41 protein-coding genes (2 of these 41 running past the window's edge) are annotated in these 57671 nt (G+C 53.2%); 20 read left to right on the top strand and 21 right to left on the bottom strand.

Going from position 1 to position 57671, the window contains the following annotated elements; all coding sequences use genetic code 11:
- A protein-coding gene (locus tag GCE01_RS11585; protein WP_099212989.1) for an efflux RND transporter permease subunit crosses the window boundary here: on the bottom strand, window positions 1-767 show its start. It extends 2419 nt beyond the left edge of the window; the window shows 767 of its 3186 coding nt (coding positions 1-767); its start codon is at window positions 765-767; its stop codon lies beyond the left edge, outside the window.
- A 479-nt stretch (window positions 768-1246) separates the two neighbouring features.
- On the opposite strand from GCE01_RS11585, the gene GCE01_RS11590 reads away from it, so the two are divergent.
- A complete protein-coding gene (locus tag GCE01_RS11590; protein WP_064274858.1) occupies window positions 1247-2152 on the top strand; it encodes an AraC family transcriptional regulator in 906 nt (301 codons plus the stop codon).
- 79 nt (window positions 2153-2231) lie between these two features.
- Here GCE01_RS11590 and GCE01_RS11595 read toward each other — a convergent pair whose 3' ends face one another.
- The 5 genes from GCE01_RS11595 to GCE01_RS11615 all read right to left on the bottom strand — a co-directional run bounded on the left by GCE01_RS11595 (window position 2232) and on the right by GCE01_RS11615 (window position 9380).
- Window positions 2232-4445 carry a TonB-dependent siderophore receptor gene (locus GCE01_RS11595; protein ID WP_099212990.1) on the bottom strand — a complete coding sequence of 738 codons (2214 nt, stop codon included), beginning with the start codon at window positions 4443-4445 and terminating at the stop codon, window positions 2232-2234.
- Between the two features lie 262 nt (window positions 4446-4707).
- Complete coding sequence (locus GCE01_RS11600; protein ID WP_099212991.1) at window positions 4708-5490, bottom strand: AraC family transcriptional regulator; 783 nt, start codon at window positions 5488-5490, stop codon at window positions 4708-4710.
- Window positions 5491-5654: 164 nt separating this feature from the next.
- Window positions 5655-6023: a cupin domain-containing protein gene (locus GCE01_RS11605; protein ID WP_099212992.1), complete on the bottom strand. Its 369-nt coding sequence runs from the start codon at window positions 6021-6023 to the stop codon at window positions 5655-5657.
- Window positions 6020-7303, bottom strand: coding sequence for an MFS transporter (locus tag GCE01_RS11610; protein WP_145995793.1), 1284 nt, complete (start codon window positions 7301-7303; stop codon window positions 6020-6022). The genes GCE01_RS11605 and GCE01_RS11610 overlap by 4 nt, the downstream gene beginning before the upstream one ends.
- A 1-nt stretch (window position 7304) precedes the next feature.
- A complete protein-coding gene (locus GCE01_RS11615; protein ID WP_244591197.1) occupies window positions 7305-9380 on the bottom strand; it encodes a TonB-dependent receptor in 2076 nt (691 codons plus the stop codon).
- Window positions 9381-9518: 138 nt separating this feature from the next.
- Between GCE01_RS11615 and GCE01_RS11620 the strand changes: the two genes are divergently transcribed.
- On the top strand, window positions 9519-10397 hold the full coding sequence (locus GCE01_RS11620) for a helix-turn-helix domain-containing protein (protein WP_099212993.1): 879 nt from the start codon (window positions 9519-9521) through the stop codon (window positions 10395-10397).
- Window positions 10398-10546: 149 nt separating this feature from the next.
- Here the strand turns inward: GCE01_RS11620 and GCE01_RS11625 are convergent, their stop codons facing one another.
- Window positions 10547-12958 (bottom strand): Hint domain-containing protein, encoded by a 2412-nt coding sequence (locus GCE01_RS11625; protein ID WP_099212994.1) that lies wholly within the window; start codon window positions 12956-12958, stop codon window positions 10547-10549.
- A gap of 846 nt (window positions 12959-13804) precedes the next feature.
- Here GCE01_RS11625 and GCE01_RS11630 point away from each other — a divergent pair.
- From GCE01_RS11630 to GCE01_RS11660, 7 genes are all read left to right on the top strand, one after another.
- Complete coding sequence (locus GCE01_RS11630; protein ID WP_099212995.1) at window positions 13805-16333, top strand: TonB-dependent receptor plug domain-containing protein; 2529 nt, start codon at window positions 13805-13807, stop codon at window positions 16331-16333.
- A gap of 198 nt (window positions 16334-16531) precedes the next feature.
- On the top strand, window positions 16532-17521 hold the full coding sequence (pstS, locus tag GCE01_RS11635; protein ID WP_099212996.1) for a phosphate ABC transporter substrate-binding protein PstS: 990 nt from the start codon (window positions 16532-16534) through the stop codon (window positions 17519-17521).
- A 213-nt stretch (window positions 17522-17734) separates the two neighbouring features.
- Window positions 17735-19189: a carbohydrate porin gene (locus tag GCE01_RS11640; RefSeq protein ID WP_099212997.1), complete on the top strand. Its 1455-nt coding sequence runs from the start codon at window positions 17735-17737 to the stop codon at window positions 19187-19189.
- A 103-nt stretch (window positions 19190-19292) separates the two neighbouring features.
- Complete coding sequence (gene ppk2 / locus GCE01_RS11645; RefSeq protein WP_099212998.1) at window positions 19293-20210, top strand: polyphosphate kinase 2; 918 nt, start codon at window positions 19293-19295, stop codon at window positions 20208-20210.
- A 134-nt stretch (window positions 20211-20344) separates the two neighbouring features.
- Complete coding sequence (locus GCE01_RS11650; protein WP_099212999.1) at window positions 20345-20908, top strand: hypothetical protein; 564 nt, start codon at window positions 20345-20347, stop codon at window positions 20906-20908.
- A 165-nt stretch (window positions 20909-21073) separates the two neighbouring features.
- On the top strand, window positions 21074-21934 hold the full coding sequence (locus GCE01_RS11655; RefSeq protein WP_099213000.1) for a glucose 1-dehydrogenase: 861 nt from the start codon (window positions 21074-21076) through the stop codon (window positions 21932-21934).
- Between the two features lie 235 nt (window positions 21935-22169).
- A complete protein-coding gene (locus GCE01_RS11660) occupies window positions 22170-24191 on the top strand; it encodes a GAF domain-containing protein (RefSeq protein ID WP_099213001.1) in 2022 nt (673 codons plus the stop codon).
- 216 nt (window positions 24192-24407) lie between these two features.
- On the opposite strand, the gene GCE01_RS11665 is transcribed toward GCE01_RS11660, so the two are convergent.
- Together GCE01_RS11665 and GCE01_RS11670 are read right to left on the bottom strand one after the other, a co-directional pair.
- On the bottom strand, window positions 24408-25787 hold the full coding sequence (locus GCE01_RS11665; RefSeq protein WP_211516778.1) for an NAD-dependent succinate-semialdehyde dehydrogenase: 1380 nt from the start codon (window positions 25785-25787) through the stop codon (window positions 24408-24410).
- Window positions 25788-26102: 315 nt separating this feature from the next.
- The gene (locus GCE01_RS11670) at window positions 26103-27527 is read right to left on the bottom strand and encodes an MFS transporter (protein WP_244591198.1); all 1425 of its coding nucleotides are present in this window, start codon (window positions 27525-27527) and stop codon (window positions 26103-26105) included.
- A gap of 575 nt (window positions 27528-28102) precedes the next feature.
- Here GCE01_RS11670 and GCE01_RS11675 point away from each other — a divergent pair.
- Window positions 28103-29710 (top strand): tannase/feruloyl esterase family alpha/beta hydrolase, encoded by a 1608-nt coding sequence (locus tag GCE01_RS11675; protein WP_099213003.1) that lies wholly within the window; start codon window positions 28103-28105, stop codon window positions 29708-29710.
- A gap of 132 nt (window positions 29711-29842) precedes the next feature.
- Here the strand turns inward: GCE01_RS11675 and GCE01_RS11680 are convergent, their stop codons facing one another.
- Genes GCE01_RS11680 through GCE01_RS11700 form a run of 5 tightly spaced genes read right to left on the bottom strand, consistent with a single transcriptional unit; the run spans window position 29843 to window position 35498 of the window.
- Window positions 29843-31300, bottom strand: a complete 1458-nt coding sequence (locus tag GCE01_RS11680) for a carbohydrate porin (protein WP_099213004.1) — start codon at window positions 31298-31300, stop codon at window positions 29843-29845.
- Window positions 31297-31806, bottom strand: coding sequence for a GlcG/HbpS family heme-binding protein (locus GCE01_RS11685; protein ID WP_244591200.1), 510 nt, complete (start codon window positions 31804-31806; stop codon window positions 31297-31299). The genes GCE01_RS11680 and GCE01_RS11685 overlap by 4 nt, the downstream gene beginning before the upstream one ends.
- A 5-nt stretch (window positions 31807-31811) precedes the next feature.
- Entirely contained in the window at window positions 31812-33446 is a 1635-nt protein-coding gene (locus tag GCE01_RS11690) for a GMC family oxidoreductase (protein WP_086634285.1), read from the bottom strand.
- Window positions 33447-33466: 20 nt separating this feature from the next.
- Window positions 33467-34927 carry a cytochrome c gene (locus GCE01_RS11695; RefSeq protein ID WP_167386160.1) on the bottom strand — a complete coding sequence of 487 codons (1461 nt, stop codon included), beginning with the start codon at window positions 34925-34927 and terminating at the stop codon, window positions 33467-33469.
- Between the two features lie 19 nt (window positions 34928-34946).
- A complete protein-coding gene (locus GCE01_RS11700) occupies window positions 34947-35498 on the bottom strand; it encodes a sugar dehydrogenase complex small subunit (protein WP_167386161.1) in 552 nt (183 codons plus the stop codon).
- A 636-nt stretch (window positions 35499-36134) separates the two neighbouring features.
- Between GCE01_RS11700 and GCE01_RS16685 the strand changes: the two genes are divergently transcribed.
- Window positions 36135-36608: a hypothetical protein gene (locus GCE01_RS16685; RefSeq protein WP_145995794.1), complete on the top strand. Its 474-nt coding sequence runs from the start codon at window positions 36135-36137 to the stop codon at window positions 36606-36608.
- A 54-nt stretch (window positions 36609-36662) separates the two neighbouring features.
- Here the strand turns inward: GCE01_RS16685 and GCE01_RS11705 are convergent, their stop codons facing one another.
- From GCE01_RS11705 to GCE01_RS11720, 4 genes are read right to left on the bottom strand one after another with little or no spacing between them, the layout of a single operon-like run.
- Window positions 36663-38258 carry a TolC family protein gene (locus tag GCE01_RS11705; RefSeq protein ID WP_099213007.1) on the bottom strand — a complete coding sequence of 532 codons (1596 nt, stop codon included), beginning with the start codon at window positions 38256-38258 and terminating at the stop codon, window positions 36663-36665.
- Window positions 38255-40084: an FUSC family protein gene (locus GCE01_RS11710; RefSeq protein ID WP_099213008.1), complete on the bottom strand. Its 1830-nt coding sequence runs from the start codon at window positions 40082-40084 to the stop codon at window positions 38255-38257. Before GCE01_RS11710 ends, GCE01_RS11705 begins: the two co-directional genes overlap by 4 nt.
- Window positions 40065-41114, bottom strand: a complete 1050-nt coding sequence (mdtN, locus tag GCE01_RS11715) for a multidrug transporter subunit MdtN (RefSeq protein ID WP_099213060.1) — start codon at window positions 41112-41114, stop codon at window positions 40065-40067. The genes GCE01_RS11710 and mdtN overlap by 20 nt, the downstream gene beginning before the upstream one ends.
- 2 nt (window positions 41115-41116) lie before the next feature.
- Entirely contained in the window at window positions 41117-41392 is a 276-nt protein-coding gene (locus tag GCE01_RS11720; RefSeq protein ID WP_099213009.1) for a YtcA family lipoprotein, read from the bottom strand.
- 388 nt (window positions 41393-41780) lie between these two features.
- On the opposite strand from GCE01_RS11720, the gene GCE01_RS11730 reads away from it, so the two are divergent.
- The 4 genes from GCE01_RS11730 (at window position 41781) to GCE01_RS11745 (ending at window position 46484) form a co-directional block, all read left to right on the top strand.
- A complete protein-coding gene (locus tag GCE01_RS11730; protein ID WP_099213011.1) occupies window positions 41781-43133 on the top strand; it encodes an NAD(P)-dependent oxidoreductase in 1353 nt (450 codons plus the stop codon).
- The gene (preA, locus tag GCE01_RS11735) at window positions 43126-44394 is read left to right on the top strand and encodes an NAD-dependent dihydropyrimidine dehydrogenase subunit PreA (protein ID WP_099213012.1); all 1269 of its coding nucleotides are present in this window, start codon (window positions 43126-43128) and stop codon (window positions 44392-44394) included. Before GCE01_RS11730 ends, preA begins: the two co-directional genes overlap by 8 nt.
- Before the next feature lie 56 nt (window positions 44395-44450).
- Window positions 44451-45692 carry a Zn-dependent hydrolase gene (locus tag GCE01_RS11740; RefSeq protein ID WP_099213013.1) on the top strand — a complete coding sequence of 414 codons (1242 nt, stop codon included), beginning with the start codon at window positions 44451-44453 and terminating at the stop codon, window positions 45690-45692.
- An 81-nt stretch (window positions 45693-45773) separates the two neighbouring features.
- On the top strand, window positions 45774-46484 hold the full coding sequence (locus GCE01_RS11745) for a TetR family transcriptional regulator C-terminal domain-containing protein (RefSeq protein ID WP_099213014.1): 711 nt from the start codon (window positions 45774-45776) through the stop codon (window positions 46482-46484).
- Here GCE01_RS11745 and GCE01_RS11750 read toward each other — a convergent pair.
- On the bottom strand, window positions 46396-47850 hold the full coding sequence (locus tag GCE01_RS11750; protein ID WP_099213015.1) for an NCS1 family nucleobase:cation symporter-1: 1455 nt from the start codon (window positions 47848-47850) through the stop codon (window positions 46396-46398). The two genes, GCE01_RS11745 and GCE01_RS11750, sit on opposite strands and share 89 nt — an antisense overlap.
- Before the next feature lie 132 nt (window positions 47851-47982).
- Here GCE01_RS11750 and hydA point away from each other — a divergent pair, with 132 nt between their 5' ends.
- The 3 genes from hydA (at window position 47983) to GCE01_RS11765 (ending at window position 53304) form a co-directional block, all read left to right on the top strand.
- On the top strand, window positions 47983-49398 hold the full coding sequence (gene hydA / locus GCE01_RS11755) for a dihydropyrimidinase (protein ID WP_099213016.1): 1416 nt from the start codon (window positions 47983-47985) through the stop codon (window positions 49396-49398).
- 35 nt (window positions 49399-49433) lie between these two features.
- Entirely contained in the window at window positions 49434-50753 is a 1320-nt protein-coding gene (locus GCE01_RS11760) for an aspartate aminotransferase family protein (protein ID WP_174694840.1), read from the top strand.
- A 208-nt stretch (window positions 50754-50961) separates the two neighbouring features.
- A complete protein-coding gene (locus GCE01_RS11765; RefSeq protein ID WP_099213018.1) occupies window positions 50962-53304 on the top strand; it encodes a TonB-dependent receptor in 2343 nt (780 codons plus the stop codon).
- Window positions 53305-53480: 176 nt separating this feature from the next.
- Here GCE01_RS11765 and zigA read toward each other — a convergent pair whose 3' ends face one another.
- Window positions 53481-54683, bottom strand: a complete 1203-nt coding sequence (gene zigA / locus GCE01_RS11770; protein ID WP_099213019.1) for a zinc metallochaperone GTPase ZigA — start codon at window positions 54681-54683, stop codon at window positions 53481-53483.
- Between the two features lie 88 nt (window positions 54684-54771).
- On the opposite strand from zigA, the gene GCE01_RS11775 reads away from it, so the two are divergent.
- The gene (locus GCE01_RS11775; protein ID WP_099213020.1) at window positions 54772-55377 is read left to right on the top strand and encodes a DUF1826 domain-containing protein; all 606 of its coding nucleotides are present in this window, start codon (window positions 54772-54774) and stop codon (window positions 55375-55377) included.
- Window positions 55378-55443: 66 nt separating this feature from the next.
- Here GCE01_RS11775 and GCE01_RS11780 read toward each other — a convergent pair whose 3' ends face one another.
- Complete coding sequence (locus tag GCE01_RS11780) at window positions 55444-56658, bottom strand: MFS transporter (protein WP_099213021.1); 1215 nt, start codon at window positions 56656-56658, stop codon at window positions 55444-55446.
- Window positions 56659-57030: 372 nt separating this feature from the next.
- Between GCE01_RS11780 and GCE01_RS11785 the strand changes: the two genes are divergently transcribed.
- On the top strand, window positions 57031-57671 hold the 5' portion of the coding sequence (locus GCE01_RS11785) for a helix-turn-helix domain-containing protein (RefSeq protein WP_099213022.1). It continues 268 nt past the right edge of the window; only the first 641 of its 909 coding nucleotides appear in the window; it begins with the start codon at window positions 57031-57033; its stop codon lies beyond the right edge, outside the window.

Below are 57671 nucleotides of genomic sequence, written 5' to 3' on the forward strand. Positions count from 1 at the left end.
ACGATAGCGCCAGTCTTGGGGTCACGCTTGAGGGGAACATCGTTCAGACGCGCTGCGACGTCTGGCATGCCGTTCATACGCACGTCGTATTGGGTGGCGCCGAATTTCACTGTTCCGCCGGGCAGTGTCAGGTTCTGCACGTTAATGGCGTTGGAAACATCCAGCGGCGTCAGGCCGACGCCTGCCAACTTGGTCTCATCAATATCCACCATGACCTGACGGATCTTTCCGCCATAGGGCGGGGGCAGCATTGTGCCGGGAATAGGGGCGAGCTGCTGACGGATGCGGTAAATGCCATAGTCATACAGTTCGCTTTCCGTCAGCTTCTCCGAAGAGAGGGAAAGCTGGAGAACCGGCACACTAGAAGCGCTGTACTGCATGATGATGGGCGGCTGAATGCCCGGTGGTAGCAGGGCGCGGATTGAGTTTGTAGCCGAAACGGTTTGGGCTACGGCAAGATCCACGTTTACGCCCGGCTGAAAATACAGCTTTTGCAGGACCAGCCCCGGTGTCGTCTGGCTTTCGATTGTGCGCAGATTGTTGACGAAGAAGCTTTCGGAAAACTCCGTATAAGTACTGATCCGCTTCTCGGTCTCGGCTGCATCCAGGCCGTCATAATACCAGACGACGGTGACGACCGGGATATCGATGTTCGGAAACACATCGGTAGGCGTTCTGAAGACGGCCGTGATGCCCAGAAGCAGGATGAGTACCCCTGCGACAAGGAACGTGTAAGGCCGTCGTAGCGCAAAGGCGACGATCCCCATTGAATATCTCTGTTCAGATGGCTTTGGAGCACGGAATCCGCACCCCGCTTGTCCGGCACAATCCATGTGCGGACAAATCGGCAAGCTTTTCGCCATGACATGATGCCGCGCCGCGTTGGCCGTCTTCTCACCGGAAACGACGTTCTCAGGGAAGGAGCATAACCGCCGCGGAAGGCTTGGGCGGATCATGCAACTCCACGCGCAACATCCGGTAGAGCAATCCAATCAGATGATTGCACAATCCTGCCATATCGAGCTGCAGGCGAGGACATGAAATAGAGACAACAGTCCGTAAATCGCCATCAAAAGTGGATACATCGCCATGAAGGGTTAGAACGAAACTTCAAAAAGATGCCTGATTCGATCATATGCTTGCACAATCCGACCAAAGTCTCACACTACCCTTCTGGGCGGATCAGGCATGCCCCTAAATGTGCAATACCCAAACGACTGACTGAAAAAATCGGAAATTTCGCTTCATGCAGGATATTCTGTCACGGCTTCGAGACACGATCGACCGCCATTGCGTCGAGCCAACGACCCGCTCGGTTGTGCCGGGCCTGCTGCTTTTTCGTGCGGATGCCCCCACGACACCAATGGATGTGGTGTACGAACCCCGCTTCTGTGTGATTGTCCAAGGGTCAAAACAGGTCATGCTGTGTGACAAGGTCTTCGATTATGATGCCAGCAAGTATCTCGTAACGGCCGTTGACCTTCCCGTTACTGGGCAGGTGACACAAGCCACGCATGAAAAGCCCTATCTGGCGCTCTGCCTGGCTCTGGACCCTGCGCAAATTGCTGATTTGCTACTCGAAATGAAGGATGCCTTTCCTACAAACGGGACGACATGCCCATCCTGCATGACGGTCAGTGCACTTACCCATGAAATCCTGGATCCAGTGACCCGCCTCGTAGGGCTGTTGGAAAATCCGGAAGACATTCCCATTCTTCAGCCCGCCATCTTGCGCGAGCTGCTTTATCGGTTGTTGCAGGGGCCTCAAGGCTATGTTCTGCGGCAGATTGCCACCGCGGGGACAAATCTCTCCCAGCTCAATCGGGCGATTGGCTGGATACGAACGCATTACGCAGAATCTTTCGACATTGCATCTGTTGCGAAGATTGCCGGGATGAGCCCTTCATCATTTCATCGGCATTTCCGGGCCGCCACGATGATGAGCCCCTTGCAGTATCGCACGCGCCTTCGCCTTCAGGAGGCGCGCCGCAGGCTGCTCAGTGCCACGGTCGATGCTGCTGAGGCCGGATTTGCGGTCGGGTACGACAGCCCGTCCCAATTCAGTAGAGAATACCGGCGCATGTTCGGGGTTCCTCCCGCAAGGGACGCGCAACGCCTGAAATATGCGGGAGACGGAATGCTACCAGCCTAACGAGAAGGCTTAAAAATGACGGTATGAGCCTCTTGAAAGGGGTTGCCAGAGACTATCTGGCAACCTCCTTCGTAAGGAATTACCAGCTATACCCTATGCTGGCCTGGGCATTCCGGCGCTCGCCGTAGTAGCAATATTGTCCGTCTGCACCGTACGCGAAGCAGTTCGCAATATATTTCTTGTCAAAGAGATTACGAACGCTAGCAGAGGCTTTCCAGCCATGAAGCGAATGGGACATGTTCGCCAGATCATAGCTCACGGACGCATCGAAGAGAGCATATTGGGGAAGCCAAACGCTGCCATATGTTGCTTCGCCACCGTAAGTTTTTGCGGAATAGCGCATACCACCACCAAATCCGAAACCTTTTAGCGGCCCGGAGGGCATTGTGTAGAACGCGAAAAGGGAGGCATTCCCTTTGCCAGACTGGATCAACGGCTTACCTGTTGAATCATCCTTGATCTTCTGAAAACTCACTGCGGCTGTCAGCATGAGGTTACGGAACGGCTCGGCATGGGCTTCAAATTCGAAACCGTCCGAGTGAACAAGTCCGCTCTGCACACTGTACCCTGTGTTCGCGACCGAGACGAGCACGTTGCTTTGCTCGATATGGAACCCTGCCGCGGTCAGCAGGATAGATGTTCCAGGAAGCTGATATTTCAAGCCACCCTCAAGCTGCTTTCCCATAGATGGATTGGCCTGGCGAACGGTCGCACCGCCATCGTTGGAAACAGAGCCTGACTGCGGCTGAAAAGACGTCGAATAGCTGATGTAAGGTGAGAGGCCGAAGTCAAAGTGATAAAGACCGGAAGCACGCCATGTAATCTGGCTTGAACTCTGGCGGTTGTCAGAGGGTGTCATAGACTCAACCTGATGCGAGCGATACCAGTCATTGCGAATACTTCCCGTAAGGATCAGCCGATGCCAGCGGATTTCATCCTGACCATACGCGCCGATCTGATGAGAATGCGTGACATAGTTCAGATACGGGGACAGGTCAGGAATGACCATGTGATAATCGGGATGGAGCACATCCAGATCCGGAGCATCGCCATAGGCTTCTGTGTCATTGGCCTTCTGCTGCATATAGTCGAAGCCGAACATCAGGGCATGTCGCAACGGGCCAGTGCGGACGCGACCTTTGACCTGGCTGTCAAACGCCAGATTATAGGTGTGTTCGTGCGTTCCATATGCAGAGCGGGACAGCATCTGCCCACTCGTACCGTCATCGCTGTCGTAGTAGCCATTGTTATACACGCTGCGATAGATGGTCTTGATATCATCGTAGCGGCCGCGCGTACTGAAGCTCCAGTCATCGTTGAAGCGATGATTGAAGATATAGGTAATTGCGCCCTGTTTGCGGTTGAATTTTTCTGATGGGACATCCCCGTCATAGAAATTCCGGGGCAGATAGCCGTAGGAAGCGCGTTTGAGCGACCCAATCAGCGGCACGCCGCCATAAGAACCACTCTCAGGATCGTACTGGTAGTTACCCAGCAAGGTGAGGGTGGTCGGGCCGTCGCCTCCAAAGGTAAAGGCCGGACTAATGCTGAAGCGTCGGCTACCGGTTCTGCTGAGCTGGGTGTGCTGCCCATTTACTGTGCCATAAAGCCGGTAGCGAACGAGACCGTCCTTGGTCGCAAATCCGCCGACGTCAGCATCCACACGATACAGATCGAACATGCCGCCCGTTGTATTGACGCTACCATAGAACCGCTGATCTGTCGGCAATTTGCTGGATAACGCCGTCAGACCACCTGGGCTGGACTGCCCATACAGCGCAGAAGCCGGCCCTTTTAGCAGCTCAACGCGATCAAGCCGGAAGGTATCCGTCTGGGCGACGGCGAAGCCGGTCGGGCTATCCTGGAACTTCAGTCCATCCAGAAAAGTCGGCACTGTAAAGCCGCGAAGATCGAAGAGATCATAGCGAGTGCCTTCACCACCCCGCGTATCCGCTGTAACGCCTGCTGCGTACCGCACGGCCTGATTCAGTGTCAGAACACCGCGTGCATCCATTTCGTCACGGGTGATGACGGTGACGGACTGCGCGGTTTCAACAAGAGGTGTGTTTGTTTTCGTAGCGGAGGACGCAATAGTTGAAGACTTGCGAGCATGGACCTCAACCCGTTCAACCCTTGCGCTCCGTGCTTTGGCATTGTCAGCGCTTGCTTGAGCCGGGGCGGGCGCCCCAGACTGCTGCGGATCCTTGGCTTTATTCTCCTGCTCAGCCGCGAAAGCCGTATCGCTCAAAATGAGGGAGAAAAGAACCGTGTAAACTATCCTGCTGCGCTGCATACCCAACTCATTTCGTTACCGGCTCGTGCTGGTTGCGAGGCAGAGACCGGCTTTATTGTTAAGAATGATACTTAATTGCGCTCCTAGACATCTTCGGAAACAGCTTCAAGCAGCCAGCGCGCAGTTGGCCCAAACGCAACTGAATAAGGCCCGATCACTGGCAATGGGTCACTTTTAGAACAGAAAAGAAACGGTTTGTTACCAGTTTCTAGCCGTAGAGAGAGAGGAAGGGTACAGCGATCAAGTGTGATAGCCCGATGCTTTATAGCCGCGCAGCCATAGGCGAGTTGGCTCTCAGCTCGCGGGGGGAAACACCAAAGGTTCTGTGAAACATGCTGCTGAAACTACTGGCATTATCGTAGCCTAGATCGAAAGCGACTTCGGCAATCGATTGGCCCGTCGCAATTCGGGAAGCGGCTTCCACAACCCGTACTCTCCGGCGCCATGCCGCGAAGCCCATACCCATTTGAGACTGAAAGAGGCGGGTAAAAGTGCGCCGCGCCATACCGGCTTCGCGCGCCCAATGATCGATGTCGCGACAATCTCCCGGTTTGGCGATAATCGCTTCACAAACCCGCCGCATACGAGGGTCGGCAGGAAGAAGCACGCGCTCGGCGAGCCGTGGTGCGCGCTCCACTTCATCGATGAGAAGCCCGGCAATTGTTGACATGCGGCTGTCCATGGCAAACTCAAAGCTCATGGCAATGATCTCGTCCATCAGGCCTCGTATCAAAGAAGATGCATCAAACATCTTGCATGGAAGCGTTCCCGCGCCGGGGAAATCAGGATCAACATAGATGACCTGAAACGACAGGTCGGTGCGGCAGGTGGCTTGATGCAGCGTGTGGGCAGGAAGCCAAAGCGCCTGTCCGGGGCGAAGGACGAAGCTTTCCTCATGCGTAGTGACTGTCACACTCCCAGCCATGAACACGGATAGCTGTGCGCGCTCATGTGTGTGGAAGCCATCTACGAAACCGCCGACATAATAATCTGCAAAACCGACAACGGGAGGTGGGTTTGCAGGTAAATCGGCGGAACGCTTCATAGTGTTATGATCTGGGCCAATCTTTACGAGAGCATCTTTCGCAAAGACCGGCCACGACTCCCCTGACGCTGGACGTACGAATTGGCAGTAGCGGCAAGAATATCCGATCAAGAACCTGCCGCCAGAACGTGAAAGCCTAGTTGTCCGTCGTCGTCAGACTTTTATCAAGAGGCGGCATGATGGCGGTTGCCCTCATGGTTAGTAATGAACATCAGAGTGACCGAAACAGGCGCATCCTGCCGATGCCAGGTCTTTCCCGGAACAACCAGAACGTCACCCTTTCTGGCCGTAGAACTGACCTCGCCCTGTTCGGTTCGAAGTGTCAGCGAAGTTTCTCCTTCGACCACAAGAAGAAATTCATCATTTGGATGCTCTTCCCAAGGGGTTGAACCTTTGAAACGCAGTAGTCCCACGTCATGGGTTCCAAAAGGGAAAAGCATCTTCAACCCGTTTGTGGAAACCGTTTCTGTCTTTTTGCCAATATCAATAAGCGACAGATCGGCAGCTTCTTTGGGGAGATTAAAGATTGTCATGAATGTCTCAAGTGTTTGAAGGATTGTTTGGAAGGCTTAGTGTCCTCACATAAGCCTGCGAGTTTTCTGACCGCCGTCACCACAAGCAGCAGCGCGAACGCGCCAGCGATCCAGGCCACCAGAAACGTTCTGCTGTATCCGATGACTGAGGCCAAAGGCGCGATCAACATGCCTGCGAGGACGTTCGCCAGACTTTCTCCACACTGAAGAAAGCTGTAGTCCGTTCCTGGCCGCTCTTCTGAAGACCAGTTCATCAGTGTGGCCCAGACGGAGACGTAAAAGCCTCCATCAAGGAAGTTTTCTATGCCAAGACCGGCATAAAGAAGTACTGGTGTTGCCATCCCCCCGGCCTGCAGACACACCAACGTTCCAAGTAGCAAACTGGATGGCCAGATGAGCAGGGCGACAGCGCGACGGCAGCCCAAAAACCTGACTGCCGGGAAGCCGATAACCGCGCCACCGAGGGCGCCACAGATGATGTTGGACATCTGAAGTGTTCCGGCAAAATCCAGACTGAAAGATCGGTCCATCAGCCAGGGCTGGAGCAGCATCGCGAGCGCTGAACTTGCAAATTTGAAGGTAAGCGCCATCAAAAGCGCCCACCGAAAACCCGGTTGCCGGAAAAGATCCACAAGGCGAGAGGGCTTCTGGAATACCCTAATAGGCTCGATGCCGGCTCTTAATGGCAGAAGTGCGAGCCACAGGATAAAGAGTTCACATGCCATACCCCACATCGCACCGGACCAGCCAAGCCGCTCATAGATGAACAGTGATCCTGCACCACCAACCACCATGCCCAGAAGAAATGAAATGACCTGTAAGGCATTCGCCAGCCCTGCGTTGCGCCCCTTCATGTGCGAAACGGCGCACGCATTCGTAAAAATATCCTGAGTGGCAAAAATCGTGTTCAGAAGCAGAATGCCTGACAGAGCCAACAGAAAGTGATGCTCAGGTGAGGCGAAGCCCAGAAGTAGGCAGACCACGATCGCTGACATATGGGTCCATAAGGCGAGGGGCCCATAACCCCAACGTTTGCCAGCATTGTCAGCAATACCGGACCAGAAGCATTTCAGCGCCCACGGCAGAAACACCAGCCCTGTCAGGCCGATATCCTTCAATGGCGTCCCACTATGGCGCAAAATGGTTGAAAATGCGTTGAAAGCCAGCCCCGCAGGGATACCCTGCGAGCCATACATGAGCCCGATTGCCAGAAGCCGCGTTAAGATCGTTGTCCTGGTTTCAGAGTGGCCACTTCGACAGAGAAAGGATGTGCTCTTCATGTCAGAAATTTACCCCAACACGGAAGCCAAGCTGACGCGGGTTGGCGGCGACGACGTACCCACCCGACAGGCCACGCGTAAAATAGCTCGAATTGGTTAGATTGTGGCCGTAAAGCACGACATTCCAGTGCTTCCAGCGCTTCTCGATCTGCGCATCCACAAGGATGTAGGGTGCATTCTGAATACTGCTGCTGGGATAGAGGGTTGTTCGTCCGCGCCTGACCACGCTGGCATTGACTGCCCAGCCCGGAACGGGATGCCATTCGCCTGAAAAACCGAAATTACTCCGCGGAGTGCCAGCCATCTGTTTGCCGCTATAATCTGAGCCACCAAAGACGAAGCGATCATATGCGGCGTAGGTCAACCCAAGGAACGCGTTAAGCTGAAGTGTATTGAGTGGCTTCCAGTGTGCGGTTGCTTCCACCCCTCGTGAGTGGGCGGTACCAGCAGTCCCGATAAGAGATTCTCCCGCACCATTGGTGGCCGAGACCTGCAGATTTGAGAGGAAATTCGCAAATCCGGTTGCCTCTACAGACCACCGACCGGTGAGATCTCCAAGACGGTACCCCAGTTCCAGATTATTGCCGTAACTGGAAGCATACGGCGCCGAGACGGTACTGCTGTAGGAACCGTAAGGGCTATAATTTGGCGGCAGGAAGGAGCGGGAGTAACTCAGCCAGCCGAACTGGCTCAATTGACCAGAAGGCTGAGGATTATACTCGACTTTAAGGCCCGGAAGCGGAGCGGTCTTGGAGAGTGTCTGACGAGGAAGGCTTTCCTGCATGCTATACGCATAAGGCGTGTCCCCGCTCATGGAGCTTGTCCAGTTGCTGAGCGAACTATCGACATGCTCGATACGCAGCGATGGCACAAGGCGCCAGCTCTTCGCGAAATGCCACCCTAGTTCCCCCATAAAGGCAACGTTGGCTGTTCCCAATGTCGCAGTTGTGCGGCTGGCATAATAGGGCGTCATGTCAAAGGTATAGGGCGCCCAACGCTTAGCCTGCTGCCCGTAAATCCCGCCTTTCCAGTCCAGTGTTCCTGAACTCCCGGAAAGCATGACAGACCCGCCAATCTGGCGTGTTGGTAGGGTAAAGCCAGAATTAGCAGAGAAGACAGAGTAGGGGTTGCTGTAACGCCAATCGGTAGAGGCTCCTCCGAACGTAACGTCCAAAATCAGGCGCTGACTGAAGCGTCGATGATATTGTGCTGAGCCAATGAGGTATTCGGTATCATTTACGCCTTCCGACGTGTTGTAAGAAACGTGGTTCCGGGCATGCTGTGGCGTTTCAAAAAAGTCGTTACCGCCATGGTTCAACATATGGTGAAGGCTGAAGCGCCATTCTCCGCCAGCACTATCCTTATGCAGCAGTTTGATACGGCCAAACCAGCCATGCCAGCCGCCCGTATCTCGACGGTCCAGAGCCCGATTGTGAATGTAACCATCGGCGGTTTCTCCACCGACGGAAAGACGGAGGCTGGTGGATGCATCAATCGGAAGGTCGCCAGAAAATGTTGCTCTTTTGCGATTTCCCGTTCCGTACTCGAAGTCCAATGCCCCGCCTAGACGATTTCCAGGGTCTCGCGACTGCGCAGAAACCATGCCTCCAAATGCATTGACCCCTTCTGTCAACTGAGGGCCGCGCATGACATCCACATTGCTGAAATCAAACATCTGCCCCATGGCAAAGCTGGGAACAGGTATGCCGTCGATCAGGACGGGTGTGTAAAGAACCGGCCCTTCATCCTCCGTGCCGCCAAGTCCTCGTACCATCAGAACCGGATTGTTGGGCGTTGTATTGGTGAATGACAGGTTCGGGACACGTTCGGCAATGTCCCCCAAAGTCTGCATTCTGTATGCCTGAATGTCCTGTGCAGACAGATGTGTTGTGCTCGTGGGGTTCACGAAAGCGGCGCGCTTACCCCAGACGGTCAAGGCCTCTTTTGCAGAGATGCAGGATGTTTCAGGGCTGTCGTCGCCGGGCTTCTGAGTGCACTTCATCGCAGGGGATGCGGCCGCCCATCCAGGGACAGGTAATGCCGTCAGCGCCGTACAGACGAAAGCCAGTGAACTCACGCTCCGCAAACGGACGCTGCTCCTGAGCCATGGAAGGGAAAGGTTTTCTTTCATGGATCGGGATGATAATAATTCTCATTATCTCCGCTACCCGGATCAGTCTGTTTACCCCGATCGGACAGGAAAGACCGCGCCGTGATGGCAGAAGTCAGCTCAACTCAGGTTCATCAACCACACCCCAACCGGGTAGCAGGCACATCTCTGTTACATCCGCATTCCCGCGGATTTGCTGGTGGCCTGCTCACAAGCGGGTTTCTGGCTCCGGAGGCGGGTGCGTTGAATGGCTATTTTGATGAACCGGGATCAACCACCCGCTGTACTGTCATCCTCTCAGGTGCATGCAGCATGAAGGCAGCCGGTCAGGTGCATCATTTTCAGGCCTGCGATCTTATTATGGCGCGCACGTCTGCTGAATCTTTTACCTTCGAGAACAGTGCTGAATTCTCGGCTCTTGAAATTCATGTACCATCGCTCCTGCTGGAGCAGATGCAAATCGAGCATCTCCCCAGAATTCAGAGGCGATCTCTCGAACTTCAGGATCCGGCTTTGAAAACAGCCAAGCAACTCTTTGGCTATTTGCGAACTATTCCTGCCGCACATTCCCCTGCAGCTCTCGTGGGGTACGGCTTGGCAATGACGATGCTAGGATATGCGTTTACGACGCAGAAAACAGCTCGTTCTCAGTTAACTGCCAAAACAATCCATGGATTGGAAAATGCTCGTAAGGCGCTTCTGGCGCGTCTTGACCAAGCTCCGACAATTCCGCAGCTTGCGGCACTTTGCGACCTTAGTCCCACGCGTTTTAAAGAACTATTCAGCCGACAGTATGGCTGCGGACCCTACACGCTGTATCAATCCCATCGCATGGAATACGCACGCAGCCTTTTAGAGCGTTTGAACGTAACAGAAACGGCGATGGAACTTGGATACAGCAACGTCAGTCATTTTAGCGCTGCTTTTCAGAGAAAATTTGGATATCTGCCAAGCAGAGTGAAGCGACCGCATTCTTGTAAATAACGAGTGTCATCTTCGACTTGCGCGAGAGCGATTTAATAAATCTTTCTCTCTATTAATTGAATATTAAAACCCTCCCAGACAAAGCAAAAACTTTTATTAGGCTGGGAGGAAAAACCTGCCCGTAGTTATTACGGGCAGGGGAATAACCTTCAGGCCGTCTTGAGAGCAACTTCCACGTCATCTGCCGGAGCAACAACGTAAGGGCCAGCAGCCTCGACCTTGATGGCAAGAAGACCAATGCCACCCGGCAGGCGTGCACCGAGCGGAAGATAGGCGTTGCCGTTCGTCCAGCGCATTGGGATGTGCTCCACACTATGCCAGCCGCTCAGATTTTCCTTCGTGAGGTGCGTCTTGATGTTCACCGTGACGCCACTGTCGAAGAACGAAACATCGCCAATCAACACACCCAGCATACGACGGTCGTCAACAAACGGGCCAATCGCATCAGCCGGACGGCTGCTGTTCGAGACGATACGAACCGAAGACACATCACTTGGGATCATGAACATGACGCGGTTATCGACCGTGCGGAGCGGCTGGATGCGATGACCGCGATCAGACACCAGGTGCAGGTCGCTTTCCGTGACCGTCGTCGCAGCCGGTGCCTGAACTGCGAACTGCAGCTCCTGCGCACGCTGTTCGATCTGACGGTAAAGAGGCTCAACCAGATCACGGCATACGGTCAGAGCAGCAGCAGCATCGCTCTCCCAGGACTTCGCCTTTTGGCCGAACATGAAGACATTGCTCTTCTGTTCGAACGCACGACGATTGCCCGTATCAAGATAGCTCTCGGTCAGTGCACCGTTTGCCATGATGACCGAATGATCTTCCGTCTCAATGTGGAAGTAGTCATAGGACGTGAAGGACTTGTCGTAATAGATCGAACGACCGTTGACGAGCATACGGGCCGGAATGAACTTGCCATCCAGGAAGAGGCAATGTTCAGACGTCACGAGCATGTCCTGAAAGGGAACACCCAGAGCAATCGCGTTTTCAAGGATCCGCACTGGATAGCCGGCCTCATCATCAGCCTTTTCCGGACGGACGACGCAATGTGCCTTACCTGCCCAGGAAACAGTGCTGCTGTATGCCTGACCGTCGCGATAGGACGTGACAGTGTCGCCTGGTGCAAGATCCTGGACGGCAATATTGCCATTCGGGCCTGCGATCAAGGTGTCAGCCAGGAAGCACACTTCATAGACAAGATCGCCGCTGCTGTCTGAAGCCAGCGTATAGCCTACGTTCTGGACGCCAATGATGTTCAGCGTGACGGCTGAACCGTCCTTGAGCGTGAACGTGACATGGTCAGCGTCAGGATAGGTGACGGAGGCTACGTTGGCGGTTTTGACGTTCGTCAGCGTGATGCCGTCTGCGGTTCCTGCCGTCTTATCTTCCGAGAAACCGGAGATAACCGTCGTCGGGTTACCCGAACCTGTGATGGTCAGGCCAACATTCCCATTACCCTGCAGGTCGATGGTGCCACCAGCAGTCGTCGGGATTGTCAGTGTAGCGCCCTTGGCGGCCGTGACAGTACCAGAAATCGTTGCGCCATCTGCAGCGCTAAGGGTCGCGCCACTCTGCACTGTGGTCGTACCAAGTGTACCACCGGAAGCGACAATAGCAGATCCGCCCTTGCTAACTGTGTTTCCTGCGGCCTTACCGCCCGAAGTAACGCTAATTACACCACCACTAATAGCAGTCGTATTTGAAGCCGAACCTGCAACAGAGACGCCGCCGCCACTGATAACCAGTCCACTCGCGGTAGCACCCGAGTAAATACCTACTTTATTACCTGAACCAATGGTGCTGTTGGAAAGAGAGGCGCCTGATTTTAGATTGATCGTGACGCCAGAACCAAGTTTTTGGTAACCCCCATCACTGACACCGCTTTCGAGGATCAAGGTTCCGCTAATCAATCCGCCAGCAACAAGCGACGGTGTAACATATGTGTCGAGCGTACCACCATTGAGTGTCAGGGCCGACATCGTAGCGCCAGCCGCAAAGTACGCGGAGCCACCGGCATTGATCGTACCGCCAGAAGCCGTACCACCAGAAGCAACGGACATTACGCCGCCGTGGTTAACCGTTGTATTAGACGTGGTCCCGTTTACAGCTAGACCGCCACCGCTGGAAATGATGGCGTTTCTAAGCGTGCCACCCTTGTTTACAACGATGGTGCCCTGGGAACCGGCGTCAGCGTTGGAGAGCACACCCCCAGAAAGCACATTGATCGTCGTTCCTGACAGAGCTGTCAGGGAGGTCATGTGCTGGTTGTCGTAGTTGGTGCCGATATTGAAAGTCGCACCAGCTTTAAGGCTGATATAACTCCCGCTACCACCCGCAGAAATGGTCAATACGCCACCTGAGGAGACCGTATCGTTAAAAACTGAGCCGCCACTCTGAACCACGACTGTGCCACCCGACACAATCGAAGCGCTTCCGTAAGTACCACCAGAAGACACAGATACCGAAGAGAAGCTTGAAGTATAGAAACTTCCAGGGTTTGTTCCTCCGTTGACGGTATCATCAACATACAGAACGCCGTTCGTTACGTGGCTCATAATTCCCTCCAAGAGAATTCGTTAACGGTACAACCACCCAGAGCGTGAGAAATTCAAACTTCTCGATGGTATTTCTTTGTGACCCTGCGGACGGACAGTCAGAATTTCTTTGATATCTGTAAAATTCGATCGCTGGCGGCTAGCGCAACAAGCCCTACGTAAAGGGGCGAATTTAACAGAATATGGCTCCATTCAGATTGTTTGCAGAATCTTGTCATGGAGATAGAGACACAATTTTGAGGGGCCGGAATATGGATGAATTTTCCAAAGGTAAAAAAAAAGTTGACACCCCAGTGGGCAGCATAGAAAAAACTTTAATAAATTCTCTTAAAATCATATATTTACACAGTTTTTATAATAATTTCACGAAGAGAAATTTCTCAAATTTCGTCAATTCAAGCGTAAGTTAATGATATTTTGTCACGAAGTTTGCTGCGTTCCGGCCTTGGGAAAGAGCCGATTTTCGAAAAATGACGAATGGGAAGTTCCAAAAAAGGAGTAGGCGGACCAAGTTTATGCCCCGCTGTCATCATCACTGAGTGCGCACCTATTCATATTCCAGGCATAACCATGACCCGGCAGAGAGCGTAATTTTCTGTATCTACTGACGCAGCATATGCAGCACACATACCTTGCAAGGGTCACAGACAGCTCTCAATTATTCAAAGTATATCATAATTGTTTATTTTTATTTCAATATTATATTGAAATAAAAATATGGAAATATTAAAAAACAGATCAGAAACATAATAATAATGACACAAAACCTTAACTTTTCTGCTTTATTTCTTCCAACTAACAATCCGTACCAAGGCGTTACAAATAGCGTTTTTGGGAAACATTCCGATGAAAAAGACGGTTTTAATTCTGGTTGCAACAACTGCTACCGGCGCATTCCTAGTGCCCGCGCAGGCTCAACCGCTTTCCGGTCAAACCACGACAGACGACAAACCTGCTAAGGCCAAAGGAAAATCAAAACGAACGACGACTGCCCATGAAAACGAAAGCGAACAGGTCATCGTAACGGGAACGCGTGAATCCCACGTCAAGGCTCGACAAAGCATCAGCCCTGTCGTCATTATCTCCTCGGCAGCCCTCGCACGTTCAGCCGAAATGAACGTCGCCAATGCTCTGACGCGCATCTATCCATCCATCACAATGAGCGCCCGCGGATCGAATACCAACTCACTGGTGTCATCCATCCAGATGAGAGGGCTAGGACCGAATGAGACGCTTGTTCTGGTAGATGGAAAGCGTCGGCATAGCACTGCGAACATTGTGCAGAAGCCAGGCCCGCAATTTGCGTCTTCGGGTGTCGATCTCAACATGCTTCCCGAGAATATGATCGATCATATCGAAATTCTCGAAGACGGCGCCGCTGCAATGTATGGCTCTGATGCGATTGCAGGTGTGGTCAATATCATAACCAAAAAGAAGGATCACGGCCTGTCGTTATCAGGACAGGGTGGAGCCAATGCGTATCTTGGGAGCGGAGAGCAGTTCCAGCTCAATGCAGACGGCGGCTTCAAACTTGGTCGCGATGGCTATGTACACCTTGGCGCGCAGATCTATCACAGCGAACATGCAGTCGCGTGGGGGCCGGATCACGCGCTCCTTGGCTACTGGCCAGCGGGTGCCGATACAAAAAACTACTTTGTCGGTGTAAAGCCAGGCTCAGAAAAGTGGAAAGGTCGCAAGACCGATTATCTGAGCACCCCTAAAGAAACGCGCGAAAATTTCGGCCTGAACTTCGGAAAGCCACTCGGGGCTGACATCGAGCTTTATGGACAGGCAACTCTCGCCTATCGCCATGCAGGCATGCGGGCCTACAAATACCCTTACGTCGTGCCCGCCATGGGAATTGACGAGTTACGTCCGGTCACGGGCGATGACGAACTCGACTATGGCGTCACCCTTGGTTTGAAGGGCCATGATTTTGTTGGGTTCGACTGGAATCTTTCTACAGTTTACGGCGGCGATAACTCCCGGATCAGCATTCGTGACAACGTCAATATCGGGATGCTGACCCGGACAGGATATTCACCGTCCAAATTCTGGGACTACACCCAGAAGAACGCACAATGGACCAATAATCTCGATCTGCGGCGCAGCTTTACGGTTATGGGGATGCCTGTGAGCCTTGCCTTTGGTGGGGAACATCGGCTGGACTCCTATCAGATCATCTCGGGCAATCCGGAATCCTATCTTGATGGGGGACCAGTAGAGCACGCCGGCATTCCCCCCCAATCCGCAGGGACGTGGTATCGCAATGTATACTCAGCGTATGTCGACACGACGCTACGGCCCACAAGCAAGCTTTCGATCGATATCGCAGGCCGATATGAGTATTACACAGACACAAATAACACCGAAAACGGAAAGATTTCGGCCCGATATGATGTGTCTCGCAGGTTCGCACTCCGAGGCACGATCAGCAATGGCCTTCGCGCTCCGACATTACAGGAATCTCACTTCAGCCGTCTGAGCATTTTCGCTGGAACAGGCAGCGTCGGAGGCCAGCTCCCGGTTGAATCTGCCGCTGCACGGTCTCTCGGTGCATCGGGGTTGAAGCCTGAGCGCTCAGTGAATGCCAGCGGCGGCTTTACCATGGAACCGGTACGCGGCCTCCATGTCGAAGCTGACGTATACCAGATCAACCTACGCGATCGCATTGTGCAGGGTGGAACGGTGCGCGGAGCACAGGCGCTGGATGCCATCCGTTCGTTCGGGTTCGACGTCTCACCAACAGCAACCAATGCGGCGGCTTCGTCCGCTTACTTCCTGTCCAACGGTGCAAGCACACGCACACAGGGGCTGGACCTGAAAGCCGATTACCTCGTTCATATGCATCAATGGGGCAATATCGCCCTGACAGCTGCGGTAAATTTCAACCGGACCCGTCTGCATCATAATGGTATTTCATCGATCGGAACCCCGCTGCTAAACGATCAGACGATTGCCTACATCACGACCGCGACCCCACGCAGCAAAATGATCCTGAATGCCCTGTGGACTGTGGGCGATTGGGACATAAACATCCGCCAGAGCCGTTATGGTGAAACGACAGGAATGATGACGTATCAGGACTGGACACCTGCCTCAGCCACATGCCCGAAAGGTGGAGCGCTGCGTTACTCCAACAGTTGTTTCGCACAGTTCAAGAATACGCCGCGCTGGCTGACAGATCTGGAAATCGGCTATCGTGTCACGTCACACGTTCATGTCGCAGTGGGCGCGAACAATATTTTCAATGTTCGCCCTCGCAAGCTGCCTGACCAGCTGATTTCTGCAGGTGGCAGCATGTATGATCAGTTCTCGAACCAGGTACCATTCACCGGCGGATATTATTTCGGCCGGGTGAACGCGTCTTTCTGAGCATAGGAAAGTCGCGCTAAAAAATCCGACCAGATCTACGAGAGGGCACCCCAAACCCTCTCGTAGACAATTTCACGTAGACACTCCGGAACGCTTGTCTCGAAACTGTCTTTTTTGATGTGTTGGAAGAGCATAGTCACACGACCTTTCTCAGTGATATGCGCAGAAAATCCCTGACCAGACGGAGTGTCGGTGCGCATGTTTCTCTCGATAAGAGTTTTGGCACGCAAAGTGATGCCCATGCTTCTCTTCATGATTTGCGGCGCTGCATATTCAGCTCCCATTGCTGGTGCAGGTTCAAGCTTCGCTGCACCCCTGTATCGAGCATGGAGTGACAGTCTTCCACCTCAAGCTGGCCTGTCCCTGAAATATCGCACTGTGGGATCAGGAGAGGGGCAGAAACTTGTCATGGCGCACAAGGTGGATTTCGGGGCCTCAGATATTTCTCTCCCAGGCAATATTCTTGATATGGAGGGGCTTTATCAGTTTCCAGTTGCGATCGGAGCTATCGTCGTAGTCATCAATGTTCCCGGCGTAGGGGCTGACCAGATGCGGCTGGATGGCTCAACGCTTGTTGCCCTTTTTAGAGGTGACATTACTTCCTGGAATGATCCGCGCATCCGCGCCCTGAATCCTGATCTTCGCCTCCCGGACCTGGATGTCCTGCCGGTTCATCGTGAAGAGGCATCCGGAACCAGCCAAGTCTTTTCGGACTACCTTCGCACACAGTCGCCATCCTGGAAGCCCGGATCATGGGGCGAGGGGGCCGAGGCCCGTGGCAATGATGGTGTGGCGGCGAGTGTGCGTCAGTCCATCGGCGGGATTGGGTTTGTGGAATATGCCTTTGCGCGCCGAAATCATCTGAACACAGTAAAATTGAAAAATCATTCAGGTTTATTCGTTGCTCCGGAAACAGCCGCCTTCAAAAGCTCTGCTTACAGCGCAGACTGGCAGCACACGGATCATTACGCGGTGAGCTTGCTGGACGCTGTCGGCTCACAAAGCTGGCCGATCATGAGCGCCACTTTCGTGCTCGTCCCGGTTCATCCATCAGACCAGACGACTGCAAGCGCAGTGAAGGCATTTTTCACCTATGGGCTGCGTCGCGGCGATAAGGCCCTTCGGGATCTGGATTACATCCCGATGCCGAACGATGTAAAAAACAAAATCCTTGCAGAGTGGCCCTGAACGAGGCTGGCAAAGTCATAATATCTTCACTCCCATTTTCCTCTCATTTCTGTGAATGAATTGTGCCTTCCGGCATCTCGGAATGAGGGGACCGTCGTGCTTACGAGTGCTCAGTATCGTCGTCTTTTTATCGCACACGGCACCGCAAGGCTGAGAAGGCCACTAATTATAGAGGGCGGCATAACTTCCCCAGGTTTTTGACGGGATCTCCGCATGCTTGGGAAAATGCGCTCACTGGCGCACCTTGTAGTTTTCAGTAGCATTTTCCATTCGTTTTTCGGGAAAGCCGAGGCGGCAGCGGCACCTCTCGTAACTGACGTTTTGCCGTCAGGCGTACCGTTACCATCTCCGGCACCGGGCTTCGTTCTTCCACCGGAAGACACAGGAACGGAGTTGTTGGGCGATGCATGTGGAGCACGAGTCTGGCTGGGCCGAAAAGGGATCAGACTCAACCTTCAGGATGTTGAGGAAATATGGGGCCTAGCCTCAGGTGGAATGCATCCGGGGCCCACATATGACGGCATGACAGCCGCCACTCTCGTGCTGGAAACCCGCCGCGCGTTTGGTTGGCATGATGGACTTCTCAATATCAGCGCCATTCAAGTCAGGGGGCGGTCTCTGGCGGAAGAGCGCCTTGGGTCTTTAAACCCGGTGAGCGGCTATGACGCTGGCCGGACGACACGTTTGTTCGAGCTTTGGTATGGGCAGGGCTTCTTTGGAAACCGGCTTGACATTCGCGTTGGCACAATTGATCTGGATACTGAATTTCTGGTCAGCCAGAATGCGTCTCTGTTTCTGAATGCAAGCTTTGGCTGGCCGCTCTCGACGTCAAGCAATCTGTATTCGGGCGGCCCGTCCTGGCCTTTCTCGGCTGTCGGGACACGGATCAAGTGGTCTCCAGCTTATCCGCTTGTGCTTATGCTGGCCATTACGGACGACAATCCAACCAAAGGCCCATTTTATAGTCAACTCAGCCCTACTCGTATGGACCCTTCGGGCACCAGTTTCTCGACAAGCGGTGGAACGTTATTTTTAGGGGAGGCGCAGCTCTGGGTCGATGCCGCCCAAAGCCTTTCAGGAAAAGATGCACCCGCACTTCCCGGGACATGGAAAATCGGCGGCCTTTACGATACCGGCCATTTTCCTGACCCCCGATATGACAGTCGTGGCGGCTTCCTGGGCAGCCCTGACAGTTCCGGAATACCGGCATATCACCATGGAAACTGGCTGGGTTACATCGTGCTGGACCAAACCCTCTGGAGAACGGTTCAGGGGCCATCAAAGGCAATCAATACGTTTGTTCGTGCGACCATTGCCAGCGGGACGCGCAACCGATTTACAAATGAAGTGGAAGCCGGGCTGACGTTTCAGGGTTTTGTGCCGTCTCGGCCCAATGATGTTGTTGGAATTGGGTGGGGAACCAGCTTTTACGGGCACCGTGCACGAGACAACGTCAAAGATACGATACGCCTCGCAGACAGCTCCGCCAGACTGCTCGTACCGGAAGATCATATTGAACTCACCTGGCAAATTCCGGTCCGCGATTACCTGACTGTTCAGCCTGATTTTCAGTATTTCTGGCATGTTGGAGGTCAGGCGCCAGAAAAGGGTCAAGCAGCAGCCTCAGAAGGCGCTGTTCTTGGCCTGAATATGACAACGACGTTCTGAAAAGTGGCCAACGTAATGTCAATTAACCTTCAAACTCTCAGTCTGGTTTCCACAGTATAGTTTCTTTTACGGCCTTGAAGGTCGGTGATAAAGGAACTTATCCATGACGCAGGACCACGATTTCAGCGCCAATTCTTCGGCCGAACAGGCGCGGGAACGTATGCGCTACGAAATCATCGACGATTTGGATGAAGAATTCGAACTTTCCCTGGAAGAAAATGAGGGCGAGGGGCTTGATCCTGCAGATCGTACGTTCCGCCGCACCTATTTTCGCGAACTCATTCGCCTGCAAGCCGAACTCATCAAACTTCAGGATTGGGTCAAGGCAACGGGAGAACGCGTTGTTGTCGTTTTCGAAGGCCGTGATGCTGCCGGGAAAGGTGGTGCGATCAAGCGTATTACCCAAAGGCTGAACCCGCGGATCTGTCGCGTAGCAGCGCTTCCGGCACCTAATGACCGTGAACGGACACAATGGTATTTCCAGCGCTATGTTGCGCATCTTCCCGCAGCAGGCGAGATCGTGCTGTTTGACCGCAGTTGGTATAACCGCGCTGGCGTTGAACGTGTCATGGGGTTCTGCACCGACGAGGAATACGAAGAATTCTTTCGATCAGTGCCAGAATTTGAGCGCATGCTCGTCCGCAGCGGCATTCGGGTGATCAAATTCTGGTTCTCGATCACGGACGAAGAGCAGGAAGCACGCTTCCGCGCCCGCATTGAAGACCCATTGAAGCAATGGAAACTTAGCCCGATGGACCTTGAAAGCCGTCGTCGCTGGGAAAGTTACACGCTGGCCAAGGAAATCATGCTCGAACGATCCAGCATTCCTGCAGCTCCCTGGTGGGTTGTCCCGGCAGTAGACAAAAAGCGGGCGCGCTTGAACTGTATTGCTCACTTCCTGTCTCTTCTGCCTTACGAACCTGTCAGCCGCCCGGAAGTTGTTCTTCCCGAGCGTGTATTCCATCCCGACTATGAGCGTGAGCCCACGCCAGAAACTATGCTGGTTCCGCAGCGCTACTGACGCCCGCGTTATGATTTACGGGTAATGGAACGAACTCTTCTATTGCCCGTATAGCCCTATGGATCGAGGAAAATCACTCGCACTGACCATAATTACAGACCGAGATACTTTCTGAAACCTGCTTTGCAGGAAACTTGAAGGATACCCTTGCGCTAAACATCATTACAGTTTTGCAGAAGGTCCTGATGGTAGAAACAGCGTCTCCGTCCCCCGACACCAGCCAGATCGTGGCGCAGGGTCATCCGACAGACAACGAGTTACTAGCGTTTTACCGCTCGGAGATCCGGTTTGAGACTGAAGTTGTAAACGGTCGCTTGCAGGCTCTTCTTGGTTCACAGGCATTTCTTGTCATTGCATACGCCACAGCCATGACGGGCTCTACAAAAAGGTGGGGAGACAGCATGGTTCTTCTTCTGCCGCCCCTGTTTTCGCTATTGGGATTTGTTCTGGCAGCAATGGCCCTTCCTGGTATCCGTGCGGCATACGCTGCGATTGGTAAATGGGAGGGGAAGCAGCGTATGTTGCATCAGCGCAGCCCGGCACTGACTGATTTCACTCTTGCCCCAAATGAGGACGAGACACGCGACATGATGCGAAGAGCACAACGAGGTGCACTCTTTGCGCATCAGGCGCCATTCATATTCATTATCGCCTGGACAATTTTCGGATTTATTCCGTTCTATCTATACTTAAAATAATTAATATTCTTGATAGAATATCTATCTTACAAACGAATTTCTCATCGCTTGGTAAAACTTCCATGAGGGAAAATTTTTCGAAGAAACACTTTGAAGTTCTGGATGTTGATTATGTCAGGAGCGCCTTTGTTTTAGGCGCATCATCCTTTGTGGAGTGATAGTTGCATGCCTGACCATATTCTTCCCCAGTCGCAGGATCATCAGCCCGGCCTTGAAGGACTAATGCAGCCTAAAGCGGAGCATATCCGTGCCAGTTACAAAGGAAGCGGAAAGCTCACCGGAAAAAAAGCACTGATCAGTGGCGGAGACAGCGGGATTGGACGTGCTGCAGCCTTACACTTCGCCCGTGAAGGGGCAGATGTTGCAATCCTTTACCTTGAGGAACATGAAGATGCGAAAGAGACTATTCGCCTGATTGAGAAGGAGGGCCGCAAAGGCCTTGCTATCGCGGGTGATGTCTCTTCAAGTCAAACCTGTAACTCAGCGGTGGAGAAGACGGTCAAGGAGCTTGGCGGACTTGATATTCTTGTCAACAATGCTGGCGTTCAGATTGTTCAAGAAGAAATCAGCGCCATATCGGACCAAGAGTGGCAAAAACATATGGACACCAATATCAACGGATATTTCTATCTGGTCCGTGCAGCACTCCCGCATCTCGCGAAGGGAAGTGCTATCATCAACACGTCCTCCATCAACGCGTTCGCCGGCAACAAAGCCCTCCTGGCTTACTCAACCACCAAAGCTGCGGAAATGGGTTTCACGCGTGCATTGGCGCTTCAGCTTGTCTCGAAAGGTATTCGTGTGAATGCTGTCGCTCCTGGCCCGATCTGGACCCCTCTACAGCCAGCAAGCTGGGGGCCAGTTGACCCGCAGTCTGTCGCAGATCTTGGGAAAGATACACCCATGGGACGTTGTGGAGACCCTTCCGAACTTGGCCCAGCATATGTTTACCTCGCGAGTAACGATGCATCATTCGTGACCGGACAGACACTTCATGTGAACGGCGGCATGATTATCAACGGCTGATCGTCCAAGGGGTCCATCGCCTGCATTTTAGCTAGCCTCTTCCTCCCTTGCCAAAGCTGGCTAGGGAGGTTTTTTGTCTCAAGCGATGCTCCCTCCAGATACAACTTATTGGCAGTTCTACTCCGGACGCATGAAAGCCCTCATATTTGAGGGTGCGTTCTTCTAAAACAGGATTGGAGGTAAGCCCCAGTCGCGGTATGCTGGATACCATGCAGGATTTGGACATACCTTGAGAATGGGCTCTGCCGACGGACTTGACCGGGTGAATGCCTACGGAGATCTGTCGGCCTTTTCCGACGCGGACCTGAATGACATCGCGATCGCAGCCGCTGCACTGTGTCAAACTCCCATAGCCCTTGTCAGTATTCTCGATCAGGACAGGCTATGGTTTTCAGCCCGTGTCGGTACAGACCAGCCCTTCGGTCCGCTTGCAAATTCAGGATGTGGGCAAGTGATTGCCCGTAAGGTTCCGGTTGTTATTCCTGACATGCTGGCAGATCCTTACACCCAGAAGAACACACTTGTCTGCGGTGTGCCTGGACTACGGTTTTACGCGGGCTATCCACTGTTCGATACCCAGGGAAGGGTAGTCGGTACCCTTTGCGTTGTCGATCTTGAAACACGATCTGATGGCTTGTCCTCACATCAGAAAGATGGTCTCGCTGCACTGGCGCGGCAGTCCATGCGTCTGATGGATTTGAGGCAGGCGTCAGTTACTCAGGAACGACGTTTTACGGCGCAGCAGCTTCGCAGCCAGCGTGCTGCGAAGCGGGTGCGGGAGGCCGAAGCAGAACGGCGCCATGCTCTGGAAAAATATGCTCTCCAACAAGCAGCGGGAGCGGCTGGCGGCATAGGCATCTATGAGTATGATCTGGTGTCGGGAGACATCACCGTGTCGCCCGAGGTCTGCCGGATTGCAGGCATCGATCTGATTCCTACTCTTTCGGCAGAGCAATGGATTGCCCTGATCCATCCCGATGACAAGGTGACGATCCCCACTCTGAACCGAATTCTTGAAGGAACTGCTCCTTTAAGGCTGCAGTACCGCATCCTTCGGGCCAGCGACGGAAAAGAGCGATGGGTTCTCCGTCAGGGTATTCTGGATCATGACGAAGCCGGACGCCCGATCCGGCTGATCGGAACTCTTCAGGACGTTACACCCGAAAGAAATGCGACTGCCAGACTGACAACGCTTCTCGCCATTGGTGATGCCCTTCGGACTGCCGAAACGCGCCAGAAGGCCCTTCAGGAAACATGTCAGTTGCTTGGAAATCGCATTGATGCGCAGCGCGTTGGTTTCGCCCGCATTTCCATGCGGGAAGAGCGCTTCACTGTGGAGCAGAGTTGGTGTGCGGCTGACATGCCACCCATCAACGGGGAATTCTCATTCGAAGCCTTTCGGCATACGTCAGATTTCCTTCGCGGAGGTTCCGTCTTCATTCTGGATGATATCACCCACACATCTTGGATGAGTGTCGAACAGGCTGCCTATCAGTCCGTGAATGTCATTGCGCAGGTACTGGTCCCGAAAATAAGGGGAGGAGACCTGACGGGCTGCCTTTTTGTCCATAGCTCCCAGCCTCGAGAATGGACTGTGGACGAGACGTCTTTCATCCGCACTGCTGCCGACAGAATTTTTGCTGGCCTGGATGAGTGGGATACTCTGTCCCGCCAGGATCTGATTAACCATGAAATCCTTCATCGCTTGAAGAACACGCTCAGCATTGTTCAGAGCCTGGCCCATCAGGGTTTTCGAGGTGTTGAGGATCAGAGCGCGCTCACAACATTCACCGCGCGACTGATTGCGCTAGGTTCAGCGCATGATCAATTGATGAGAAGAAACTGGCAATCTACAGACCTTGCCAGTCTGACAGTGGCAGTCATGATGCCGCTCGGCTTGGAAGGAAGGGTGAAAGTGAACGGACCTTTCCTTTGCCTGGGGCCCGATACGGCAACGTCCTTCTCGATGGTTCTTCATGAACTGGCCACGAATGCCCTGAAGCATGGCGCGCTGAGTGTCCCTGATGGGATCGTGAGTTTGAACTGGACGATCGAAGGGTATGGACCAGAGTCAGCTATGATGCTGACCTGGCAGGAAACTGACGGCCCATCGGTGACAATGCCAAACCGGACAGGTTTCGGAATTCGCCTGTTACAGGCTGGTCTGGGGCATCAGGGGAAGACCGAACTTTACTACGATCCCGACGGTTTACGCGTAGAAATGACAGCGTCAATCATTTCGATGGCCAGTCACTGAAATTTGGAAGAAGTCGTCGGTTCCATAGTCTGAGGGCTATGGAAAATCTTACATTGTTCTCTACAGGCGCTCACTTGCGGAGACTGCGCTGAGAGAGAGGCTGGTGATACAAACATAAACTATGACAAATAGAGCGGGCATCAGGTTACGCAGTTTTATCCAGCGCTCATAATATTGAGCACCAGATAAAAGCGCATACGTGGGTCTAAGAGCCCGTTAGCCGTGCGCGACGACGACCAGCTTGCGATTAACAAACTCCATGATCCCGAGGTCGCCCAACTCACGTCCGTAGCCAGATCGCTTGACCCCACCAAAGGGAAGTTCCGGCGCTGTGCTGGTCCATTGGTTAATAAAAACCATGCCGGTTTCTATCTGAGAGGCAAGCTTCTTGGCGCGCTCATGATCTTTCGAGAAGACCGATCCGCCAAGGCCGTATGGAGAGTCATTGGCTAACGCAACCAGTTCGTCTTCGCTTTTCACAACATAAACCTGCGCCACCGGTCCGAAGAACTCCGATTTAAACGAAGGGCTGTTCTTGTCGATACCGGTCAGAATGGTGGGTTCGTAGAAGAAACCGGTCCGATCAGCGACCTTTCCGCCCGTCAGAACTTGAGCACCATGCTTCACAGCTTCGTCCACTTGCTTGGCGATTGTTTCCAATGCGGCCTTGGACGACATCGGTTGCAGCGTGGTTGCCGGATCCAGCGGGTCGCCCAAACGGGCTTTTTCAAACTCTGTTTTCAGGCCAGCAATAAACGCGTCTGCAACTTTCTCATGCACAATAAAGCGCTTGGCCGCGGTGCAAACCTGCCCAGCGTTTGAAAGCCGTGCTGCTGTGCCGATTTTAATAGCGCGGGCGAGATCGGCGTCATCGAGAACTGCAAAGATATCCATGCCACCCAGTTCAAGAGTGGACTTCTTTAGATGCTTGGCTGCGGTAGCCGCCACCGCTGCGCCAGCGCGTTCTGATCCTGTAAGCGCGACGCCCTGCACTCTGTCATCACCAATGAGAGCAGCGACCTGGTCAGGCGTTATGAACAGGTTGACGCAGGCACCATCCGGCGCGCCTGCGTCACGAACGAGGCTTTCGAAAAGCTCTGCGCAATGCGGGACAATTTCCGCGTGCTTGATGAGAACGGAATTCCCTACCGCGAACGCTGGCGCAACAACACGGACCAACTGGTAAAAAGGAAAATTCCATGGCTCTACAGCAACGAGCGTTCCAATCGGCGCATTTTCGATCCACGCCTCTCCAAGAGATGTCTCGCAGGATGTGGGCTTCAGCTGCTCTTTCGCGTGATCAGCATAAAAGCGTGCAATACCGCCGCAGAGTTTGACTTCCTCTTTCGCGTCAGAAAACCGCTTACCCATCTCGATGCTCGCGGCATGCGCCAAATCATCAGCGCGCTCATCAAAGAGATCTGCAATTTTTGATAATACAGATAGCCGTTTCTCGATCGGCCCCTGACCCCAGTCAGCTGATTTGAAAGCTGCATCAGCTCTACCGAGAGCTTCGAACGCTTGCGCATCCGTGTGCTCAGGGTACGTTTTTACAGTTTGTTCGGTGAAAGGATTGACCGTCTGGTAAGCCATGATGTCATTTTCTCCGCTGACTGGTAATTGTCTGTTTCGGCTAATCAACCGCCCACAAACCGAAAACAGTCAGTTTCGTGATTTGCAATGAGGTCCAGTGAAAAAACGGACCTTTGGAAGCTGGATACTTAGTGAACGCTCCCAACTGCGCGAGAGTTCTGGAAAAAATGGAGATTGCTTGCGGGTATCCGATCACAATTTTCTAGGCATCACGGCGGGGAAGCAGAAACCGCGTGCTGTAGCAACGGCAATGAGCGGGAAGACTATAGCATTCGCGTCGTCATCTCACCTTACCGTGAGCCGCATATTGCATTCAATTCAGCTGCGCTTTCCTGAAATTTCTGCCCCGAGATCACGTGACATTTTCCAGAAACCAGATGTGCCAATCAGCACGATCACAGCAGTCATCAGAAAGACCATATGCAGTTCGCGCAGACTGATTGAGGCGTGACCATACACGTGAGAGAGCATGGCAAGCCCGAAAGCAGTAATGGCAACGCCCACAGTTGAGCCCGCCTGTCCTAGAATGGACATGATGGCAGCGGCCTTGCTCCTTTCGTTGTGACTGACATCCGCAAAGGCCATCGTCGAAAGACTGGTGAGCTGGAGCGAGCGACATAACCCCGCGACTACAAGGGAAAGACCTAGCAAGACTGGAGATGTCTGGGTGTTCAGCAAGGTAAAGGGGAGCAGCGACACCGCGACGAGTAAGCCATTGAAGAAGAGGACGTTCCGGAAGCCGCCCCACCGAATGATGGTAGACGTCCAGGGTTTTATGCCGAGATTGGCGCAGAAATAGGCCAGCAGCCATGTTCCGGCCTGCATGGGAGAAAATCCAAGCCCAAGCTGTAAAAACAGCGGAAGCAAAAATGGGGCAGAGGAAAATACAGCGCGGAAAATTAGCCCAGGGTAGAAGGCCGCATATCGCAGGCTGGCGCGTTTAAGAGGTTCCAGAGAAAGAATGGGAGTAGGGTGAGCTTTAAGATGACGAACGGCTGACAGGCTGATGATGGCTCCTGCTATTGTAAGGCCACATGCAACAATCTGCTCCGTTCCCGTTTCAGAAATGCGCTGAAGGCCAGACAGCAGGCAGGTCAGACCTGTCCCGCAAAGCACAAAACCCTTGATATCCAGCTTTCCTGCTCCTTCCGCAGGTTCGGCAGGGACCACACGCAGCATGATCAGAACGGCTAGAATTCCGATGGGCAGATTAAGCCAGAAATTCCAGCGCCATCCGACGGTCTCGGTCAGATAGCCGCCTAGAACCGGGCCAATGATTGGAGCGGACAAAGCAGGCCATACAGTGACGGACTGCGCTTTCATCAGGTCGCCTTTAGGCGTGTGGCGTAGGATGATGGACATGCCTACAGGCATCATGACGGCACCGGCCAAACCTTGTCCGATCCGCGCGCAGACAAACATGGGAAGTGTCTCCGCCAGACCACAAAGCAGGGACGATAGCGTGAAAAACGCTACGGCCAGACACATGACGCGCTTCTCACCAAACTTCATGGCCATCCAGGCAGAGATGGGTGAAATAGCAACCGACGCCAGAAGATATGCGGTCACACCCATCGAAAGATCAAGCGTCTTCACCCCAAAGGAACGCGCCATTGTTGGAAGGGAGGTGTTGATGATGGCTCCGTCAAGGTTCTGCATGAACGTCGCAATAGCCATGGTAAAAGCAATAAGCGGGGAGTAACGCAGAGCCTCTCCCGCGTCAGACTGAGCAGAAAAGGCCACGGTTTTATGAGATGTCTCCGGCAAAAAAAGTCTCCAGAAGAGAAGTTCAGCTGATAGTCCGACTGGTTCGGAGAACGTTTTTGCCGGAAAATATGGGATCTGAGGAAAGCAGGCAGTTCACAAACCACGCTGTTTCAGACCGTGACCCAAAACTAATACAAACAAGATAAGTGGAGCCGGTCTACGGAAGCAGGGAAGGGTACCAGACTTTTGTGCAACATAAGGAAACTGTACCCTATGGCAGCGCTCGTCTCCATGAAGGCCATGGTTGATCCAGCGGACGCTTTCTTCCGAAATTGTAGAGTACTGGCCGCAATGGACGGATATTTGGCCATAAACAGGCTACCAATCATCCAAAATCTACTCGTCATCCCGCCCACCCTCATTGGTGCTCCTACCGTTTGATGCCCCTTTCCGAAAAGCGAGACTGAAACACTGCATTGCAGCACGGAACGGATCAAGGCTTTACCTCTTCAGCTTTGAGGTGTTCAGACTGCGTCGTGCTGTCTTGGGTTGCAGAGGCTTGATCTCTGGTACGCCGGACAACGCCAAGAAAGCAAAAAGCCGAGGACGCTATGCCAATCATGCAATCACGCCGCTCTCGCCACACGCAATTGCCGCGTCAAATTCTGGCAACTTGTGCAGTGGGGGCGTTCTTCTTGGCCTCAGGGTCTCTGCTTTTGTCTTCAAAGGCGCGTGCTGCCAGCTGCGCGGATCTGGCTCGACTGGTACTTCCCAATGCGACCTTTACCAAGGTTGAAACCATAGACGCCGGAGAGTGGCACAGCCCGCAAACAAATCTGAGCCGGATCATGACAGCCCCCGGCATGAACCTTGCAGGACATCCTGTTCAGGCGGCCAATCCGGCATTCTGCCGTGTGGCTATGACGCTCCGTCCGTCTTCAGATTCAGCGATCCAAACAGAAATCTGGCTTCCGCTACAGGGCTGGAACGGAAAGCTGCTTGGGGTCGGAAATTTCGGATGGGCAGGCTCTCTCATGTATGACGGCATGGTGACGGGTCTGGGTGAAGGCTATGCTGTTGCAAGCACGGATACAGGCCATGACAGTTCTACGCCCGAAGGACAGGGTGGACGTTTCACGCTAGGCCATCCGGAAAAGCTGGTGGATTATGCTTATCGCGCTGACCACCTGATGACGGTTATGGCAAAGCAGCTCGTCCGGCGCTTTTATGGGAAAGACGCTTCCCATGCATATTGGATTGGATGCTCCCTGGGCGGGTTGGAAGGCTTGATCGAAGCCAAGCGTTACTCCGATGATTACGACGGCATCGTTGCTGGAGCGCCTCCTAACCCGATTGTCAATTTCAATAGTGAGCAGCTCTGGGCAGGGTGGATGAGCTATCATGATCCCGCACTGCGTGTGGGGCGCGAGAAGTTCCAGCTTTTGAACCGCGCAGTCATGGCGGCATGTGCCTCTCCGGTCGGGAAAAGCCAGGGTTTTCTTGACGAGCCAGACAAGTGCAGGTTCGAGGCTAAGCAGCTTTTGTGCGAGGGAAAAAATACGAAAAGCTGCCTGACGGCCAATGAGGTCAAAGCGGTGGAGCAGGTCTATCGCGGCCCGATTGATCCCAAAACAGGCAAGGTTATCTTCCCCGGGCCTGCGAAGGGCAGTGAAGACGGATTTTCAGCGGATGGAAAAGCGTTTCCTGTGGCTCTCGATCTGTTCAGATATGCTGCTTTTCAGAACCCCGCATGGGACTGGACCACACTGAAGTGGGACACTGACATCGCCTCAGCAACCAGCAAGCTTGGCCCGCTGCTTCATGTCGATGACAATCTGACGCCCTTCTTCAAGCGTGGGGGGAAGCTGTTAATGTATATTGGCTGGAATGACGGGCATAACCCGCAGGAACTCGCCGGATACTATCAGGCCCTCATGCAGCATGCCGGACCAACAGGACAGAAGTCTGCTCGCCTCCTTGAAATCCCGGGTATGGGGCATTGCTATGGCGGAGCAGGGTGCGACACGTTCAACAAGCTTGGCGCGATCGATGCGTGGGTCGTACGTCACGACGCTCCACAAACGATTATTGCCTCTCGGGTCGAGAACGGGAAGATTATACGCACAAGACCGCTCTGTGCATGGCCGCAAGTTGCCCGATATGATGGACACGGCCCTATGACCACGGCGGCCAGCTTTACCTGCGTTGTGCCAGAGTGAAAACTGAAATTCCTGAATTTAAAGAACGGGAATTTCAGCCATAATACCAAATGATGGGACGCCGCTATGTCAGCTTTTGTCCCGTCATCTGGAGTGCAGAAAGCCAATATGGTTGAACCGAACTTCTGGTAATCAGAAATTGGAAGTCAGCTGCCCTCCGATAACAGCGGCGTCTTTGAAGGTCGTCGTAGCCCCTGGGCGTTGGAGATACTGAAAGTCTGCCTGCAACGTTGTACCTCGCATGAGATGGGTGCTGTAGAACGCTTCATACACATTCTCCCAATGCTGCACCCCGTAAACAGGGCCCCACTGATTATCCAGATAGGGCAGGCCAAGCGCGAGGGATGATTCCTGCTGAAGGGTGACGGTATGGCTCATGTCCATATGCTGGAACATGATACCAGCCTGATCGCCACTTCGATGCCATGGCGTCCCGCTATCGACTATCCCGATCCACTCATGATCTCGCATGGCGACAAGATTGCCCTGCGCATACCCAACACCACCAATAAGAATAAGCCCATCAGTAACGCCGGGCCCATTGCGGACCAACATCTGGTCAAACATGAACCATGCGGAAGTCATCCCGGCCTCATAGCGACGCCCGAGGCCCGTCGCCTGAAAGGAGTTGCCGTTCACGTCCTCGTAAAGGTTCGGGTAACGCGAGTTATCGTACCAGGCGCCGAGCTTGTAGTTGCCTCGCAGTTTGTTCTTACCGAAAGACGGCATCCAGCCGATTTCAATCTGCGACGAGACTTTACCCAATCCACTCTGAGCAAGGGCCCAGCCTGAAATGCCACCGTTGTAACTATGGGGCGAAACCGCGAAGACGCCTCCCATGATGTAAGTTTGCTCCGTCGGACGGAGACGCAGCACACCACCAAGGTTTCCGGAGGGCCAATCGCGTCCACCCGGGACGTATTTTCCGGGAGCAAAATTACTGCAAACGGATACGTTCATGAAGGAACAGGCGACGTAATCAAACGCAAAGAAGCTTCCCGTCGGAATATCACCAAGGGACAAAATGATGCGGTCATTCAGAAAAGACTTATCCGCATACATGGAGACAAGATGGGCAACCACGTTACCGCGGGCACCGTAGATCTGTTCAGGGTTGGTGACTGAATCGCCCAGTGTATGGCTGAAGCTGCGTCCATGGCCGTTAATGACGAGAAGATGCGTCCAGAGACCCTTCACACCTGCAAGCTGCTGCCAATCCACATCCAGTTCGGCAGCCACCTGACCGGCCAGCACGTTATCCCGCGTGCGGCCACCCGTGACATTGGCCATGTATTCTTCATTGAGCGCGACGTTCAAATACATGCCGTGCTTTGTCAGCCATGTCTGCGCACCGCCCCAGTCTCCAAACAAATGAGGATTCCCATAAAGAGACGGGACGAGGGGACCGACCGCGAAGGTGCCCATGCCTTCCATCGCAAAAGCACGGGACTTGTAGGATTCAGGTGTTGCAAGGTTCTGGGAAGTTTCGCTCTGGGCGAGCGCCTGACGGCCGGGACCAACGATACCCAGGGCCGCGCACAGGAAAAAGCCAGCGAGTTTTTTCCTGTGCATTGGACGTCGGGTTTTCATTCAGTGCTCTTTGCCTTTGAAGTCTGCAGGAAGGTGGTGACTGTGGACTGAGCGAGATGAGCATCGGTTTCACCTTCGCCACCACTCAGACCAAGAGCCCCTACAAGTTCGTTGTTCACCATGATCGGGTATCCACCGCCGGCGGGAAGGGCATTCGGCAGCGTGCTGATCATGTAATTCCCGCTATTGAGGGCATGTTCCATGTCAGCAGTTGGACGAGCGAATGAGAGCGCGGTCTTGGCTTTGCGGATCGCCAGTTCGATACTCCCGAGTTGTGTCCCATCCATCTTCTGAAAAGACACCAGATTTCCTCCCGCATCAACAATAGCGATGGCGACACGGGCATGACTGGCCACCGCAAGCTTCTTGGCCTGATCGATGAGGGTATTTGACGTCTCTAAATTCACGGTCAGGTCCTTCGCTGATGCAAGCCCCGTAAGACTTGCTGTTGCGATGAGAATACTTAGGACGGCGCCAATGGTCCGGCGCTGAAATAGTTTGTACAAAACACTTACCCCTGTTTCAGGTCGTTGAGAATGGCGTCGGCGGCGCGGAGTGAGAGCGCAGCCATCGTCAAAGTGGAATTCACCGTTCCAGACGCCGCCATTGTTGCGCCTGTAGCAAGAAACAAATTGGCGTGATCATGGGTTCTGAGCCACTCATCCACGACAGAATCACGCGGATCATGGCCCATGATGGTACCACCGGTGATGTGATTGTTCGGAGTAAAGAACGGACTCATTTCAATTTCGGTTCCCCCAAGGGCCTTGGCAATGTCCATCAGGCGCTGCCGGGAAATGACCGCTGATTTGCGCACATATTCTCCCACGTCATACGTGACTTCGGGATGGGGAATACCGAGAGCGTCCTTATGATCCTTGGAAAGGACGAGACGGTTATTTGGGTCAGGGAGAACCTCATGGTTGGCGTAGATGTCCACACCATGAGCCGTACGACGGCGGATCTCTTGGTCCAGTTTCTTGCCAACCAAGCCCATGGATAGAGCTTTCATGCCAGCACGGGAGTTCTGAGCCGTATTGTTATAGCCAATCTGTGTGGCGGCATATTCGGAACGGAAATCACCGTCACGGAAGTTCGTAATGGAGCTCATCTGCACCGAACCGCCGCCAGCCCAGATAGGCTCAGCAGACTGGAAGCTCATACCGATGCCCGGATGGTCCATCATGTTCCGGCCAACGAGGTCCGATGAATTTGCAATACCGTTCGGATTGCGATCATTGGCCGCGAGCAAAAGCAGTTTGGGTGTTTCAATGCCGTTGGCAGCCACGACGAACGTTTTGGCAACGACACGATGAGACTGTTTTTCCGGATCATAGAAGCGGATGGCGGTGATCCGGTTCTTGGCATCCGTCTCCATCGCATACACGACAGCGTTCGGAATGATCTTGGCGCCCAGCTTCTCAGCCTTCAATGCGGCATAGACGCCGTTGTACATCGCTCCAATCGGGCAGATCGGCATGCAGTTGTTATTTCCGCAGCACTGTGGACGGCCATCATAGGGACGACTGTTACGGGCCTGCGGAACAGGAGTGTTGGAAAACCCAAGCTTGCTCACCACATCGGTGAAGGTGCGGTCTCCATATCCATAAGGCATGGATGTCATGGGCCAGGGATTTCTGCGCGGGGCGGACGGCGTAATGTCCTCTCCATTTGGGCCCATCACGCCCATCTCGCACTCTGCCTCGTAGTAGTACGGCTCTAGCGTGTCATAGCTCATGGCATAATCGCGCCCCACGCCATAAGTGGAGTGCAGCTTGAAATCGTTTGGCAGATACCGCCAGCTTGAGGCTGCCCAGTGCCAGGTTGTACCACCAACGCCCTTGATGATGCCCTGCTTGTAGGCCGTCCGGTCCGGGCCTTTGACGATCAGGTAATTATTGTCCGGAAAGTAGTTGGTGTGGGGCGCCCACGGAACGCTGGGATAAGGCGTTGCGTAATCATACTGGGACTTGTTGTCAGGCGGCATATTCCGCCAATTCTCCACAATCTGGGAGCGATCACGCCGAGGACCGGCATCCAGGAGCAGGACAGAAAGACCGTTGCGAACAAGTTTATGGGCGAGCAGGGACCCACAGATTCCTGCTCCGATAATGACGACATCAGCCGAAAGCGTTTCACCAGACATGATTTTACCTTTGAATTCTATTAAGCGACACGCTGTTTCCGACGGCTGATCAGCCACCAGACGCCACCCACCACGATGATTGCCCCTAAAACGCCACCCGCTCCGAGCAGAAGCATCACGCCTGGGCTTGCGAGTTTGGCGAGAGGGACCTGCTTGCCGCCAACACGAACCTGTTTCACCGCATCGGCAGAGACAGTGGCCTGCGCGTTGCCAAAGTGGCTCAGAACGTAATCTGCGATTGTTGCGATCTGCTCATCATTGAGCGGTTGCACCAAAGTTCCCGGGCCAAAGGCTGGCATCAGGATTTCATGATCTTCCGTTGTGCGGTCCACGCCATAGAGAATGCTGGCAATCAGATCATTCGGGTTGCGCTGCCCGGTCGTGGTATTCCCCACGAGGGAGGGATAATATCCATCTGCTGATCCTTTGCCGTCCGACTGGTGGCAACTAGCGCAGACGGCTTCATAGAGGGCTGCCCCGTCCGTTGTTTTGGACAGGGTGCTGTTGTTACGACGCGCATTCGCGTCAGCAACGCTGTAGCTTGATGGGCGACCAAGATGAGCGAAATTGGCAACCGTCTGGCCAGCTTCTGCTTTAGGCGGAACCGAACGGAGATAGGTCACGATCGCTGAAATATCCCCGTCTGGCAGATACTGCAGACTGTGCTCAACGGCTTCAGCCATCGGCCCTGCCGCACGTGCATGAGCCGTTCGGCCGGTTTTCAGGTATTGGTAGAGATCATGGTCAGACCAGCCGCCAATGCCGCTTTGAGGGTCATTGGTGATATTCGGTGCACGCCATGAGCCTATATCTGCTCCGGCCAGATAAGCTGACTGATTAGGCGCAAGCAAAAAATTGCGTGGCGTGTGACACTCGCCACAATGAGCCAGTTCGTCGACCAGATAGCGCCCACGGTTCCAGTCATCGTTGTGGGTATGGTCGAAGACATATGGCTTGCCTTCAATGCGCGCGGCAATCTTCCAGATACCCAGTGAGGCACGGATAGAGAACGGGAAGGGGAGCTGTGTCTTGGGCGATGGCGCGTCTACAGGTTTTACTTCGTTCATGATGTAGGCGTAGAGCGATTTAACGTCTTCATCCGTCAGGCGGTTATAGGCGTCATAAGGCATGGCCGGATAGAGCTGCGCACCGTCTGCGCGAATGCCGTGCCTTAACGCCTGAGAAAACTGTTCAAGCGTGTAATTTCCGATGCCATGAGTTTTGGATGGCGTAATATTGGTGGAGTAAATGTTTCCCATCGGGGATGAGATCGCATATCCACCAGCCAGAAATTGACCATCCCGTCCGTTTGTATGGCACGCAGCACAATCGGCTGCGATCGCAAGATAATGGCCGCGGCTGACAGATGGTTGATGAGCTGAAGCGGGTGTGGGCTCCGTCGGTTGTGCCAGTGCAGACGCTCCTGCGAAAAGCAGAACCGTTGTCAGGGCAGTGCCGGACAGAGAACGAAAATATCGCATTTTCACTGTGATAATTTCCTTAGAATTCCGGCATGACGTCGACGGAACCGGGCTCTGCAACCCAGTAATTTGGCCCGTTATGAGCATAAGTCGGGATGACGACGACATCGCGAGACGATTGATACATCAGCGCTTTTTCGAAAGCGTAAACCTTGGCGCTCGTTCCACCTTCAATAACGCCAGCATACCAACCGCGGATAATCTGCAGGAGCGTGGCATGCAAAGGATCCCCGTTCAGACCTTCCTCCAGTGCCTCAACATCCTGATAGCCGTTTTTCGCGATCCTTTCGCGAAGAGCTGCTACGCGAGCAGAAAAATCGTGTGCCTGAGCCTCAAACGCAAGGAGCAGCGCGGATCCAATAGCGAGATCCAGATTTTTATGGCCGGTGGCAAAGGTTGATAGTTGCATAAAATCTGAAACGCCATTCCGGTTCGATGCTACTATTTCTTGAGCAGAACCTTTCTTAACCGTTCCGATTGCGGCAGCGGTGATGCAGGCGCCGGATAGAGCCAGGAGACGCCTGCGGGAGAGAAAGACCGGGACAGGATTGGGATCAGGTAATTTTTCCAACGGCGCTCTCCAGAGACATAGTTTGATACGTTATGCCCCCTTCATCCGGATTTTTCCCCGATAATAGAAATGACTATTTTTTGTTCGGTATAACAGGATGGTGATTACAGTTACTGTTATTGGTAACGTTTTCGGCATAATTAGAAATATTTCTTATTTTCTTATGAATTTATAAAGTAATAACCGTTATAAAATAACATTTTTGTATTTATAATTATTTTTGAAAGTAAGTAACTTACATCTTATTTACACTTTTATTATTTTATATTTATTTCTATATTTTCTATAACGATAAAGATATACCGGAAGATGGTTATTTTTCTTTATCATTTTATAATTTTGTGGTGTTGCACGTTTGGCCTTATGTGAAAAAAATCGTTGTCACGTGCTAGTTTATGATTCGCCTTAGCGTCTGATCACTGAATAATGGAGCACTCCCCATACGCCTCAAAATACATCTTAATCGATATGAATATGATGAACTAAACCCCATTCAAGAAAATTCGCGAAAGGCTAGTTTTTAAATTTACTTTACGAAATTTTTACCTTGTAGTTCTAATCGAATTCATAGAAGCATCATGAAAAAATTTCGAAATCCATTTTATATTTAGAGAATTTTATATTAATGAGGGGAACATGAGAAAATATAACTATCCAACATTAATTTTTTCTTTATTGATGCCAATAAATTCGACCCTTGCATCGGATGTACATGAAAATTGCTATATTGAGAAAATATTCATGCGGCCACCTCTTTCAGCGTCAAGATTCAGTGTCAATGAAGATACGCTTCCAATATATGCGAATGCATACACACATAAAATAAACGGTGAAAATGATAGCCTTTTGAAAATAATTTTATCATATAAAATTTCAGACAATCAAGAATACCCGTCACATGATATCTGGAATGCCATCTATATTAGAGATTCCAATGGGAAAGCCGTCCATAAATTGTTTTTTGATAAGCCATTTACAAACGTGGCGTCCATTTCGGGAGAAATAGACGGTAAACCCTTTGCCCTCTCACAGGCCGCTTATCCAGCTTTTCGGCACTGGCTCCATAAAAACAAATCCGACTTGAAAAATAACGCATTATCGTGTCCCTGAGCGCCGATATTTTCGAACCACTTAAAACCATCGTAGCAAAGGCAAATGTTACTTCTAATTCTGATTAAGAGAGCCCGTGCCGAACGCAAGCCCAGCCGCGGCGATTAACGCAGCATAATAGGCATCTGAATGGCTCAGTGTCGCATCAAGATACGCATTCTGCGCTATACTCGTCTGCGTCATGGAGCCTACGCCACTACGATATGCGACCGAGGATGCCTCAAAACTTGTCATCGCTGCCGTCTCCAGCTTTGCTGATGCGGTATAGGCACTCAGGCTAGTACGGAGCGCATTTTCTGCGACTACAATCTGCTTCACAGAACTGTCGACTGTTTGCTGCAATGTCGCATCCGCACTGTCAGACTGATCCTGGGCCTGCTTCAGCAACGCAGCTCGGGTTCCCCCGTCGAAGATGGGGACAGTAATCCCACCAAGGATCAAACTGCTGAAGGCATTACTCGATAAGTTAAGGGTTGGGGGAGCCTCACTTCCCACTCCCGGCACGGATGAGAGTGCCAGACGCCCCGTGGTGTAGGCCACATTTCCTGTCATGAAGATCTTGGGCAGAAATTCGCTTTTCGCTGCGCGAACCCTGCTTTTTGCCGCCTTCGCATTTGCGTATGCTGCAAGAACGTCCGGCCTGCGTGAAACGGCCTGTTGGACAAATGCGTCAGTCAGACGAATATCGTCCAACCCAAGCGGACGGCCAGAAATATCGACTGTCTCAAGTTTTGTGTTCGGCGAAATACCAATGGCATTCAGAAGTTCAAGGGCCGTATTCTGTTCGTCGCCCTCTGCCTGTACAAGTCGTAGTTCAGTCTGTGCCGTAGCCTGCCGAGCCTGCGTGACATCCACTATGGTGCCTTGCCCCTGATGTAGCTTTGCGACTGCGGCCGCTTCCACGAAGCGTGCATTGTCCCGTGCCTTACGCAGCAATACGACACGGCTTTGGGCTGCGGCATGGGTGTAATAGGCCGTTGTTACCCCGTAGATGATTTTCTGATGAGCCGCAGTGAAGAGCACATTGGTTGCAATCTGTGCCTGCTTTGTGGCGGCAATAACGGCCTCACGTTTGCCGAAGTCGAACAGCAGCCATTCCATACCCAGGGTTTGGATTTCGCCAGCGCCCGACCTGCTATTGCGAACACCGCCCAAAGCACTGTTTAATCCGCTCAGGCCTGAGTTGATTGCGTCTTCAGCAATGCCCGCATTGCTGACCGACGGGTTCGCACCGTCATTACGGCTATGATTATATCCGCCTACAACTGTCGCGGTCAGGCGGGGCAAGTACGCACTCTTCGTAATTCCCACAGCCAGAGCGGCATCACGCGCAAGGTTCCAGGCACGTCTGGTTTCAGGATTGGCCGACTGCGCAATATCGATCAATTCAGGCAGGGAATAGGCATGGCCAGCCTGTGGCGCCAATTCAGGGGCAGGGGGCCGCACATGGATCTGACTATTGGACGGCAATGTGTATCCAGCGGGGACGGCCAGTGCATGCGGTCCGGGCTTACCGGGCACCAGTTCTCCATTTGCAGCGACATTCGGTTGCCATGGCCGATCAGGGCTGGCGGGCGCCGTTTCAAGTGCCTGGGTCGCACAGCTCGATAGCAGGAGCGGCAGAAAAAAGGTTCTTTTGAAGTGAATCATGAAGCAATCTGTTCCAGTCGTGCCGTGCGATCGGCAAGGTCTGGCCGCTTGGGAGTTGCAAGCAATTCTTCAGTCAACCTCGAAGCATCGATCAAGGCATTTCGGGCCGCCTGAAGACGGGGCTGATCAGCGCGCATGTGCGCCGGCTCAGACATCGCATACTCCAGCGTTCGTTCGCTTTCCAGTAACGCAGATTGACTAAGAGCGGCAGACTGAAGCTGATCTTCAGAGCTCTGAGCCGTCCCTTGGCGCCTCAGGCAATCGTTCAGTTTGCGAAGACTGCCCCCCAAATGATCGTAGGCACTTGCCGGCCAGAAGCTGGTGAACATGGCATATGTAATGAGGTTACCAAGCATGATGCCGACAATACGGTCACGCGCGGTGGCCATGTCTGCTGTGGGGCCGTAGCCTTTCAGATCTGTCAGATAAAATGCCAGGCCGATCTGAAAGCCTGCATAAGCAATACGTTCGTCGCCTGTCTTGACCCACGCCCCGGTCAGGGAAACAACAAAGACAAGTGCCAGAAATCCGGTGATGCCATTCAGGTGTGGCATCACGGCGATAATAGAGGCGATCCCCAGCGTTCCGCCTATGAGAGCGCCCGTGATGCGCAGTGTCAGCTTTGAAATCATCTCGCCCATCGTAGGCAACGCAACGATGAAACAGGTAATGATGCAAGTGTGGATGCCTGGCCAATCCAGAACCTTGAAGATCAGATAACTCAGCATCACTGCAGCAGTCCCTTTCACTGCGAAGCGCACATGGTCTGGATTGGTAAAGGCATCCTCAGAAAAGAAACCCGATTTTTTCTTTTCTGGCGATTTTCCAGCAACAAGGGCAGGTGGGGTTGTGAAATTCGGCAGGAGAGCGGTTATCGCCTGTAAAGACGGATGCTCCGAAGCGATCACAGGGCTTTCGATGGCTGTGGGATAGTCACCCTCCGAAAAAATCCTTGCCATGCCTTCAAGCGTTTCAGTCAGGCGAGACAACTGCTCCTGTGGCGGTCTTGCCCTACTTGCCTCATCAGCAAGCGCAAGAACAGCGACACTGCTGTTGGCTGCCTGTCGCAAGCAGGCCAAATCATGGACGGACCAGATCTTTTCAAGTGAGGCCATCTTGGCGGACTTCATCATGCCCGCCGTGCCTTCCCGAAGCATATCTGTCGCTCGTTCCTGTGTTAGCGCATCAAGAGTTTGGAGAAGGCGAACAGCCATGTAGAGCCGAGCAGCGATGCTATCCGTCAGGATCTTTTTAGGGGATGGGCAAATCAACAGCCCCAGCACAATCATGACCGCCCCCGGCACGGCCAGAAAGAGATCCGTGTAGAGAAGGGCGCGTGTCACGACTTCTCCAACCGGGACCTGATCAATCGCAATCAGTCCATAAACCGTAATCAGACCCAGCATATAAGCCACAGGCTTTAGCTTGCTGGCTGAGCCCAGAAAGAAAAAACTGAACGACAGCAGGGCAATGACGATCACCAGTCCCATAGGATGATCGAGCGTCAGGCGGATGAGCGCGTAAATAATCAGAAGCAGAATGAGGATGAGGACATTTACAGCAACCCCAGCCAGAGCATTTGTCACGCGGTCTTTCTGCCACAGCGCCATGGTCACAAGGGCAGGCACGGCCAGCTCCGGAACCTGCCAGATTTCCCCAATCAGCACGGTCGTCGTGCATGCGGCAGCCATGCGAAGCGCATATCCCAATCGCCCCGGAACAGGGTCACAGACCAGCCGCCAAATCCGTGCCAATCCCAGTCCTGGCCCCCTCATGCTGGAAGACGACAAGGCATTCGCCAGAGTGTCAGGGACAGGCAGCGCCATGCCGGATCTCAACGGTTGCTGTGGCGCCAAGTCTTAGCAAAAGCGGGTTTGCCCTCTCCAGCCTGATGCGCACCGGAAAGCGTTGGGCGACGTGAACCCAGTCCATTTGGCGCGGCACGATGGGCAGTGAGCGGGCAATGCCAGCAGAATCTACAGACAGGACGCCCCAACCAATACTTTCGACGTGTCCGCGTAGAGGACTATGGCGATCAATCATTGAGTGAACGGTCACGCAGTCGCCAATCTGAACAGAAGAGAGATTGATCTCACGGATATTGGCGGTAGCGTACCACTCGTCATCAGCAATGAGCGTGAACAGGACCTGAGACGGCGCGAGAACCTCACCAGCTTTAACCCGCAAACTCGTGACATAGCCATCCGCAGGAGCTGTAACCACAGTCTGGCGTAGCTCGTATTTTGCATGGTCCAGGGCTGCCTGACTGGCATCCCGTGCGGCAAGGGAACTTTTCAGATCTCCGATCGCTGTTGTCGCTGCGACAGATTGGTTTTTCGACTGTGAAAGCGACACTTCAGCGTCATGGAGTGCCACACGAGCCTGATCATACTGTTGCCACGGAATATAGGACTGGCCAGCAAGCGGCTTCAGGCGCTTTACCGTACGTGCGGCCAAATCACGATTGGTTCTGGCACGAACAACCTGATCATCCGCCGTGGCGGCGCTGGTTGTCTTGATGCTGAGCAGCCGTGTCTGGTTCTCGACCTCTGCATTCGCAAGATCCAGATTGGCCTGGGCCTGTCGGACAATCAGTTCGTAGGGTTCAGGATCAAGTTGGTAAAGAACGTCACCCTTATGAACATGCTGATTGACGACAACTCTGAGTTCCTTCAACCGTCCACCAACGGTGGAGGCGACGTGTACCATTTCCGCGTCAATGCTTCCGCTGTCAGAAGACGGATGAGCGCTGTCTTCATGCGAGACATGGACGCCGAAGAGAATGGCTACCCCAACGCAGACGATTGCAACGATAATACCAATCGGCTTTTTGCCTGAGACATGAACGCGCTGCATCATCAAGGCCCGAACACCAGCGTCCACACAGTCAGTGCGGCGATAACGCCCAGCGCTACATAGGTGAAGAGACGAAAACTGAGGATGGCATCAAGGCCGGTTAGAAGGAATATCACTCGTAATCCAACAGCAACCGCAACACCAACGAGGCCACAGACCATCCAGTCCGGAAAGTAAGCGCCTACAACTGGGAAAGACGGGGCGCCCTGGAGGGTACATCCCTCACTCGCCAATAAACATGAGACAGGAATGAGAAAACGCAGGCGGGTAAATCGCATGAGAGGTGTCAAAGCTTTCTGCGTCCAACAAACAGAGTGCCAGCCTACCACATTCCTTTCCAAAGGCTACTCAGTATCGCATGGCTAAGTGTTTGAACTTTGATGCATTGATTTAAGGAGTAAAGGATGATGGGCGCCTTGATTAGACTTCCCGTGAATGATGGATTTGCCTTCATCGGAAAAGGCGTGAGGGGAAGAAAACGTACCTCCTGATCTAAGATCTTGTCGGCGGGATTTCTCATGGCTAGGCGTTTCCTCAATCGCCGCAGGTTCTCACCTAGAACCCATAGTCTCGCATAAACTGAACGTTTGGTCAGAAAACCCTTGCCAGAGAGTATTTCGAACTCATACCATTCCGATTACGAACCAAGTCAGGCAGGAGACGAGTATGCGACTCGATATTGCATGTGGCCGATTGCCGGAAACCGCTCTGGAACTGAACTTCGCCGATGCTCATCCCGGTCTGTCGCCCGAACAGGCAGCGCTGGAAGCTGATCGATGTTTCTACTGCTACGACGCTCCATGCGTTGAGGCCTGTCCGACAGACATTGATATCCCACGGTTCATCAAAGCCATTGCATCTGACAATCTGGCCGGCGCTTCGCGCACCATTCTTCAGTCCAACATCTTGGGCGGATCGTGTGCAAGGGTTTGTCCGACCGAAATTCTGTGTGAGCAGAAATGTGTTCACACCGAGATTGAAGCTCATCATGCCGTTCGAATAGGCGCACTTCAGCGGTTTGCTACAGACTGGCAAATGCAGCAGAAGACCCACCCGTTCCAACGGGCTGCAAGCACCGGAAAGCGCGTGGCCGTGGTAGGAGCAGGGCCAGCGGGGCTAGCCTGCGCCCATCGGTTGGCCATGCATGGGCATGATGTCACGATCTTTGATCGACACGATGCACCTGGTGGCCTCAACCAGTATGGTGTCGCGGCCTATAAACTTGCTGACAACTTCGCCCAACGGGAAATCGAGTTCCTGATGGAAATTGGGGGAATCGCTTTCCAGGGTAACGCGACGCTCGGGGAGAACATCACGCTTGCAGGCCTCCGCGAGACCTATGACGGCGTTTTCCTGGGCCTGGGTCTGGCAGGTGTGCGCGCTCTAGGCTTGGAAAGCGAGTTCGCAGAGGGCGTCCTCGATGCAGTCGATTTTATCGAGACCCTCCGCTCCCGAAACCTTTCCGAGGTCGTGGTTGGCAGACGCGTTGTCGTGATCGGGGGCGGCAACACGGCAGTTGACGCAGCAGTGCAGGCAAAACGTCTGGGTGCGGAAGAGGTAACGCTGGTTTATCGCCGCGGGGCTGAGCACATGTCGGCCACGGAAGTTGAACGGGAATGGGCCCAGACAAACGGCGTTACGGTCAGATTCTGGGCGTCTCCCAGTCAACTCAATGTCGAAGACGGGGCCATCAGGAGCATCACATTCATTCGAGGCACACCTGATGGCCGGTACGATCCGCAAAATGCCTTCACACTCGCGGCCGACATGGTCCTTAAAGCAATCGGGCAGATTTTTGTCCCAGACCCAGTGCGAAATGACCAGATCCTCGTGGAAAACGGGCGCATCGTTGTGAATGAAACAGGACGCACCTCCATGCCGGGAGTTTATGCGGGTGGCGACTGTACGGCAGGAGAAGATCTTACCGTTGCAGCTGTCCGGGACGGACGGAACGCGGCTGAAGCGCTTCATGATGAACTGATGGCATCCAACATGGAAAGGGCCAACCACAATGGCTGACCTGCGCACGGTTTTTGCTGGAATCAAATCTCCCAATCCATTCTGGCTTGCTTCTGCACCGCCGACTGACAAGGAATACAACGTTCGCCGGGCCTTTCAGGCCGGATGGGGTGGTGTTGTCTGGAAAACGCTTGGCGAAGATCCACCGGTCGTCAATCTGAGCTCCCGCTATGGAGCCCTAGGCTTTGAGGGACGTCGACTGATTGGCCTCAACAACATCGAGTTGATTTCGGACCGCCCGCTTGCGACCAACATCGCGGAAATCAAGCGCGTCAAACGCGAATTCCCGGATCGCGCCCTTATCGTCAGCCTTATGGTGCCCTGCGAGGAAGATAAATGGAAAGCCATTCTACCGATCGTTGAGGAGACAGGCGCAGACGGGATCGAACTGAACTTCGGATGCCCGCATGGCATGTCCGAGCGCAATATGGGTGCGGCGGTCGGGCAGGTCCCGGAATACGTTGAAATGGTGACACGCTGGTGCAAGCAGAACACGCGGATGCCGGTGATCGTCAAGCTGACGCCAAACGTGACTAACATCCTGATGCCGGCACGCGCTGCGCGGGCAGGTGGGGCGGATGCTGTATCCCTGATCAACACCATTCAATCCGTCATTGGCGTAGATCTGGATGCCATGGCGCCCATGCCGGTTGTGGGCGGAAAAGGAACGCATGGTGGCTATTGCGGGCCTGCCGTGAAGCCAATTGCGCTACGCATGATCGGAGAGATTGCCAGAGATCCTATCATGGCTGGAATTCCCATCTCCGGAATTGGTGGAATCAGCAACTGGCGGGATTCTGCCGAATTTCTTGCAATGGGCTCAGGATCGCTTCAGGTCTGTACCGCCGCGATGCATTATGGGTTCCGCATCGTGGAGGACATGATTGATGGCCTGTCCAACTGGATGGACCAGAAAGGCTATGAGCGGCTAGAGGATCTGACAGGCCGGGCTGTTTCGCAGTTCGTACCGTGGAACCAGCTCAACATGAAGTTCAAGACCCTCGCCAATATCGATCAGGATGCCTGTGTCGGGTGTGGTCTCTGTTATATCGCCTGCGAGGATACGTCCCATCAGGCGATTTCCAAGAAAAACACGTCTGATCGCCGACATTACGAAGTGATCGAAGAGGAGTGCGTGGGCTGCAATCTTTGTGCGCATGTCTGCCCGGTGGATGACTGCATCACAATGGTTCCACAACCCGTAGATGGGGAACTGACATGGCCCCACCATCCTTCCAACCCCAATTGTATTCCCGCCTGAGAGGCATGACGCGGCGGCCAGAGGGTCACCAGACGGACGGATGAAAGAGGACTGGCATGTTTCATAGCAATATGCGGATTGACGGGAACGCTCTCTGGGCTGATCTGATGGATACAGCCCGGTTTGGTGGAACACCAAAAGGCGGTATCCGACGGTTAACACTGACCCCAGAAGATAAACAGGTTCGCGAGTGGTTTGCCTCAACCTGCGAAAGCCTGGGCTGCACCATCACGGTCGATACGATGGGCAACATGTTTGCCCGCCGCCCGGGACTTGATAACAGCCTGCCTCCCATCACGATGGGCAGTCATCTGGATACCCAGCCCACCGGTGGAAAATTTGATGGTATCCTAGGGGTTCTGGGCGGCCTGGCAGTTCTACGGGCGCTTCAGGAAGCCGGGCATACAACGCGCCACCCCATCGAACTGATTAACTGGACAAACGAGGAAGGGTCTCGTTTTACGCCTCCGATGATGTGCTCAGGCGTTTTCGCAGGCATTTTTACGGAACAGGAGGTTCTGGACAAGCGAGATCGTGCGGGGGCACGCTTTGGAGATGAGCTTGTTTCTATTGGGTACCGCGGTGAAGAGATCTGTGGCGATCACCCCATCGCGGCCTATTTCGAGCTTCATATCGAGCAGGGGCCCATTCTCGAAGTCAAAGACCGCGTCATCGGAGCAGTTTCCGGTGTTCAGGGAATGCGGTGGTATGAGGTGACCGTAAAGGGCAAGGACGCCCATGCTGGCTCCACCCCCATGCCGATGCGTCACGATGCCCTGCTGGCAACGTCCCGAATGGTTGTTGCTCTTTCAGAGATAGCACTGGGCCATGCTCCGGGGGCCGTGGGTACAGTGGGTCTGATTGAAAATCGCCCGAACAGCAATAATGTCGTACCTGGCGAGACATTCTTCACGGTGGATATCCGTCACCCGGATGATACCGTCGTCGCGACCATGGAGCGGGAGTTCATGGATCGCTTCCACAGCATTGCTGAAGCTGGCGGAGTGACGCTGGAGATCGTTTCCATCTGGGATGCGCCCGCAGTTCATTTTGATACGCGGTGCGTAGAGATGGTCGCGGATTCTGCGCGCCAGATGGGCTACGATCCCCTTTCGATTGTCTCAGGCCCGGGGCATGATGCTGCGTATCTCGCACGCGTTGCACCAACGGCCATGATTTTTGTGCCCTGCAGGGATGGCCTGAGCCACAACGAAGAAGAAAGCATTACGGAAAGCGAGGCCGAAGCCGGAGCCAATGTTCTGCTTGGTGCTGTCTTGAGAGCAGACAGTACGCTCTAGGCATTCTGCCAATCAGGGGCTTGTCGTCCAGCCTCTCTGCTGTCAAAAATCGCCTCCCGCAAGCAGGCTGGGAGAAAGACAATGCCACAAGACAGTCTGGAGGCGTCTCCCAGCCCCAGAAAAAGAACTCGTGCCGGTGCGCCACGCCGCGCCACCGTTCCGCAAATCCTGAATGCTGCGGAATGGACCTTTGGCACCCGCGGCCTTAAGGGAACGCGCCTTGAAGATATTGCCAAGGTCTGCGACATCCCCAAGGGCAATATTCTCTACTATTTTGGCTCCAAAGAAGACCTGTACAACGCCACACTGTCACGCCTGCTGGACGTATGGCTGACAGATGCCGATCACTGGCTTTCTTCTGACAAGGACCCGCTGGACGGGCTTAGAGGATACATAGAAGCCAAGATTGCATTCTCCCGCGCACGTCCTGAAGGATCGCGCCTCTTCGCACAGGAAGTGCTCTCAGGCGGCCACATGGTTCAGGACTTCCTGCGGGGAGAACTGCGAGCCCATGTGGCCCGACATGTCGCAATCTTCCTGGAATGGCAGGCGAAGGGCATCATGGCGCCTATTGACCCGACACATCTATTGTTTCTCTTATGGTCGGGTACACAGGCATATGCGGATATGCAGGTCCAGTATGAGGCCGTTCTGGACCGTACACCTCTCACTGACGGCGATTATGAAACTGCCGTCACCACTCTCATGACGCTTGTCCGTCCGCTGTTCTCCCAACCGGCCTCAGGCGCGTTAGAAGCAGATGAAAACAAAACCCTGAAAAGAAGCCTGTAAACCACGCGAAATTCTGAAATACAGCTAATGCTGGCAGGAAGACGTTTGCGAGCCCCACCAGCACAGCCAGACCCAAGGCCCAGATCGCAGTAGGGTTTACGCCACTTCGGTACCAGTAAACTGCCGATGGGTCTGTACTGTACAGCGCAGGCACGTCCAGAGTTTCCCGCTGAACAAAATAGTAGTCCGCCAGAAGAATTCCTGTCACAGGAGCGATGAACAGACCCAGTATGTCGAGTGTCAGGTGGATCAGATCCGGACGGGCATAGAGGTTCCAGGGCGTGAGAGCAATGGCACCAATCGCCGCAATGACACCACCGCCACGCCATGAAATGGATGCCGGGGCTATATTGGAAAAATCAAACGCCGCTGAGACAAAATTGGCGGAAATGTTGATCCCGATGGTCGCGAGAACGAAAGTTAAAATTCCCACAATCATGATCGTCTGACTATCCAGACGCGTCACAGTGTCCACCGGATCAACGAGGATCTGTCCCAGAACAGGCTGAGTGAGTGTTACTGTTGTAAGTGCAAGCGCGCAGAACGCCATGAAATTGATTGGCAGGCCCCAAAAATTACCGCGCCGTACCGCACTCAGGCTAATGCCATAGCGGGCAAAATCGCCAAAATTCAGGATAATCGGGGAAAAGAATGCGATCGTCAGAGAGATCACATTCAGTACGCCGGTCAGATGTTGTCCGACGGAAAGAGCTGAGTGGGGAAGGACTGAAAAGCTGATCTGTCCACGCGTTTTCCAGAGAAGCACGCCGTCAAGCAGGACCATCATGACGTAAATGGCTGGGCCGGCCCAGTCTATGAAATGCCGGATGGACTCCATTCCGCGCCAGAATACCGCCAACTGTAAAGCCCAGATGAGCAGAAAGGCCAACCAGCCGAGAAGCGACAGCCCCATCAGTCCATGGTGATGAACATCGCTATAGTCTGCCAGCGACGGCATCATTCGAAGAACAAACAGAACCACGGCATTGGATGCCAGCCATGTCTGGATTCCGTACCAGCCGACGGCAATAATTCCACGCACCAGTGCCGGGACGACCGCGCCGTAGACGCCAAAGACACTTCGGATAATGACCGGAAAAGGGGCGCCGGACTTCAGGCTCGGAACCGCGATCAGGTTGCAGAGAAGCTGCACGGCGACGATTGCAACAAGCAGTCCGATGAGCACACTGCTGACCGGCAATCCCATCATGAACAGCGTACCAACCGTCATGTACCCGGCGACACTGTGGACATCAGACATCCAGAGGAAGAGAAAGTCCTTCCATGCCCAGCTCCGGTCCTGAACAGGCGCAAGATCCGCATTGGTCAGGCGCCCTGTAGCGTACGCGTCCGGTGACTGTGTCATTCTGGTGATCCTCGTTCTCGAAAAAATTCCGGAAGCGCAATCGTTATGTTGACCGGCTGGTCAGATTAACCATACAGTTTCGGTAAGACAACGACATAATGCCAACCACTTTTCCTGAAGGGAAGGGATGTCATGCTCCTGATCAAGGGTGGAACAGTTGTTACGTCTGAGCGGCGTTTCAGAGCGGACGTCCTGTGTGACGATGGCGGGAAAATCGCGGCTGTTCAGGCGGATATGGAAGCGCCGACCGGCAGTACCATCGTTGATGCAGATGGGCTGCTTGTCATGCCAGGGGGGATAGATCCCCATACGCATATGGAAATGCCCTTTATGGGCACGACGGCCAGTGACGATTTCTATACAGGCACAGCCGCCGGGCTCGCCGGAGGCACAACGAGCATTATTGATTTCGTCATCCCCGAACACGGGCAGTCGTTACATGACGCGTGGAAGACATGGCGGAGCAAAGCCGAAAAAGCGTCTGCTGACTATGGTTTCCATGTCGCAGTGACGCACTGGGACGACCAGGTTCACCAGGATATGGAAACACTGGTACGGGACTGCGGCGTTAATTCCTTCAAACACTTCATGGCCTACAAGAACGCCCTGATGGTGGATGATGAGACATTCCTCAACTCCATGCGTCGAGCGGGAGAGTTGGGCGCTTTATGCACCGTACATGCCGAAAATGGAGATGCCGTCTCGTTCCTTCAGGAGACTCTCCTGAAAGCAGGAAACACTGGCCCTGCGGCACATCCGCTCTCCCGCCCACCCAGCGTGGAAGGCGAGGCTGCCCAGCGCGCCATTACGCTAGCGACCGTCAGCAATACCCCGCTCTATATCGTGCATGTGTCGACACGCGAGGCGACCGAAGCCATCGCAAATGCCCGCCTTCGCGGACTACAGGTTTATGGCGAAGTTCTTCCACAGCATCTGGTTTTCGATGAAAGCGTTTACCAGTCTTCAGACTGGCTGAAGGCATCGCGCTATGTCATGAGCCCGCCTTTCCGCGAAAAATCGCATCAGCAAGCGCTCTGGGGCGGCCTTTCTTCCGGCCAGCTCCACACCACCGCAACGGATCACTGCTGCTTCTGCCGCTCCCAGAAAGAAATGGGCCTCACCAATTTTACGCGCATCCCCAACGGTGTTCCCGGCATTGAGGATCGCATGAGCATTCTGTGGCATCACGGCGTTGTCGGCGGCAAGATAACTCCGGAGCAGTTTGTTGCCCTCACGTCCACCAATACAGCCCGTATCTTCAATATCCATAGCCGGAAAGGCATGATTGTTGAGGGTGCAGACGCGGATATTGTGCTGTGGGATCCATCGGCGTCGCGAACCATTTCTGCCGCCACACATCATCAGAATGTCGATTACAATATTTATGAAGGCATGACCGTTACAGGCGTGGCAAAAAAGACAATCAGTCAGAGCCGCATTCTTTGGGATGACGGTACACTGCGTGCCGAGCGCGGGCAGGGCCGATATGTCGAGAGAGCACCTTTTAAGAAAAAAACATCTGACAGCCTAACGGAGGCAGTATCGTGACTACATTGACGAACGAAAGCCTGTGCGCCCTTGCCATGAGTGAGGGACGCAACTGGATGCCCTTTACTGCCAACAGACTGGTTAACGGTCGAGGCGATCATCGCGTTGTGGCCTCTGCCAAAGGGCCTTACTATACGATGGCCGATGGCAAAACGGTCTTTGATACGCTGTCTGGGCTGTGGTGTACGCCTTTAGGCCATGGAAATCCACGCATTGCGGACGCGCTTCGTCAGCAGGCAGAAACGCTGGACTTCGCACCCGGATTCCAGATGACGCATGCACCGGCTGTAACGCTGGCAGCACGCATCGCAAAGATGGCCCCCGAAGGCTTGGAGCATGTTTTCTTCGCGAATTCTGGCTCGGAAGCTGTTGATACTGCACTAAAAATTGCGATCGGCTTTCACAAGCTTAAAGGTGAGGGCGGCCGTTTTCGTCTCATTGGACGCGAACGAGGTTATCATGGTGTAGGGTTTGGTGGCATGTCCGTCGGTGGCATTGTCCCGAACCGCAAGATGTTCGCCACGGTGATGGTCCCTGGCGTGGACCACATCCGACACCCTTACGATCACGCCCATGTCGCCTTTTCAAAAGGGCAGCCTGAGTGGGGCGCCCATCTGGCGGACCATCTCGAGAGACTGGTGGCACTCCATGATGCCTCCACAATCGCTGCTGTCATAGTCGAGCCAGTGCAGGGATCGACCGGCGTTCTTGTCCCCCCCGTCGGATATCTTCAGAAGCTGCGGGAAATCTGTACGAAACACGGCATTCTCCTCATTTTCGACGAAGTCATCACGGGCTTTGGGCGTATGGGAGAAAACTTTGCCTCCCAAAGATTTGGCGTCACACCAGATATGATTACCTTCGCCAAGGCGGTCACGAATGGGATCATTCCCATGGGAGGCGTTATCGTCACTTCAGAAATCTACAAAACGTTCATGAACGGCCCGGACGCAGCCATAGAGTTCGCTCACGGCTACACCTATTCAGGGCATCCAATGGCGGCAGCCGTGGCCCATACGGTGCTCGACATAATGGAAGAAAAGGGGACCAATGCGGCCGTCAGGGCACTGGAACCCATCTTGGAAGAAGAGGTCCATGCATTGCAGGACCTGAAATCCGTAAAAGATCTGCGAAACATCGGCCTTACCGCTGCGATCGAACTCAATCCCCTTTCTGACAAGTCTGCCCTGCGAAGTGTCCAGCTTTTTGAGCGCGGCCTGGAAGAGGGTGTTCTGCTTCGCGTCACAGGAGACACGATTTCTTTTGGCCCTCCATTTATTTCGACTCCAGACCAAATCAGAGGAATGACAGCTCAAGTTAGAAAGGTGATTATAAGCTGCGAAAAAGACTTCTAAATATTCATTTTAGTTTCCGAATTTAGAAATAAGCTTCAGAAAGCCGAATGATGGAAGCATCATTCGGCTAAACGCGCTGGAATTAATCCAAAATACTAAATTCGTATATTTATTTTCTCCAAAGATTATTTAGTATTTCATTATTAAAACGAAATATGTTTGAGTGCTTATTATTCAGTTACGCCAACTGAGCTTTCGGAGAAAAAAAGTGAAGACACTGGCTTCTCGTCTGTTCCTCGGTACTATTCTGAGTTCCGTACTCCTTTCCGCAGAGACTGGACGCTCCAGTGCTGCTCCGACCCATCATCCTCGTCATGTGACAAGCTCTCATCATGCGACATCTGGCACACCCGCAAAGCCGCGTCCCCGTAGAACGTCCATGATGGCAGCCAGCGAAGAAAGCGTCGGTGTTCGTGGATCAAGAAGTGCGCGCAACTCTGGGGGAGGCATGATGCGCGTTGAAACTGCACCTTATGCAGTGCAGTCTGTGGGGCGCCAATATATTGAGATGAGAAGCCCGACATCAACCGGTCTGGATGTTGTCCAAAATCTTCCAAGTGTCAGCATTGCCATGCCAGATACGTCTGGCATCAAAGGCGGTGCTCTGTATATGCGCGGTTTTACTGATGCTGATACGGCTTTGCTTTTGGATGGGGCTCCTGCATCTCTTGCAGCATATCTTCAGCAGAACGTTGATGCAGAGAACATCGAAAGTGTCACCATGACGCCTGGGAGCTCTCCCATCGATGCGCCTGCATCCAATGCAACGGCAGGTACGCTTGATGAGCGCACACTAACCCCTGGGAAAAAAGCTGGGGGCAGCATGGATTTTTCTTACGGCACCAACAACATGTCCCGGGAATTCGTCCGGCTGGAATCCGGAGAAATCGGAAATTCCGGTATTCGGTCTTACATCTCAGTCTCAAATACCCATTCGAGACAGTGGATGGGTGCAGGTACAAACCGCCGGACACATGTAGACGTTGGACTTTTTAAAGAATTTATCAACGGATCAACTGTAAAATTTTTTGGTTCATGGAACAATTCCATGTTCACAATTGATGCATATCCAGATGCTCAAACATTTTATAATTATAAGCATACGGGACAGGGATATAATCGTACAAATGTCTGGGACAGAAATTCCACGTCCGCCGGAAATTACTGGCAAGGCAATATTGATTCCTGGAACCAGTTTTTTGTCACAACACAAGCCCATATCATTATCAACAAACGTCTGACCTTCGACCTTTCTCCCTATTTTGCGACAGGCTTCGGCTGGGACGGCTCAACTGCCGGCACGCCAGCCTCGACGGGTGCCACATATTTCTATGGAAACGGTCAGAAAGCTGACCCTTCTACACCGTTGAGCACATACTGGGCGCAGCACTGGTCCCCGCAAGTCGGGCTTGTCGCCAAACTGGGTTACGACATTGATCGTCATAACCATCTGTCTTTCGGATACTGGTATGAGAACAACGCCGTTGACTATTTCTTTCCCACCATGGCAACACAACCTGGCGGACGAAATGCCAAAACAAATGACAATGCCTATAAGCTCTATACAGCAGAGGGTCAGGAAGCGATTTACAGTTACAATGCCGGCTACGAGCTGAATTCTTTCTTTATCGAAGATACCGCAAAGTATTTTAATGATCGCTTGACCATAAATGGTGGCTTCAAATACATCATGTCCAACTATTGGGATCGCGCTTCCGGGCTCAGCCAGTTTACGATCGGGGCCAACTCAACCGCGCCGCTTCCGCATCTTTCTGTCTCGTATAAAATCGACTCTCACAGTCAGGTTTACATGAATGCAGAGGGGGATTTCCGGCAGCCGTCTCCGTCACAGCTGTCTGGCTCGACGTCACTCCCAAAAAACCAGTATTCCATCACGGAGCAGATTGGATATCGCTATAACAACCGGTACCTGACGTTCGATATTTCGGCATTCAATTCCAATATCACCAACCGTCTTCTCACCACCTATCTGCCCAATACCGCTTACGCAGTTTCCAATGCTGGAAACCAGACGATCCGCGGATTCGATGCCATGATTGCGGGAAGGGATTTTCACCATTTCAGCCCCTATGCCTCAGTAGAGTACCTGCATGGCACTTTTGACTCAAATATTCCTTATGGTGACACATACCTTCCAACCAAAGGAAAACAGTCCATTCTCACGCCACGAGTGCTTGCAAATTTTGGACTGACCTACAGCAATGCAGGGTTCTTTGGAAACTTCAGCCTTCACTATACCGGCCCTCAGTCAGTAACACTTGTGGGCGATCAGAGAATGCCAGGGTTTGTTACCAATACCCTCGCGCTTGGGTATCATTTCAAACCGCTCTATTTCCTGAAAACCCCGACGTTCCGTCTGAATTTCTCTAACCTGACGGGATCGATCATTCGTGTCGGAACAACGGGCATTACCAACAACTACCACAATGTGACACTGCTCGATGGCAGTACCCTAGCAGGCAGCAGCGGGGCTTCCTTCTATGTGCTTCCAAGATTTTCAATGACGGGAACGGTCTCATCGGACTTCTGAGTTTCACTGCATCTTTCGAGAGAATAGTTGCTGAGATATGCATCAGAGCGAATGGTTATTTTACGGGCCCGTGAGTGTTCGGGAGGGGCTAAGAAGAAAGCCCCTCCAATTGCTGTCCTAATCGCCAGGCCAGGTGGCATAAAATATGTGCGCGTACGTCAAAATAACTCAGATATTTACGACCATTGAGGAAATGGGTCAGGAAGATTATCGTAGTGCCAAGGCATGAAAATTGCGTCCTGTGGTGGTGCAACAAGGCAATTGTCGAGCGCGGTACGAATTGCAGCCTCGTCCATTCCGGTTCCAATAAAGACCAGTTCCTGACGTCGGTCTCCGTAAACATCGTCCCAGTATTTGGCCAATGTCGCTCGCCAGCCTTCGTCATCAGGCCAATTGTCATGCGGGACACTTGCCCACCACCGCCCAGCCGCCTGATGACGCGCTAAAGCCCCCGCAATACTCAAATCTCCGACCCAATCCGGGCGGGTTGCAAGCCAGAAATAGCCTTTCACGCGCACCACACCGTGCCATGACTGCTCGATGAAGTCTGCAAAAGCATTCGGTCTGAAAGGCCGATGGGCACGGTAGACAAAGCTGGAAATTCCGTATTCTTCCGTTTCCGGCCGATGTTCAGAATGCCCGTACAACTCTTTGAACCACAAGGGATTCTGGTGTGCACGCTCAGAATCAAATCGGCCAGTGTTTAAAAGCTGGTTTATGGGAACCTGGCTTTGGCTTGTTTCAACCACAGCCGCGTCAGCATTGAGAGAACGAATGATCAATCTTGCTGCCTCTGCCTGCTCGGTAGTGGCCGTATCGATTTTGTTTAGAACGATGACGTCCGCAAATTCGATCTGATCAACGAATAGGTCTACGAGCGCGCGTTCGTCCTCTTCTCCCGCAACCTCACCTCGATCCCGAAGGAAATCGGTTGATCCGTAGTCTTTGAGCAGGTTCACGGCATCTACAACAGTTACCATCGTATCGAGCCGAGCGACGTCACTCAAACTGCGGCCTTCTTCATCTCGAAACTCGAAAGTAGCTGCGACGGGCAGGGGCTCTGCAATCCCGGTTGATTCAATCAGGAGGTAATCAAATCTTTTTTCTTCCGCCAGCCGTGTCACCTCGGTCAGAAGGTCATCCCGCAACGTACAGCAGATGCAGCCATTCGTCATTTCCACGAGCTTTTCATTTGTCCGGGACAAATTACTGCCGCCATTGCGGATCAGCTCGGCATCAATGTTCACGTCACTCATATCATTGACAATGACCGCAACCTTCAGACCGTCGCGATTATTCAGAACATGATTGAGAAGGGTAGTTTTTCCAGCTCCCAAAAAACCGGAAAGAACGGTCACAGGCAATCGATTGTCCGACATGAGGCAAGCACCTGAAGAGAAGAGGGGATTGATACAGGCGTCAATAATAGTTATGTTATAACATATCAATAGCAAGGAAGCGTTTTCCATGCCGCAGTGTTCCACCCGTACCCGTCTGGCTCGTCAGTCGTTGCTCAAAGACATTCTGTTGCCTCACTGTAGCATCAGTCTTCATCAGGCCGGCTTGTCGGAAACACTGACACAGGCGGCGAAAGACTATCTGAAATCCGCGCCTCGATCATGGATAGCGCGGGGGCAACTGGGGGACATTGCTGCCCAGCTACAAGCCTCATTTCCGGAAGGTACATTGCCTCTACAGAAAGACATCCTGGAGATCGCTACTCTTTACGGCGATATGTCCCGACATCAAGCACTCCGCGTTCGTTTGGAAAAAATAACGACGGATAGTTGCAGGAAATTTCATGTTGATTGCGTCGATCTCCGTTTGCTTCGCGCCTATGTCGGGCCGGGAGTTCAATGGACAACCGACAACGGGTCAACCATCCAAGAAGCCTCTACCGGGACAATTGTTCTTCTGAAAGGGAAACACTTTCCGCAGTGGGACCACGCAGAGAAGGTCCTCCATCGCTCGCCTCCACTCTCTCATCGCCCTGCCAAGGAGCGCATAAGGCTTCTACTCACGGTTGATGAAGCTAACGCCTGTGGAGAAGCCCCTTTTGGGATAGCAGCATAATAAATGTCTGGTGATTTGACGTAAATTTCCGATTTTCGCGTCTATGAAAAGACACCTTATCAAATATTAGATCGGTCGCTGTTGTTTTGCCTTGATATCCCCCAAAGTCAGCAGCCAGATCATGAAACCACCAAAAGCCAGGCCGCTGCCAACCCAGCCGACTGAGGTCCATCCAAAACCGGCTGCAATGGCAAGCCCACCCAGTGCGGGACCAACGGCATTAGACAGGTTGAAAGCGCTCTGGTTCAAGGCCGCAGCCATAGCTTCTGCACCTACCGCGACTTCAAGGAGGCGCGACTGAATCACCGTTCCCAGCCCTCCGCCACACCCGATCATAAACACAACAGGCATCAGCTCCCAGACGTTATGCGCAGATCCTGCGAAACCGGCGAGAGCTGATGCATTGACGAGCAAGATACCGCCCATGGTCAACATCATCTTCCGGTCAGCAGCCCAGGCGCAAACAACCGTTCCTGTGGTCATTCCCGCTCCGAAGACAGCCAGCATGATAGCAATCATCGTGGACGATGCGTGTAGAACTTCCTGCATAATGGCCGTCAGGTAAGTATAAACACAAAAAATTCCACCAAACCCAACGGCACTAATTCCAAGGGTGAGCCACACTTGTCGGTTTTTAAGGCCTCTGAGCTGCGCCATTGCATTTGCATGGGGACGTGAAGGGTCTGTGGGAACAACCACACTGACAAGGACAGTTGTGATGAGTGCCAGAGCCGCGATCAAACCGAAGGACCAGCGCCATCCCAGGGCACTTCCGATGATACTGGCGAGGGGAACGCCTGCAACTGTTGCTACAGTAAGACCAAGCACGACACGCGAAACCGCCTGTGTCCTGCGACTTGGAGGAACGAGTGACGAAGCGATGATGCCAGCTATTCCAAAATAGGCGCCATGGGGGAGGCCGCTGACAAATCGGCATATCAAAAGGTAGCCATAAGATGGGACAAATGCTGTGAGCCCATTTCCAACCATATAGAGGGCAGTGAGCCCAATGAGTGTTTTTTTATGGCTCAAACGTGCGCTGAGAACAGCAATGAGCGGCGCACCAATGCCAACACCCATCGCGTAAGCAACAATCGCGTGCCCGGCCTGAGGAACCGTAACCTGAAGTTCGCGTGCGATCAGAGGCACCAGACTCATGGCTGTAAATTCAGCAGTTCCTATAGCAAAAGCGCCCAGAGCGAGCACAAAGAAAATGAGAGATGTGCGGGGGGAAGGAACGTTCGTCAAAGACGAGTTCTCGGGCGGCACTGCGATGGTCATGCGGTCTCTTTGAGGAAGAATTTCAAGAAAGTTAGCGAGGCGCGATAGACCACAAGAAACCGTGAGAGCAATGCTGCGATGAAGCGGTTCAAAACTGATAATAACTACAATGTTGTTATAACGTAACGGTTACAAGAAAATTTCTACTTCAGAAACGCAAAAAGACTGCAGGACGAGCCGCTCTTATCGCTGAACAAAACCGCAAAAAAGTATCGAAAAAATAAAAATCAAACGCTAGATGCTAACAGGAAAATTCCTGATGATAATGAGACGAATCAGACCTTACTGGAAACCATGATCCCAAATGCAGATCCTGATATCATCCGTAGTTTTTAGAGCCTTGCCCTAGGGCAGCGTTGTATTAGGCATTGCATGTCCCATCGCCGAAAACCCTTTGCCACGCAACCCCTTCAACCCGTTTACGAACTCATTACGGCCAAGCCAGCGCACAGTTTTACTCTGTCCAGGCATGATTACCCCGCTGAGTGCGCTAAGTGGAATTACCATCCTGAGTATGAACTGCACCTGATTACAGCGGGGAGTGGGCGGTATGTCGTGGGTGACCATGTCGGTACCTTCTACGCCAGAAGCATGTTTCTGATAGGGCCCAACTTACCTCACAACTGGTTAAGCAATCTGGGGCAAGAACAGGTCTGTCATGGGCGCGATCTGGTCGTACAGATCCAGCCAGCATGGCTTCAGGGATTGATTCAACTATGCCCGGAATTTGGTGAAATCCTGCGCCTGATTGAGGACGCGTCCAACGGAGTTGAATTTCATGGACCATCGCTGGAAATGCTTTGCCACCAGATGGAAGACCTGGAGCTCTCTGCCCCAGCAGAGCGGGTCTCGAAACTGATTGCGCTTCTTGTAGATTTGGCTCAGGTTCCTCGACACATTCTATGTCAGTCTTGGAACTCCCGCTCTTCAAAAGCAGAAGAGTCCAAGGTGATCGATCAGGTCATGCAGAGCTTGTTGTCTTCAGATTTAAAGATGATCAAACAGGCAGAGAT

This window comes from Gluconobacter cerinus (genome assembly GCF_002723935.1).
Lineage (GTDB): Bacteria > Pseudomonadota > Alphaproteobacteria > Acetobacterales > Acetobacteraceae > Gluconobacter > Gluconobacter cerinus.

What these genes read in the sequence shown, in the direction of transcription:
- GCE01_RS11630 (WP_099212995.1), top strand. Translation starts at nt 13,805, where the DNA reads ATGAAAAAGACGGTTTTAATTCTGGTTGCAACAACTGCTACCGGCGCA.
- GCE01_RS11590 (WP_064274858.1), top strand. Translation starts at nt 1,247, where the DNA reads ATGCAGGATATTCTGTCACGGCTTCGAGACACGATCGACCGCCATTGC.
- GCE01_RS11640 (WP_099212997.1), top strand. Translation starts at nt 17,735, where the DNA reads ATGCTTGGGAAAATGCGCTCACTGGCGCACCTTGTAGTTTTCAGTAGC.
- GCE01_RS11605 (WP_099212992.1), bottom strand. Translation starts at nt 6,023, where the DNA reads ATGACAATCTTTAATCTCCCCAAAGAAGCTGCCGATCTGTCGCTTATT.
- pstS (WP_099212996.1), top strand. Translation starts at nt 16,532, where the DNA reads ATGTTTCTCTCGATAAGAGTTTTGGCACGCAAAGTGATGCCCATGCTT.
- GCE01_RS11680 (WP_099213004.1), bottom strand. Translation starts at nt 31,300, where the DNA reads ATGAAAACCCGACGTCCAATGCACAGGAAAAAACTCGCTGGCTTTTTC.
- GCE01_RS11610 (WP_145995793.1), bottom strand. Translation starts at nt 7,303, where the DNA reads ATGAAGAGCACATCCTTTCTCTGTCGAAGTGGCCACTCTGAAACCAGG.
- GCE01_RS11595 (WP_099212990.1), bottom strand. Translation starts at nt 4,445, where the DNA reads ATGCAGCGCAGCAGGATAGTTTACACGGTTCTTTTCTCCCTCATTTTG.
- GCE01_RS11780 (WP_099213021.1), bottom strand. Translation starts at nt 56,658, where the DNA reads ATGACCATCGCAGTGCCGCCCGAGAACTCGTCTTTGACGAACGTTCCT.
- GCE01_RS11695 (WP_167386160.1), bottom strand. Translation starts at nt 34,927, where the DNA reads ATGCGATATTTTCGTTCTCTGTCCGGCACTGCCCTGACAACGGTTCTG.
- GCE01_RS11710 (WP_099213008.1), bottom strand. Translation starts at nt 40,084, where the DNA reads ATGGCGCTGCCTGTCCCTGACACTCTGGCGAATGCCTTGTCGTCTTCC.
- GCE01_RS11760 (WP_174694840.1), top strand. Translation starts at nt 49,434, where the DNA reads ATGAGTGAGGGACGCAACTGGATGCCCTTTACTGCCAACAGACTGGTT.
- GCE01_RS11705 (WP_099213007.1), bottom strand. Translation starts at nt 38,258, where the DNA reads ATGATTCACTTCAAAAGAACCTTTTTTCTGCCGCTCCTGCTATCGAGC.
- GCE01_RS11730 (WP_099213011.1), top strand. Translation starts at nt 41,781, where the DNA reads ATGCGACTCGATATTGCATGTGGCCGATTGCCGGAAACCGCTCTGGAA.
- GCE01_RS11720 (WP_099213009.1), bottom strand. Translation starts at nt 41,392, where the DNA reads ATGCGATTTACCCGCCTGCGTTTTCTCATTCCTGTCTCATGTTTATTG.
- GCE01_RS11775 (WP_099213020.1), top strand. Translation starts at nt 54,772, where the DNA reads ATGCCGCAGTGTTCCACCCGTACCCGTCTGGCTCGTCAGTCGTTGCTC.
- GCE01_RS11750 (WP_099213015.1), bottom strand. Translation starts at nt 47,850, where the DNA reads ATGACACAGTCACCGGACGCGTACGCTACAGGGCGCCTGACCAATGCG.
- GCE01_RS11675 (WP_099213003.1), top strand. Translation starts at nt 28,103, where the DNA reads ATGCCAATCATGCAATCACGCCGCTCTCGCCACACGCAATTGCCGCGT.
- GCE01_RS11745 (WP_099213014.1), top strand. Translation starts at nt 45,774, where the DNA reads ATGCCACAAGACAGTCTGGAGGCGTCTCCCAGCCCCAGAAAAAGAACT.
- GCE01_RS11740 (WP_099213013.1), top strand. Translation starts at nt 44,451, where the DNA reads ATGTTTCATAGCAATATGCGGATTGACGGGAACGCTCTCTGGGCTGAT.
- zigA (WP_099213019.1), bottom strand. Translation starts at nt 54,683, where the DNA reads ATGTCGGACAATCGATTGCCTGTGACCGTTCTTTCCGGTTTTTTGGGA.
- GCE01_RS11600 (WP_099212991.1), bottom strand. Translation starts at nt 5,490, where the DNA reads ATGAAGCGTTCCGCCGATTTACCTGCAAACCCACCTCCCGTTGTCGGT.
- GCE01_RS11690 (WP_086634285.1), bottom strand. Translation starts at nt 33,446, where the DNA reads ATGTCTGGTGAAACGCTTTCGGCTGATGTCGTCATTATCGGAGCAGGA.
- mdtN (WP_099213060.1), bottom strand. Translation starts at nt 41,114, where the DNA reads ATGCAGCGCGTTCATGTCTCAGGCAAAAAGCCGATTGGTATTATCGTT.
- hydA (WP_099213016.1), top strand. Translation starts at nt 47,983, where the DNA reads ATGCTCCTGATCAAGGGTGGAACAGTTGTTACGTCTGAGCGGCGTTTC.
- GCE01_RS11620 (WP_099212993.1), top strand. Translation starts at nt 9,519, where the DNA reads ATGGCAGAAGTCAGCTCAACTCAGGTTCATCAACCACACCCCAACCGG.
- GCE01_RS11625 (WP_099212994.1), bottom strand. Translation starts at nt 12,958, where the DNA reads ATGAGCCACGTAACGAACGGCGTTCTGTATGTTGATGATACCGTCAAC.
- preA (WP_099213012.1), top strand. Translation starts at nt 43,126, where the DNA reads ATGGCTGACCTGCGCACGGTTTTTGCTGGAATCAAATCTCCCAATCCA.
- GCE01_RS11660 (WP_099213001.1), top strand. Translation starts at nt 22,170, where the DNA reads ATGGGCTCTGCCGACGGACTTGACCGGGTGAATGCCTACGGAGATCTG.
- ppk2 (WP_099212998.1), top strand. Translation starts at nt 19,293, where the DNA reads ATGACGCAGGACCACGATTTCAGCGCCAATTCTTCGGCCGAACAGGCG.
- GCE01_RS16685 (WP_145995794.1), top strand. Translation starts at nt 36,135, where the DNA reads ATGAGAAAATATAACTATCCAACATTAATTTTTTCTTTATTGATGCCA.
- GCE01_RS11655 (WP_099213000.1), top strand. Translation starts at nt 21,074, where the DNA reads ATGCCTGACCATATTCTTCCCCAGTCGCAGGATCATCAGCCCGGCCTT.